General features: G+C 66.2%; 55 protein-coding genes and 1 pseudogene (1 of these 56 only partly in view). 31 read left to right on the top strand and 25 right to left on the bottom strand.

Annotation, left to right across the window (positions count from 1 at the left end):
• Positions 1-2037, top strand: partial view of a PepSY domain-containing protein gene (locus AC3WQM_RS17610; RefSeq protein ID WP_492680479.1) — the 3' portion only. Its footprint begins 354 nt before the window's first position; the window shows 2037 of its 2391 coding nt (coding positions 355-2391); the start codon falls outside the window, past its left edge; it ends in the stop codon at positions 2035-2037.
• Here the strand turns inward: AC3WQM_RS17610 and AC3WQM_RS17605 are convergent, their stop codons facing one another.
• Positions 2038-2697: a glutathione S-transferase gene (locus tag AC3WQM_RS17605; protein ID WP_492680477.1), complete on the bottom strand. Its 660-nt coding sequence runs from the start codon at positions 2695-2697 to the stop codon at positions 2038-2040.
• A gap of 91 nt (positions 2698-2788) precedes the next feature.
• Between AC3WQM_RS17605 and AC3WQM_RS17600 the strand changes: the two genes are divergently transcribed.
• Complete coding sequence (locus AC3WQM_RS17600; protein ID WP_492680475.1) at positions 2789-3661, top strand: helix-turn-helix transcriptional regulator; 873 nt, start codon at positions 2789-2791, stop codon at positions 3659-3661.
• A gap of 64 nt (positions 3662-3725) precedes the next feature.
• Complete coding sequence (locus AC3WQM_RS17595) at positions 3726-4637, top strand: SDR family NAD(P)-dependent oxidoreductase (protein ID WP_492680473.1); 912 nt, start codon at positions 3726-3728, stop codon at positions 4635-4637.
• A 2-nt stretch (positions 4638-4639) separates the two neighbouring features.
• Here the strand turns inward: AC3WQM_RS17595 and AC3WQM_RS17590 are convergent, their stop codons facing one another.
• Together AC3WQM_RS17590 and AC3WQM_RS17585 are read right to left on the bottom strand one after the other, a co-directional pair.
• Entirely contained in the window at positions 4640-5218 is a 579-nt protein-coding gene (locus tag AC3WQM_RS17590; protein WP_492680471.1) for a GNAT family N-acetyltransferase, read from the bottom strand.
• Positions 5219-5241: 23 nt separating this feature from the next.
• Positions 5242-5658: a hypothetical protein gene (locus tag AC3WQM_RS17585; protein WP_492680469.1), complete on the bottom strand. Its 417-nt coding sequence runs from the start codon at positions 5656-5658 to the stop codon at positions 5242-5244.
• Positions 5659-5768: 110 nt separating this feature from the next.
• Here AC3WQM_RS17585 and zigA point away from each other — a divergent pair, with 110 nt between their 5' ends.
• Positions 5769-6962, top strand: coding sequence for a zinc metallochaperone GTPase ZigA (gene zigA / locus AC3WQM_RS17580; protein WP_492680467.1), 1194 nt, complete (start codon positions 5769-5771; stop codon positions 6960-6962).
• 13 nt (positions 6963-6975) lie between these two features.
• Here zigA and AC3WQM_RS17575 read toward each other — a convergent pair whose 3' ends face one another.
• Together AC3WQM_RS17575 and AC3WQM_RS17570 are read right to left on the bottom strand one after the other, a co-directional pair.
• On the bottom strand, positions 6976-7629 hold the full coding sequence (locus AC3WQM_RS17575; protein ID WP_492680937.1) for an FMN-binding negative transcriptional regulator: 654 nt from the start codon (positions 7627-7629) through the stop codon (positions 6976-6978).
• Positions 7630-7645: 16 nt separating this feature from the next.
• Entirely contained in the window at positions 7646-8122 is a 477-nt protein-coding gene (locus tag AC3WQM_RS17570; protein ID WP_492680465.1) for a Fur family transcriptional regulator, read from the bottom strand.
• A 167-nt stretch (positions 8123-8289) separates the two neighbouring features.
• Between AC3WQM_RS17570 and AC3WQM_RS17565 the strand changes: the two genes are divergently transcribed.
• From AC3WQM_RS17565 to AC3WQM_RS17535, 7 genes are all read left to right on the top strand, one after another.
• Positions 8290-8952 carry an alpha/beta hydrolase gene (locus AC3WQM_RS17565; protein WP_492680463.1) on the top strand — a complete coding sequence of 221 codons (663 nt, stop codon included), beginning with the start codon at positions 8290-8292 and terminating at the stop codon, positions 8950-8952.
• Between the two features lie 51 nt (positions 8953-9003).
• Positions 9004-9321 (top strand): putative quinol monooxygenase, encoded by a 318-nt coding sequence (locus AC3WQM_RS17560; RefSeq protein WP_159270917.1) that lies wholly within the window; start codon positions 9004-9006, stop codon positions 9319-9321.
• A 165-nt stretch (positions 9322-9486) separates the two neighbouring features.
• A complete protein-coding gene (gshA, locus tag AC3WQM_RS17555; protein ID WP_062477001.1) occupies positions 9487-11043 on the top strand; it encodes a glutamate--cysteine ligase in 1557 nt (518 codons plus the stop codon).
• A 146-nt stretch (positions 11044-11189) separates the two neighbouring features.
• On the top strand, positions 11190-11570 hold the full coding sequence (locus tag AC3WQM_RS17550) for a response regulator (RefSeq protein ID WP_492680461.1): 381 nt from the start codon (positions 11190-11192) through the stop codon (positions 11568-11570).
• A gap of 113 nt (positions 11571-11683) precedes the next feature.
• Positions 11684-12610, top strand: a complete 927-nt coding sequence (locus AC3WQM_RS17545; protein ID WP_492680459.1) for an SDR family NAD(P)-dependent oxidoreductase — start codon at positions 11684-11686, stop codon at positions 12608-12610.
• 104 nt (positions 12611-12714) lie between these two features.
• A complete protein-coding gene (locus AC3WQM_RS17540; RefSeq protein ID WP_095948937.1) occupies positions 12715-13131 on the top strand; it encodes a nuclear transport factor 2 family protein in 417 nt (138 codons plus the stop codon).
• On the top strand, positions 13121-13582 hold the full coding sequence (locus AC3WQM_RS17535; RefSeq protein ID WP_369646327.1) for a MerR family transcriptional regulator: 462 nt from the start codon (positions 13121-13123) through the stop codon (positions 13580-13582). The genes AC3WQM_RS17540 and AC3WQM_RS17535 overlap by 11 nt, the downstream gene beginning before the upstream one ends.
• Positions 13583-13594: 12 nt before the next feature.
• On the opposite strand, the gene AC3WQM_RS17530 is transcribed toward AC3WQM_RS17535, so the two are convergent.
• The 3 genes from AC3WQM_RS17530 to AC3WQM_RS17520 form a co-directional block, all read right to left on the bottom strand.
• On the bottom strand, positions 13595-13957 hold the full coding sequence (locus AC3WQM_RS17530; RefSeq protein ID WP_062476985.1) for an HPF/RaiA family ribosome-associated protein: 363 nt from the start codon (positions 13955-13957) through the stop codon (positions 13595-13597).
• 106 nt (positions 13958-14063) lie between these two features.
• Positions 14064-14492, bottom strand: a complete 429-nt coding sequence (locus AC3WQM_RS17525; RefSeq protein WP_099791301.1) for a CBS domain-containing protein — start codon at positions 14490-14492, stop codon at positions 14064-14066.
• A 161-nt stretch (positions 14493-14653) separates the two neighbouring features.
• Complete coding sequence (locus AC3WQM_RS17520; protein ID WP_492680457.1) at positions 14654-15256, bottom strand: cell envelope protein SmpA; 603 nt, start codon at positions 15254-15256, stop codon at positions 14654-14656.
• Positions 15257-15472: 216 nt separating this feature from the next.
• Here AC3WQM_RS17520 and ylqF point away from each other — a divergent pair, with 216 nt between their 5' ends.
• The 7 genes from ylqF to AC3WQM_RS17485 all read left to right on the top strand — a co-directional run bounded on the left by ylqF (position 15473) and on the right by AC3WQM_RS17485 (position 23169).
• A complete protein-coding gene (gene ylqF, locus AC3WQM_RS17515; RefSeq protein ID WP_492680455.1) occupies positions 15473-16450 on the top strand; it encodes a ribosome biogenesis GTPase YlqF in 978 nt (325 codons plus the stop codon).
• A 54-nt stretch (positions 16451-16504) separates the two neighbouring features.
• Positions 16505-16972, top strand: coding sequence for a Fur family transcriptional regulator (locus AC3WQM_RS17510; RefSeq protein WP_492680453.1), 468 nt, complete (start codon positions 16505-16507; stop codon positions 16970-16972).
• A 104-nt stretch (positions 16973-17076) separates the two neighbouring features.
• Positions 17077-17226 (top strand): type B 50S ribosomal protein L36, encoded by a 150-nt coding sequence (gene ykgO, locus AC3WQM_RS17505; RefSeq protein WP_013542562.1) that lies wholly within the window; start codon positions 17077-17079, stop codon positions 17224-17226.
• A 120-nt stretch (positions 17227-17346) separates the two neighbouring features.
• Positions 17347-18051, top strand: coding sequence for an ABC transporter ATP-binding protein (locus AC3WQM_RS17500; protein WP_062476970.1), 705 nt, complete (start codon positions 17347-17349; stop codon positions 18049-18051).
• A 4-nt stretch (positions 18052-18055) separates the two neighbouring features.
• Entirely contained in the window at positions 18056-19456 is a 1401-nt protein-coding gene (locus AC3WQM_RS17495) for an ABC transporter permease subunit (RefSeq protein ID WP_492680451.1), read from the top strand.
• Positions 19457-19471: 15 nt separating this feature from the next.
• Positions 19472-20950 carry an ABC transporter permease subunit gene (locus AC3WQM_RS17490; RefSeq protein ID WP_492680449.1) on the top strand — a complete coding sequence of 493 codons (1479 nt, stop codon included), beginning with the start codon at positions 19472-19474 and terminating at the stop codon, positions 20948-20950.
• A gap of 26 nt (positions 20951-20976) precedes the next feature.
• Entirely contained in the window at positions 20977-23169 is a 2193-nt protein-coding gene (locus AC3WQM_RS17485) for a TonB-dependent receptor (RefSeq protein ID WP_492680447.1), read from the top strand.
• A gap of 18 nt (positions 23170-23187) precedes the next feature.
• Here AC3WQM_RS17485 and AC3WQM_RS17480 read toward each other — a convergent pair whose 3' ends face one another.
• Positions 23188-24816, bottom strand: a complete 1629-nt coding sequence (locus AC3WQM_RS17480; RefSeq protein WP_492680445.1) for a DUF4139 domain-containing protein — start codon at positions 24814-24816, stop codon at positions 23188-23190.
• A 232-nt stretch (positions 24817-25048) separates the two neighbouring features.
• Here AC3WQM_RS17480 and AC3WQM_RS17475 point away from each other — a divergent pair, with 232 nt between their 5' ends.
• Positions 25049-25489 carry a PaaI family thioesterase gene (locus AC3WQM_RS17475; RefSeq protein ID WP_492680443.1) on the top strand — a complete coding sequence of 147 codons (441 nt, stop codon included), beginning with the start codon at positions 25049-25051 and terminating at the stop codon, positions 25487-25489.
• Here the strand turns inward: AC3WQM_RS17475 and AC3WQM_RS17470 are convergent.
• Positions 25413-26672: an acyltransferase family protein gene (locus AC3WQM_RS17470; protein WP_492680441.1), complete on the bottom strand. Its 1260-nt coding sequence runs from the start codon at positions 26670-26672 to the stop codon at positions 25413-25415. The two genes, AC3WQM_RS17475 and AC3WQM_RS17470, sit on opposite strands and share 77 nt — an antisense overlap.
• Before the next feature lie 156 nt (positions 26673-26828).
• Here AC3WQM_RS17470 and AC3WQM_RS17465 point away from each other — a divergent pair, with 156 nt between their 5' ends.
• From AC3WQM_RS17465 to AC3WQM_RS17455, 3 genes are all read left to right on the top strand, one after another.
• Positions 26829-27791, top strand: coding sequence for a LytTR family DNA-binding domain-containing protein (locus AC3WQM_RS17465; protein WP_492680439.1), 963 nt, complete (start codon positions 26829-26831; stop codon positions 27789-27791).
• Between the two features lie 170 nt (positions 27792-27961).
• Positions 27962-29164, top strand: coding sequence for an ammonium transporter (locus AC3WQM_RS17460; protein WP_062476947.1), 1203 nt, complete (start codon positions 27962-27964; stop codon positions 29162-29164).
• Positions 29165-29277: 113 nt separating this feature from the next.
• Complete coding sequence (locus tag AC3WQM_RS17455) at positions 29278-30213, top strand: M14 family metallopeptidase (RefSeq protein ID WP_095948925.1); 936 nt, start codon at positions 29278-29280, stop codon at positions 30211-30213.
• Between the two features lie 15 nt (positions 30214-30228).
• Here AC3WQM_RS17455 and AC3WQM_RS17450 read toward each other — a convergent pair whose 3' ends face one another.
• The 4 genes from AC3WQM_RS17450 to AC3WQM_RS17435 all read right to left on the bottom strand — a co-directional run bounded on the left by AC3WQM_RS17450 (position 30229) and on the right by AC3WQM_RS17435 (position 33998).
• Complete coding sequence (locus AC3WQM_RS17450; RefSeq protein ID WP_492680437.1) at positions 30229-30558, bottom strand: hypothetical protein; 330 nt, start codon at positions 30556-30558, stop codon at positions 30229-30231.
• Between the two features lie 22 nt (positions 30559-30580).
• A complete protein-coding gene (locus AC3WQM_RS17445; RefSeq protein ID WP_492680935.1) occupies positions 30581-31477 on the bottom strand; it encodes a peptidoglycan DD-metalloendopeptidase family protein in 897 nt (298 codons plus the stop codon).
• A 46-nt stretch (positions 31478-31523) separates the two neighbouring features.
• Entirely contained in the window at positions 31524-32087 is a 564-nt protein-coding gene (locus tag AC3WQM_RS17440) for a pseudouridine synthase (RefSeq protein ID WP_447746048.1), read from the bottom strand.
• 96 nt (positions 32088-32183) lie between these two features.
• Positions 32184-33998: a glutamine--tRNA ligase/YqeY domain fusion protein gene (locus tag AC3WQM_RS17435; RefSeq protein ID WP_492680435.1), complete on the bottom strand. Its 1815-nt coding sequence runs from the start codon at positions 33996-33998 to the stop codon at positions 32184-32186.
• Positions 33999-34135: 137 nt separating this feature from the next.
• Between AC3WQM_RS17435 and AC3WQM_RS17430 the strand changes: the two genes are divergently transcribed.
• The 5 genes and pseudogenes from AC3WQM_RS17430 (at position 34136) to AC3WQM_RS17410 (ending at position 39212) form a co-directional block, all read left to right on the top strand.
• On the top strand, positions 34136-34498 hold the full coding sequence (locus AC3WQM_RS17430) for a hypothetical protein (protein WP_492680433.1): 363 nt from the start codon (positions 34136-34138) through the stop codon (positions 34496-34498).
• Positions 34499-35679: 1181 nt separating this feature from the next.
• On the top strand, positions 35680-36390 hold the full coding sequence (locus AC3WQM_RS17425) for an FRG domain-containing protein (RefSeq protein ID WP_492680431.1): 711 nt from the start codon (positions 35680-35682) through the stop codon (positions 36388-36390).
• A gap of 8 nt (positions 36391-36398) precedes the next feature.
• Positions 36399-36914: a YfbU family protein gene (locus tag AC3WQM_RS17420; RefSeq protein ID WP_492680429.1), complete on the top strand. Its 516-nt coding sequence runs from the start codon at positions 36399-36401 to the stop codon at positions 36912-36914.
• Between the two features lie 122 nt (positions 36915-37036).
• Positions 37037-37876: pseudogene (locus AC3WQM_RS17415) on the top strand (IS3 family transposase); the annotation flags it as partial.
• 208 nt (positions 37877-38084) lie between these two features.
• Entirely contained in the window at positions 38085-39212 is a 1128-nt protein-coding gene (locus AC3WQM_RS17410; RefSeq protein ID WP_492680427.1) for a DNA cytosine methyltransferase, read from the top strand.
• An 8-nt stretch (positions 39213-39220) separates the two neighbouring features.
• Here AC3WQM_RS17410 and AC3WQM_RS17405 read toward each other — a convergent pair whose 3' ends face one another.
• From AC3WQM_RS17405 to AC3WQM_RS17385, 5 genes are all read right to left on the bottom strand, one after another.
• Complete coding sequence (locus AC3WQM_RS17405) at positions 39221-40186, bottom strand: O-methyltransferase (RefSeq protein ID WP_492680425.1); 966 nt, start codon at positions 40184-40186, stop codon at positions 39221-39223.
• On the bottom strand, positions 40186-41541 hold the full coding sequence (locus AC3WQM_RS17400) for an ATP-binding protein (RefSeq protein ID WP_492680423.1): 1356 nt from the start codon (positions 41539-41541) through the stop codon (positions 40186-40188). Before AC3WQM_RS17400 ends, AC3WQM_RS17405 begins: the two co-directional genes overlap by 1 nt.
• A 92-nt stretch (positions 41542-41633) precedes the next feature.
• A complete protein-coding gene (locus tag AC3WQM_RS17395; protein ID WP_492680421.1) occupies positions 41634-42107 on the bottom strand; it encodes a very short patch repair endonuclease in 474 nt (157 codons plus the stop codon).
• Between the two features lie 187 nt (positions 42108-42294).
• Positions 42295-42483, bottom strand: a complete 189-nt coding sequence (locus AC3WQM_RS17390; RefSeq protein WP_492680419.1) for a hypothetical protein — start codon at positions 42481-42483, stop codon at positions 42295-42297.
• Between the two features lie 99 nt (positions 42484-42582).
• Positions 42583-43326: a hypothetical protein gene (locus AC3WQM_RS17385; RefSeq protein WP_492680417.1), complete on the bottom strand. Its 744-nt coding sequence runs from the start codon at positions 43324-43326 to the stop codon at positions 42583-42585.
• A gap of 155 nt (positions 43327-43481) precedes the next feature.
• Between AC3WQM_RS17385 and AC3WQM_RS17380 the strand changes: the two genes are divergently transcribed.
• Positions 43482-43676, top strand: coding sequence for a hypothetical protein (locus AC3WQM_RS17380; RefSeq protein ID WP_492680415.1), 195 nt, complete (start codon positions 43482-43484; stop codon positions 43674-43676).
• Positions 43677-44144: 468 nt separating this feature from the next.
• A complete protein-coding gene (locus AC3WQM_RS17375) occupies positions 44145-45227 on the top strand; it encodes an IS1595 family transposase (RefSeq protein WP_492680413.1) in 1083 nt (360 codons plus the stop codon).
• On the opposite strand, the gene AC3WQM_RS17370 is transcribed toward AC3WQM_RS17375, so the two are convergent.
• The 6 genes from AC3WQM_RS17370 to AC3WQM_RS17345 form a co-directional block, all read right to left on the bottom strand.
• A complete protein-coding gene (locus AC3WQM_RS17370; RefSeq protein WP_492680411.1) occupies positions 45208-45711 on the bottom strand; it encodes a hypothetical protein in 504 nt (167 codons plus the stop codon). The genes AC3WQM_RS17375 and AC3WQM_RS17370 overlap by 20 nt on opposite strands.
• Before the next feature lie 121 nt (positions 45712-45832).
• A complete protein-coding gene (locus AC3WQM_RS17365) occupies positions 45833-46672 on the bottom strand; it encodes a LytR/AlgR family response regulator transcription factor (RefSeq protein ID WP_492680409.1) in 840 nt (279 codons plus the stop codon).
• A 30-nt stretch (positions 46673-46702) separates the two neighbouring features.
• Positions 46703-47722 (bottom strand): sensor histidine kinase, encoded by a 1020-nt coding sequence (locus tag AC3WQM_RS17360; protein WP_492680933.1) that lies wholly within the window; start codon positions 47720-47722, stop codon positions 46703-46705.
• Between the two features lie 71 nt (positions 47723-47793).
• The gene (locus AC3WQM_RS17355; protein WP_492680407.1) at positions 47794-48099 is read right to left on the bottom strand and encodes a 2TM domain-containing protein; all 306 of its coding nucleotides are present in this window, start codon (positions 48097-48099) and stop codon (positions 47794-47796) included.
• The gene (locus AC3WQM_RS17350; RefSeq protein ID WP_492680405.1) at positions 48096-49061 is read right to left on the bottom strand and encodes a sterol desaturase family protein; all 966 of its coding nucleotides are present in this window, start codon (positions 49059-49061) and stop codon (positions 48096-48098) included. The genes AC3WQM_RS17355 and AC3WQM_RS17350 overlap by 4 nt, the downstream gene beginning before the upstream one ends.
• Before the next feature lie 42 nt (positions 49062-49103).
• Positions 49104-49625, bottom strand: a complete 522-nt coding sequence (locus AC3WQM_RS17345; protein WP_492680403.1) for a DUF6622 family protein — start codon at positions 49623-49625, stop codon at positions 49104-49106.
• 378 nt (positions 49626-50003) lie between these two features.
• On the opposite strand from AC3WQM_RS17345, the gene AC3WQM_RS17340 reads away from it, so the two are divergent.
• Both AC3WQM_RS17340 and AC3WQM_RS17335 read left to right on the top strand, forming a co-directional pair.
• On the top strand, positions 50004-51584 hold the full coding sequence (locus AC3WQM_RS17340; protein ID WP_492680401.1) for an efflux RND transporter periplasmic adaptor subunit: 1581 nt from the start codon (positions 50004-50006) through the stop codon (positions 51582-51584).
• Positions 51581-54706 (top strand): efflux RND transporter permease subunit, encoded by a 3126-nt coding sequence (locus tag AC3WQM_RS17335; RefSeq protein ID WP_492680399.1) that lies wholly within the window; start codon positions 51581-51583, stop codon positions 54704-54706. Before AC3WQM_RS17340 ends, AC3WQM_RS17335 begins: the two co-directional genes overlap by 4 nt.
• The last annotated feature ends 110 nt before the right edge of the window (positions 54707-54816 follow it).

Raw genomic sequence — 54816 nt, 5'->3', positions numbered from 1 at the left:
TTCTTCGAGTTCGTCGAGGAGCTGCACCGCTGGCTGCTGCTGCCGCGCGACGACGGCAAGCCCATCACCGGCTCGCTGGCCGGTCTGTTGCTGCTGCTCGCGCTCTCGGGCCTGTACCTGCGCTGGCCGCGCCGGCCCTTTGCGTGGCGCCAGTGGCTGCGCATCGACTTCGCGCTGCGCGGTCGCGCCTTCCTGTGGAACCTGCACGCGGTGGTCGGCACCGTCGCGCTGCTGGCCTACGTGGTGTCGACCACCACCGGCATGTACTGGGCCTTCGACGGCTTGCGCAAGGCGGTCGACGGCGCGGTCGGCGAAGGCCGCGTGGTGCGCACCGAACGCGCGCCGGCCGATGCCCCAGTGACGCTCGACCTGGCGCGCGTCTGGCAGGCCTTCGTCGACACCACGGGGGGCGACTGGGCCCTGGTCACGCTGCGGCTGCCCGCGCGCAACGGGGCGCAGGTCGAGGCCAACTACCTGCGCACGCACCCCGAGCACGAGCGCGCGCGCAACCGCCTGTACCTGCACGCCGCGACCGGCGAGACGCTGCGCCACGAACGCTATGCCGACAAGCCGCTCGCGGGCCGCCTCGTGAACAGCATCTACCCGCTGCACATGGGCACCTACTGGGGCCTGCCGGGGCGCATCGTGATGATGCTCACGAGCCTGGGGCTCGCGCTGTTCGCGATCAGCGGCTGGATGATGTACCTCGGCCGCCGCCGCACCGCGAAGGCCGTGCGCGCCGAGCGTGCGCGGCTCGATGCGGCCGCCGTGCCCACCACAGCGGGCGACGCGGGCCAGGTGTTGGTCGCCTTCGCGAGCCAGACCGGCCATGCCGAGCGCCTCGCGCTGCAGACGGCCAGCGCATTGCAGGCGGCCGGTGTCGCGGCGGTGGTGCGGCCTGTGTCGGCACTGAGCGCCGATGCGCTGCTGCATTTCCGCCAGGTGCTGTGGGTCGCGAGCAGCTTCGGCGAGGGCGAGCCACCCGACAGCGCGCGCGCCTTTGCCCGTGCGTTCGCGCGGCAGGGCGGCCCGGGTTTGCGCCATCTGCGCTACGGACTGCTCGCGCTCGGCGACCGCCACTACGCGACCTTCTGCGGCTACGGCCGCAAGCTCGACCACGACCTGCACAACCAGGGCGCGCAGCCGCTGTTCCCCATGATCGAGGTGGACGGCGAAGACCCGGCAGCGCTCGCGCGTTGGCACGATGCGCTGCGCGAGACCTTCGGGGTGCGCGATGCCGCGTGGCCTGTGTCGACCGCGCCGGCTTTCGAAGCCTGGCGGCTCGACGGCCGGCGCCTGCTCAATGCGGGCAGCCAGGGCGATCCGTTGTTCGAGATCGAGCTGCGGCGCGTCAGTGGCGGCGCGATGGACTGGACGCCCGGCGCACTGGTCGAGATCGTGCCGCGCCAGATGCACGACGACGGCGCCCCGGCGCCCGCGCCGCGCAGCTACTCGGTCGCGTCGATTCCTTCTGATGGCGCCGTCCAGCTGCTGGTGCGGCAGGCACGGCACGACAACGGCCTGGGCGTGGCCTCGGGCTGGCTCACGGTCGGCGCGCCGATGGGCACGGAACTCGCGCTGCGCCTTGTCGCCAACCCGGGCTTCGCACTGCCCGACGACGCACGGCCCTGCATCTTCATCGGCAACGGCTCGGGCTTTGCGGGCCTGCGCGCGCTGCTGCGCGAGCGTGCGCGCCGCGGGCATGGCCGCAACTGGCTGGTGTTCGGCGAGCGGCAGGCGGCGCACGACGGCTTCGGCGCGAACGAGGTCGCGGCATGGCAGGCCGGTGGTCTGGTCGCGCGCGCCGACTTCGTCTACTCGCGCGACCAGGCGCAGCGCGTGTACGTGCAGGACCGCCTGCGCGAGGCTGGCGAGGTGCTGAAGCAGTGGGTGGACGAAGAGGGCGCGATCGTCTTCGTCTGCGGCAGCCTCGAAGGCATGGCGCCGGGCGTGGATGCGGCGCTCACCGAGGTGCTGGGCGAGAGCGGCATGGACGCGCTCATCGCCGAAGGGCGCTACCGCCGCGACGTGTACTGATCAGCCGGGCGGAAAGTCCACGCCCGGTTCGCCCGCCTGCCAGGGCGCGTGCTTGGCCATGACGCGCGCGAACATCTCCGACGCGGTCCAGCCCGCGAGCCAGGCCTGCAGGCGCGGCCAGGGCTGCGCGTCGAACCAGGCCATATCGACCATAGCGAACTGCCGAACGAAGGGCATCAGTGCCGCATCGGCCAGCGTGGCGTGCGCGCCGGCCAGTTGCGCCGACATCGTGAGCCGGTCTTCGAGCCCTTGCAGGAAGCGCGCGCCCTCGTCGCGCGCCGAGCCTTCCGATGCGGGGTAGCGCGCCGGGTACTTGTAGCGGTCGAGCAGCGGTTTGAAGCCGTTGTCGCAGTCCGCCACCAGCGCGAGCAGGTCGTCGAGCGTGCCGCGCTCCGGCGTCAGCCAGCGCAGCGGATCGTGGCGGCGCAGCGCCCACAGCATCACGTCCAGGCTTTGCTCCAGCACCGCCGCGCCGCCGTCGAGCACCAGCACGGGGACAGTGCCCTTGGGCGAGGCCGCGAGCATCTCGGCGGGCTTGCGCTTCAGCTCGACCTCGCGCAGTTCGCAGCGCTGCCCGCTCGCCACCAGCGCGAGCCGGGCCCGCATCGCATAGGGGCAGCGGCGGAACGAATAGAGCACGGGGAGGGCGGAATCGGGCATGCGAACAAGAGATGAACAGCGGGAGCCGGCCGATTGTCGAGCCATCGGGCCGGGTCGCGCGGCGGCGGGTTTTTCCTCACAATCGACCGCCATGGGCGAACGTCTTTTCCTCCGGCTCCACGACGACCCGCTGCACGGGCCGGAGTCGGGCGTGCCCGACGGCACGTTGCAGGTGCTGCCGATCGCGCCGGCCCTGCGGTCGCATGTGTCGCACCAGCTGATGTACCGAGAGACCTTCGCGCCCGGCCACGAGGTGCGCGAGCGCGTGCTGCCCGACGGCGCGATCCGGCTGGTCTTCAACTTCGGCGACGCGCCCTCGGCCGACGACGCGCCGGGGCAGGCGGTCGAAGCCATCGGCGCCTTCGCCGCGCCGGCCGTGGTGCGGATGCGCGACACGGTGGAAGGCCTGTCGGTGGCGCTGCGCCCCGGCGCGGCGGCGGCGCTGCTGGGCGTGCCCGCCGGCGAGATCGCGGGCCGCGCGGTGCACCTCGACGAACTCTGGGGCGGCGAGGGCACCACGTTGCTCGCGCGCATGGCCGAAGCGCGCGGCGATGTCGCACGCGCGCAGCTGCTGCAGCAGGCCCTGATGAAGCGCCTGCAGAAAGCCGGCGACGGCACGCCGCCGGCCGCCGCGATGCATGCCGCACGGCTCATCGCCGCCGCCGACGGGCGTCAGGCGCTGCGCGAGGTGGCGCAGGCCGTCGGCGTGGGCGAGCGCCGGCTGCAACAGCTCTTTCATGCGCACGTCGGGCTGTCGCCGCGCGCCTGGGGCCGGCTCGCGCGGCTGCATGCCTGCCTGCGCGCGCTGCGCCTGCACAGCGCGCCGGCCTGGGCCGACATGGCGCTGGACCACGGGTTCTACGACCAGTCGCACCTCGTCAACGAGTTCCGCGCCCTGTGCGGCGTGACGCCCACCGAGTTCCTCGGGCGCCGGGTTTCGGTTTCTTCCAAGACGGCGCGCTGAGGCCGGCCTATCGTGGCCGCTTGTCCTGCCCAAGGACCCTCACCGAACGAAGGAGCAACGACACATGACAGCAGCCCCCTCCACCCCTGACGCCGCGCACCGCCCGCTGGCGGGCCGCGTGGCTGTGGTCACCGGCGCCAGCCGCGGCGCGGGCCGCGGCATCGCGCAGGAACTGGGCGCGGCCGGCGCCACCGTGTACGTGACCGGGCGCAGCACCCGCGCGCGGCCGGCCGACAGCTACGGCCAGCTGCTCGCCCTGTCCGAGCTGGCGGCCTTGCCCGGCACCATCGACGACACCGCCGACGAGGTCACGCAACTGGGCGGGCGCGGCATTGCCGTGGCCTGCGACCACACGAAGGAAGACGAGGTGGCGGCGCTGTTTGCGCGCGTCGAGCGCGAGCAGGGCCGGCTCGACCTGCTCGTGAACAACGCCTGGGGCGGCCACGAAACCTTCACGGGGGTGTTCGAAGCGCCGTTCTGGGAGCACCCGCTGGCCAACTGGGATTCGATGTTCGATCGCGGCGTGCGCAACCACCTCGTGGCCAGCCGCTGCGCCGCGCCGGGCATGGTGCGCCGCAAGCAGGGCCTGATCGTCACCACCACCTTCTGGGACCGCGGCCACTACCTGCGCGGCAACCTGTTCTACGACCTCGCCAAGGCCTCGATGACGCGGCTGGCCTTCGGCATCGCGCAGGAACTGCAGCCGCACGGCGTGGCCTCGGTGGCGGTGTCGCCGGGCTGGATGCGCACCGAGTTCGTGCTCGCGGGCCACAAGACCGACGAGGCGCACTGGCAGGAGCGACCCGCGCTGGCGCGCACCGAATCGCCGCGCTACCTGGGCCGCGCCGTGGCCGCGCTGGCGGCGGATGCGCAGGTGCTCGACAAGACCGGCCAGGTGCTGCGCGTGGCCGACCTGGCGCGCGCCTACGGCTTCACCGACATCGACGGGCGGCAGGTCGAGGCGTTCGAGATGTAGTGTCAGCCGAGTGCGCGCACGTCGATGCGAAAGCGCAGCTCGGGCGCACCGCCGAGCCCGGGCTCGGTGATGAACTCCTCGACCAGCACGCCGCCGTTGGCGCGGATCACGCGCTGCGAGGCGAGGTTGTCGGGGCTGGTCGTGATCTCGACGTGGTCCAGGCCGATGGCGCGCGCATCGGGCAGCAGCGCGCGCAGCGCGGCGGTGGCATAGCCCCGGCCGCTTTTCCACGGCACCACGCCGTAGCCGATGTGGCCCAGGCAGTAAGACGGCAGGGCGTTGGTGCCCGGCTGCCAGCGCAGCTGGATGCTGCCGCAGAACTCGCCGTCCCACAGCCAGCGCCGGTAGCCCGGCAGCCGTGGCACGGTGCCGCCGGTGGGCAGCGCGACGGGCGGGCCCTTGGCCTCGCGGTCGACGAGGCCGGCGAGAAAGCCTTCGGGGTCGCTGCGGATCAGCGCCAGCTCTTCGCGACCGGCTTCGGCCCGCAGGTTGTTGGGCGACCAGCCGCGCTCCAGTGCGGCGATGTAGCCGGGCAGGTGCTCGGGCGAGGGCCAGACGAGCTGCAGTGCGGAAAGGGACATGGGAGACGGTCCTTGTTTTTTGATCAGTACGAGCGCAGGGCGATGCCCCAGCGTCCCTCGGCCTGCACGACGATCCAGAGGTTGGTGTGCGTGCTGAGCACCGCGCCGGCCGCATCGCGCCGCGTGTAGTGCACGACGAAGTGCACCTTGTCCTGGCTCACGAGCACGGGTTCCTTTTTCTCGTACTGCGTGGAGGCCCAGCCGCCGGCCTTGAGCGTGTCGAAGAAATCGGCGGGGTGCCGGCCGGGCGCGGGCCAGTCGAGCCGCTGCGCACCGGAGAGCATCGTGTGCGGAAAGTGCAGCTCGGCGTCCATGCCGCGCGTGTCCGAGGCGTTGAACGCGGCCGTGAAGCGGTCGAGGCAGGCCGACGCGGCGGCGACGGCGGCCGCGTGCGGCGCGTCGGAGGGCGGCGGGGCGACGAAGGCGGAGAAGTCGGTCATGCGCTGGATGGTAGGCGAGTGCGCGCCTGTCGGCTGCGCTCGCATGAAATGCAACTGAGTTGCGTCAATCCATATAATGCAATTCTGTTGCAACTATGGAGCCTGCCCTCATGGCCGATCGCCTTCCCGTCACCGTGCTGTCCGGCTTCCTGGGCGCCGGCAAGACCACGCTGCTCAACCACATCCTGCACAACCGCGAGGGCCGCCGCGTGGCGGTGATCGTCAACGACATGAGCGAGGTCAACATCGACGCCGCGCTGGTGCGCGAAGGCGGCGCCGCGCTGTCGCGCACCGACGAGAAGCTGGTCGAGATGAGCAACGGCTGCATCTGCTGCACGCTGCGCGAAGACCTGCTGATCGAGGTGAAGCGGCTCGCCAAGGAAGGGCGCTTCGACCAGCTCGTGATCGAGTCGACCGGCATCTCCGAGCCGCTGCCCGTGGCCGAGACCTTCACCTTCGCGGGCGAGGACGGCCAGAGCCTGGCCGACGTGGCGCGGCTGGACACCATGGTCACGGTGGTCGATGCCTTCAACTTCCTGCGCGACTACGGCTCGCCCGACAGCCTGGGCCAGCGCGGCCAGTCGCTGGGCGACGAAGACACGCGCACCGTGGTCGACCTGCTGATCGAGCAGATCGAGTTCTGCGACGTGCTCGTGGTCAACAAGACCGACCTCGTGACGGCCGAAGAACGCGAGCGGCTGATGGCCATCTTGCGCAGCCTCAACCCGCGTGCGCGCATCGAAGAATCGGAGTTCGGCCGCGTCGCGCTCGACCGCGTGCTCGACACGGGCCTGTTCGATTTCGAGCAGGCCGAGCAGGCGCCCGGCTGGCTGGCCGAGCTGCGCGGCGAGCACGTGCCCGAGAGCGAGGCTTACGGCATCCGCAGCTTCGTCTACCGCTCGCGCCTGCCGTTCCATCCGCAGCGCTTCTGGGACCTGGTGCAGGGCGAGTGGGAGGGGGTGGTGCGCTCCAAGGGCTTCTTCTGGCTCGCGAGCCGCCCGACCCGCGCGGGTGCGTGGTCTCAGGCCGGCGGCGCCTGCCGCTACGGCGTGGCGGGCCTGTGGTGGGCGGCCGTGCCGCGCGAACACTGGCCGACCGACCCCGACGGGCTCGAACTCATCCGCAAGAACTGGGACGACGCCACCGGCGATGCGCGCCAGGAGCTGGTGCTGATCGGCATCGGCATGGACGAAGCCGCGCTGCGCGCACGGCTCGATGCCTGCCTGCTCACGCCCAACGAGATGCGCTTCGGCCCGTCGTGGTGGCAGAACCTGCCCGATCCGTTTCCGTCGTGGAACGTGTGAGCGCGCGGGCGGTTCAGTCGCTGGCGCTGCCGGGCTGCATCGCCTGTTGCACCAGCCGGGCCATGGCCGACGCGTTCTCGCTGCCGATGGCGGCCAGCCCCTGCACCGTGCCTTGACGGTCCTGCAGGGCTTCGTCCTGGCTGGCCTTGAGCTTGCCTTCGAGGCGGTCGATGGGGATCTCGATGCCCACCACGGCGCGCGCCAGCTTGCGGATGAAGGTCTCGGGCGCGTCCGTGGTCTGCCAGGGCACGGGCTGGCCGGCCTCGTTCGCCGCGGTCAGCCGCGCGAGCAGGTCGAGCAACCAGGCTTCGTCGTCGATGGCGCGCGCGATGCCGTGCGCATGAGCGACGGCGTAGTTCCAGGTCGGCACCACCTGGCCGTGCTCGGCCTTGCCGGGGTACCAGCCGGGCGTGATGTAGGCCTGCGGCCCCTGGAACATCACGACCGAAGGGGCCGGGGCATCGAGCTGGCGCCACACGGGATTGGCACGCGACACGTGGCCGAGCAGCGTGCCGAACGGGCCGCGCGAGCGGTCGAGCAGAAAGGGCAGGTGGTTGGCGACCAGCCCGTCGGCGCCCGGCACGACCCAGGCGCCCAGCGGATGCGCGTCGATCAGCGCGTGGCTCGCGCCGAGGTCGGGCTGGCGGTGGTGCCGGGAGACGTACACGTGCAGCGCGATGAAACTATCGGGCACAGTCGCCGCACATGCCGTGCAGCGTGAGCGCCGTGTGCCGCGTGTCGATGCCCTGCTTGCGCAGCGCCTTGCCGAGCCGGCCCATCACCTTGGGCAGTTCGGGGTCGGAGGGCAGGGCCAGCACCTTGTGGCACTGGTCGCATTCGAAGGTGTTGCCCGAGGCGGTGTCGACGTGCCGCGCGAAGCGGTTGACCCGGTCGGCGCCCACGCGGCGGTCGCACAGGCCGGCCTCGACCAGCCGGTCGAGCACGCGGTAGAGCGTGACCCGGTCGGGCGGCTCGCCCGTGGCGGCGGTGTAGGCGGCGGCCACTTCCTCGTGGGTCAGCGGCTGCGAGCCGTGTTCGAGCAGCTCGAGCACGGTCTGGGCGGCGCGCGTCACGCGCAGCCCGCTGCCGCGCAGCAGCGCCTCGCTGTCGAAGGTGGGGCGGGACGACGAGCTTTTCAGGGGCGGGGTGGGGGTCTTCATGCGAAACGCCATTGTGTTGCATCCGGCGCCCCCTTGCGACGGCAAGGACAGCCGGGGGCCCGGATGTTGCGAGGTGCAAGTCAGCCAACCGGCCGTTTCGCCGCGGCCCGGCTCGCCCGAATGCGCTAAGGTCTGGGCATTCGCACTCCTGAATACCTTTGTCGACCATGTCCCGTCCTCCCATCGAAATCGAAACCGCCCCGAACCCCACCGCCACGGTGATCCTGATGCACGGCCTGGGTGCCGACGGCAACGACTTCGTGCCGATTGCCGGCGAACTCGACCTGTCGGCCGTGGGCCCGGTGCGCTTCGTGTTCCCCAACGCGCCGGTGATTCCGGTCACGCTGAACAGCGGCTACCAGATGCCGGCGTGGTTCGACATTGCCGGGCCCGATTTCAATGTGCAGGAAGACGCCGCGGGCCTGCGCCGCTCGCAGGCCACCATCGAGGCCGTGATCGCGAATGAAAAGGCCCGCGGCATTGCCGCCAGCCGCATCGTGGTGGCCGGTTTTTCGCAGGGCTGCGCCATGGCGCTGCTGACCGGCCTGCGCCACACCGAGCGCCTGGCCGGCATCGTCGGCCTGTCGGGCTGGCTGCCGCTGGCGGCCAGCACCGCGGCCGAGCGCCATGCCGCCAACCACGACACGCCGGTGTTCCTCGGCCACGGCCGGCAAGACCCGATGGTGCCCCTGGCACGCGCCACGCAATCGCGCGACGCGCTCGCCGCCCTGGGCTACACCGTCGAATGGCACGAGTACGCGATGGCGCATTCGGTCTGCATGGAAGAAGTGGCCGACCTGAACGATTTCCTGCTGCGCGTGCTGCGCTGAAGCACAGGCCGCTGCGGCAACCCACGAGACATACACAGAAGGAGACAGCCCATGATCCTGGTCATCGGACACGCGCTGGCAAAGGCCGACACCCTGCAGGCGATGCTGGCCATCAGCGTGGAACACGTGCTGCGCTCGCGCGCCGAGCCCGGCTGCATCTCGCACGACGTCACGACCGACGTGCAAGACCCGCTGCAGCTCACCTTCGTGGAGCGCTGGAGCGACATGGCGGCGCTGCAGGCGCACTTTCGCGTCGATGCGTCGCGCGCTTTCGGCAAGGCGCTCGCGGCCATGGCCGACGGCGTGCCGTCGATCCATGTCTACCAGTCGGAAGAGATCGACCTGTCGGCGGGCCGCGCCAAGGCCTGAATTCCAAGGGCACTTCGGTGCCAGAACGCGCGTGGTGCGTGCGAGGGAAGCTATGAAAATGGTAGCAAAAAACAGCATAGCCGGATGCGGGATTCCCTGCTTCAGCAGTGCCTGTCCGCCCGTGCTACCTTCCAGCCCCACAGAAGATTGATGGGTCATAAGAACATGAGCAACAGATTGCAGGAGAGGCTGGGTGCACTCCCGGCCGCGCGATTGAAGGGAATGCGTCGCGGCATCGAGAAGGAAAGCCTGCGCGCGCTGCCCGACGGCAAGCTGGCCCTCACGCCGCATCCGCTGGCGCTGGGCTCGGCGCTCACGCATCCGCACATCACGACCGACTTCAGCGAGTCGCAGCTCGAACTCATCACGGGCGTGCACGCGGGCGTGGAGTCGGCGCTCGAAGAGCTCACGCGGGTGCACCAGTTCACCTACCGCGTGCTCGACCAGCTCGGCGACGAGCGCCTGTGGGTGTCGAGCATGCCCTGCGGCCTGCCGACCGACGAGACCATTCCGATCGGCCGCTACGGCTCGTCGAACGTGGGCCGCGCCAAGAGCGTGTACCGCATGGGCCTGAGCCACCGCTATGGCCGCCGCATGCAGACCATCTCGGGCATCCACTACAACTGGTCGTTGCCGGAGGTGTCGAGCGAAGAGTATTTCGCGCTCATCCGCAACTTCCGCCGCCAGGCCTTCCTGCTGCTGTACCTGTTCGGCGCCTCGCCGGCCCTGTGTTCGAGCTTTGTCGCGGGCCGCCCGCACGAGCTGCAGCCGCTGGGCGACGGCAGCATGTACATGCCGCACGGCACCTCGCTGCGCATGGGCCGCCTGGGCTACCAGAGCGAGGCGCAGGCCTCGCTGGCCGTGAGCTACAACAGCCTGGAGGGCTACGGCGCCTCGCTGCAGGACGCGCTCACGCGCCCGTGGCCGGCCTACGAGGCCATCGGCATCCGCAACCTGGGCGGCGACTACAACCAGCTGGGCACCAGCCTGCTGCAGATCGAGAACGAGTTCTACGGCACCATCCGCCCCAAGCGCGTCATCCACTCCGGCGAGCGCCCGCTGCATGCGCTGCGCGAGCGCGGCGTGGAGTACGTCGAGGTGCGCCTGATGGACCTCGACCCCTTCGAGACCGTCGGCATCAATGCGCAGACCATGCGCTTCATCGACGTGTTCCTGCTGCACTGCCTGCTGAACGACAGCCCCGACGACACGCCGCAGGAAATCGCCGACCTGGCGCAGAACCAGCACCTCACGGCCGCGCGCGGTCGCGAGCCGGGCCTGAAGCTGCGCCGCGACGGGCGCGAGGTCGGGCTCACCGACTGGGGCCTGGAGCTGGTCGAGCAGTGCCTGCCGATTGCCGCCGCGCTCGACGCGGCGCAGGGCGGCACGCAGCACGTCGACGCGGTGCGCGCCGCCAAGGCCGGCCTCGAGAACCCCGACAGCCTGCCGTCGGCCCGCGTGCTCGCGGCCATCGAGCAGCAGCACGGCAACTCCTTCGTCGGCTTCGTGCGCGCCCAGTCGGAGCAGACCCGCGCCGCGCTGCTCGCGCTGCCGTTCTCGGCCGCGCAGCAGGCCGGGTTCGAGCAGATGACGGCCGAGTCGATCCAGGCGCAAAAGCGCATCGAGGCGGCCGACACCATGCCCTTCGAGATCTACCGCGAGCAGTACGTCTCGCCGGCGCGCCTGGGCATGGCCCCCGGCCGTCTGCCGGTCGCAGCCTGAAGCGCCGCCAGGGGCGGGCGGCGCACACCGACAGCGCCGCTGGCCGATGGCCTACAGCCATTGGCCTGTCCGGCTCACCGTGGCCCTGCGGCCAGCCCGGAAGATGGCGCCATGCGCTGCCAAGTTCCGGACCCGAGACTCCCACCATGACGCTCCACGCCTACCTGGTCGAGGACAGTCCGGTGATCCGCGAGAACCTGGTCGACTTTCTCGAGGACGTGGCCGATGCGCACGTGATCGCCTCGGCCAGCACCGCCGACGAAGCGCTCGACTGGCTGCGCGATCACAAGAGCGATTGGGACCTGGCCATCGTCGACCTGTTCCTGCAGCGCGGCAACGGCCTGGCCGTGCTGAACGCCTGCCGCCAGCGCTCGCCGCACCAGAAGGTGGTGGTGCTCAGCAACTACGCCACCGCCGCCATGCGCCTGCGCTCGCAGCAACTGGGGGCTGACGCCTTCTTCGACAAATCGGCCGAGCTCGACCAGCTGGTCGCGTACTGCGCGACCGTCCAGCCGTCGCATGGGTGACTCCCGCGAGGGGCGCCCGAGGGCAAACGGGGCGGGGAACTGAGGTAAAACGCCGGGTTGCCGCCCGTCGGCACCCCCTTTCCCAACCCCCTACAGACAGCGAGCAGAGACCCATGAGCAACAGCACCTCCATCGACTTCAAGGGCCGCGTGGCCATCGTGACCGGCGCGGGCGGCGGCCTGGGCCGCCAGCATGCGCTGGCACTGGCGGCGCGCGGCGCCAAGGTGGTGGTCAACGACCTGGGCGGCGCGCGCGACGGCTCCGGCGGCTCGGTCAGCGCCGCGCAGGCGGTGGTCGACGAGATCAAGGCGGCCGGCGGCGAAGCCATTGCCAACGGCGCCTCGGTGACCGACTTCGAGGCCGTGCAGGCCATGGTCAAGCAGGCGGTCGACGCCTGGGGCCGCGTCGACATCCTGGTGAACAACGCCGGCATCCTGCGCGACAAGAGCTTCGCCAAGATGGAGCTGGACGATTTCAAGCTCGTGGTCGACGTGCACCTGATGGGCGCCGTGAACTGCACCAAGGCCGTCTGGGCGCTCATGAACGAGCAGAAGTACGGCCGCATCGTGATGACCACCTCGTCGTCGGGCCTGTACGGCAACTTCGGCCAGAGCAACTACGGCGCCGCCAAGCTGGCGCTGGTGGGCCTGATGCAGACGCTGAGCATCGAAGGTGCCAAGAACGACATCCGCGTGAACTGCCTGGCGCCCACCGCCGCCACGCGCATGACGGAAGACCTGTTCCCCAAGGACATGCTCGAGGCCTTCCGCCCCGAGGCCGTGGTGCCCGCGATGCTGGTGCTGGCCGCGCAGGACGCGCCCAACCGCACCATCCTCTGTGCCGGCGCCGGCACCTTCGAGGCCGCCCACATCACGCTGACGCTGGGCGCCTGGCTGGGCATTGCCGCCGACACGCCCGAGCAGTTGGCCGCGCGCCTGTCGGAAGTGACCGCGCGCGAAGGCGAGGCCGTGCCGCAAAGCGGCGCTGCCCAGGGCGCGAACGAAGTCGCCAAGGGCCAGGCGAACGCCGGCCGGGGCTGAACTTTCGTCACTCGGTGCATGGCGCTTGACTTCGAGCGCACTCGAGCATTTCCAATGAATTCACCGGATGTCCGGTGTCTTCATTCATCCAAGGAAATCACGCCATGCACACGATCGACAACAAGGCCCTGGTCCAGCGCATCCACGCGGAGCTGGACAAGGGCAACGGCCAGGCCTTCATCGACAGCCTGGCCGACGACGCCAGCTGGACGCTGGAAGGCAGCACGCCCTGGTCGCGCACCTACCAGGGCAAGCAGGCGATCCGCGAAGAGCTGATCAAGCCGCTGTTCGGGCAATTCGCCGGGCCCTATGTGAGCAAGACCGAATGCATCATTGCGGAAGGCGACCGCGTGGTGGTGCTGTTCAGCGGCGACGTGCCCACCAAGGCCGGCAAGCGCTACAACAACCGCTATTGCTACGTCTACCGACTCGAAGGAGGCCAGGTGAAAACATTGACCGAGTACTTCGACACCGCGCTGGTCGAGCGGGCGCTCGACGCGCCGACCGCCCATGCCGGCTGACGCCAGCACTGCCACGCCGTCGTTCCACATCGGCGAGCTGGCCGCGCGCACCGGTCGCACGGTGCACGCCATCCGCTGGTACGAATCGCAGGGCCTCGTGCCCGGCGTGGCGCGCGATGCGGGCGGGCGGCGCGTGTACGGCGAGCTGCATGTGGGCTGGCTCGACCTGATGGACCGGCTGCGCCGCACCGGCATGTCGATTGCCGAGATGCGCGACTACACGGCGCTCGCATTGCAGGGCAAGGCCACGCTGCGCCAGCGGCGCGACCTGCTCGAGGCGCACCGCGCGCGCGTGCACCAGACCATTGCCGACTGGCAGCAGGCGCTGTCGCTGGTCGATCGCAAGATCGATTTCTACGACGCCTGGATGGCCGACGGGCGGCGCCCGCCGCTCATTCCGGTGGAAACGCCGCAGCGCCTGCCCGCGCCGAAGCGCAAGCCGGCGCGCTGAGCTTCGACTCGACTACTCGGCGACGAAGCCCTCGCCGTCGCGGCGGATCGAATCGCGGGCGCGGTGGTTGTTCAGGCGGCCCAGCGTGTTGTCGAGCAGGCGCTTGAGCTTGTCGGCCGCGCCGCGGAAGGCCTCGTCGAGACTGGTGGCATGCTGTGTCACCGCGAGCGGCTGGTGGTGCGCCAGGCGTGCTTCCATCACGCAGCACTTGTCGCCGCCGCCGGCCTTGTCGTGGTTCTCGTCGCTCAGGTGCACCTCGACGCGCGTCACATCTTCGACGAAACGGCTCAGGTGCTGCTTGATCTCGGTGTCTGCCCAGCGCTCCAGCGTGTCCTTGTTGGTGATGCCATTGCTCGTGTTGACCTGGATCTGCATTGCGTATGTCCCTGCTGGATGGTGAACGAGCCTTCACTGTGCACCCGAAAGAGTGCCCCTGCGCGTAGGTGTGTTGCCCCTCTTTTCCGGGGGCATGGCAGCGCGCTCAGCTCTGGATGTAACTGGTCAGCTGCGTGATGGTCTGCTCGTGCTCGGAAATGATGTCGTCCATCAGGTCTTGAATCGAGATCATGCCGACCACCTTGTCGCCGTCGACCACGGGCAGGTGGCGGAACTTGCGCTGGCTCATGAGCGCCATGCAGGCGTGGGTCTGGGTCTGCGGGGTGACGGTCATCACGTCGGGCGTCATGATCTCGGAGACCTTCACCTCCTTGGAGTTCTTGCCCTGCAGCGCCACCTTGCGGGTGTAGTCGCGCTCGGACAGAAAGCCCACGAGCTTTTCGCCGTCCATCACCATGAGCGCGCCCACCTCGAAATGCGCCAGCGTGGCCAGCGCGTCGAACACGCTGGTGTCGGGCGAGGTGCGCCAGGCGGCGGAATCGTGGCGCTTGAGCAGTTCGGAGACGGGTTTCATCGCAGGCACTCCATTCAGGGGTTTCGATCCGGCCGACGCACGTGGCGGCGCCGTGCTTCGGACAAATCATAGGGGCGGAATCGCCCCGTGCGATGCAAAACCCTCCGGGGTGTTGCGCGTGTCATGCCGCGCACACGAACCCCGGTGTCCTCAGAGGGTGTTCAGGGGGCCGTGGCGAGCACGCGGCTCAGCGCCACGGCGTTGCCCGCGACGTCCTTCACGAGGCCTTGCGCGTCGAAGTTCACCTGGAACTCCGACCAGCTGTCGCGCCAGTAGCGCCACACCGATGCGTCCAGGCTCGGGTTCTCGCTGGCCACCGGGTAGCCGATCGCCATGAGCACCTGTTCGCGCGTCATGCCGGGCATCACCTTGCCCGCGACGATGGCCGCGCCCACCGCGGGCGGGAAGCTCGCGATCTTGCGCTTCGGGTCTTCGGTGACCACGTAGCGCTTGGCGAAGTCGATCAGCGTGATGTTGCGGCTGTAGTCGTTCTTGATGCGCTGGGGCTTGCCCGCGAGATCGACGTTGAAGAAGCGGAAGTCGTAGGCCGTGATGCGCGCAGGCGTGCCCACGGCGACGATGCTCGTGCCCTGCTCGTCGTAGTTGATGTCGCTGATCGAGTCGCCGTACGTGCGCATGTTGCAGCACAGGAAGCCGTCGGTCAGCGGGCCGGGCGGCGGCGACGGGCGCTGGGCATGCACCGCGGTGGCGGACAGGATGGTGGTGGCCGCGAGCAGGGCGGCGGCGGCAAGGCGCTGGACCATGAAAAGGATCTCCCTCGGTGTGACTTTTTGAAACGGCTGCAGGCGCAGCGCGCGGATTCTAGGGGTGATCTGGCGGCCAACAAGCCAGTGAATACGCCAGTTGGTGCTATCAAAAGCGCAGCATCGAGGAATCGGTCCGTTTCCCGGTTCACAATGCGCACCCGGCCTGCGAGGCCGGTCCCCTTCCAGACAGCGCGAAAGAAAGAGCATCCATCGATGGCGATCCAGTGGTTCCCCGGTCACATGTATTCGACCCAGAAGGCCATCACCGAACGGGTGAAGGACATCGACGTGGTGATCGAGCTGCTCGACGCGCGCCTGCCCGGCTCCAGCGCCAACCCGATGCTGGCCGAGCTCACGGCCGGGCGGCCCACGCTGAAGGTGCTCAACAAGCAGGACCTGGCCGACCCCGCGCGCACCGAGGCCTGGCTGGCACATTACAACGCGCTGCCCGACACCCGCGCCATCGCGCTCGATGCCAGCCTGACCATGCCCGCGCAGCGCATCGTGCGCGCCTGCCACGAGCTGTCGCCCAACCGCGGCGGCATGGCCAAGCCGATGCGCGTGCTGATCTGCGGCATTCCCAACGTGGGCAAGTCGACCCTCATCAACACGCTCACCGGCGGGCGCAAGGCCAAGACCGGCGACGAGGCCGGCATCACCAAGCTCGAGCAGCGCATCACGCTGGCCGACGACTTCTACCTGTGGGACACGCCCGGCATGCTGTGGCCGCGCATCATCGTGCCCAAGAGCGGCTACAACCTCGCGGCCAGCGGCGCGGTGGGGCGCAATGCGTTCGATGAAGAAGAAGTGGCGCTGGAGCTGCTCGACTACCTCAAGGCGAACTACGCCGACGGTCTTGTCGCGCGCTTCAAGCTCACGGAACTCGACACCGCCACCCTGGCCGGCATGAAGGACGAGGACGTGCTCGACACCATCGGCCGCAAGCGCGGCGCGCTGCTGGGCAAGGGCAAGGTCAACCTGCAGAAGGCCGCCGAGATCGTGATGCACGAGTTCCGCGCCGGCAACCTGGGGCGCATCACGCTCGAGACGCCCGAAGAGTTCGCGCAGTGGCTGGCCGCCGGCCAGCGCGCCGATGCCGAACGGGCCGCGAAGAAGGCGGCGCGTGGCAAGAAGGGCAAGCAGAAGCCTGAAGCCGCGCCCGCGGACGGCAGTCGCACGGCGGACGAGTGAAGGTCTTGCGCGCGGCACGCTGAACGCCGCGCGGGCCGCCCCTATCATCGAGACATGCAACGTCTCACGCGCCAGCGCAACGCCGTTTTCTCTGCCTTCAGCGACGCCGGTCGCGTGCTGACCGCCCCCCAAATCCTCGAACACGCACGGGCCATCGTGCCCGAGATCAGCCTGTCGACGGTATACCGCCAGGTCTCGCTGCTGCTGGCCGATGGTGAGATCGCCAAGGTCGAACTGCCGGGCGAGCCCGCGCGCTATGAAGTGGCCTGCAAGGCTGATCCGCACGACCACCATTCGCACGGCGCCGGTGGCGACGCGGGGCATCACCACCATCACTACTTTCATTGCTCGCACTGCGGGCAGGTGTTCCTGCTGCACGCCTGCCCGGGGCCGATGCACGACCTGGCGCCCAAGGGCTTCCAGGTGACGCACCACGAGGTCACGCTGCATGGCCTGTGCGCGGCCTGCGTCGACGCCGACGCGAAGGCGCCGAAGGCGCCGAAGGCGCACCCGCCGCACTGACGACGGCAGAGCCCCGGAGTGCGGGGAATGGTTAACAAAGTTATTGAGAATGAATTCGCAATAACGTATATTCGCGTGTCCGAACGAACTCCCCGGCCACGCACATGCAAGTCCTGTCCTCGCTCAAGGAAGCCAAGAAGCGTCACCGCGATTGCCAGGTGGTGACGCGGCGCGGCCGCACCTACGTCATCTGCAAGTCCAACCCGCGCTTCAAGGCGCGGCAAGGCGGCGCGAAAAACAAGAACAAGCGCTGAGCATTCGGCGGCTCTGCCGCCGTCGCCTTCATTCCCACTCGACGACCGCATCGGCGTGCCTACGCCGGGGCGTGCCTGCGCGCGTCTTTCCTTTCTTCCTTCCATCGGAACCCCTCCGCCATGCTCCGAGCCTCCGGCCTCACCAAACGCTACGGCGCGCACACCGCGCTCGATCGCCTCGACCTCGACATCCGCGGCGGCGACATCTACTGCCTGTTGGGTGCCAACGGCGCGGGCAAGACGACGACCATCAACCTGTTCCTGAACTTCATCGCGCCGACCGACGGCACGGTGCAGATCAACGGCACCGACGTCACGCGCCACCCGGTCGCGACCAAGCAGGACGTGGCGTACATCCCTGAGCAGGTCACGCTCTACGGCACGCTCTCGGGCCTGGAAAACCTGCGCTTCTTCGCCGGCCTGGCGCTGGGCCACGAGCTGCCACGCGAACGCCTGCTCGCGCTGATGACCGAGGTGGGGCTCGACCACGCCGCCGCCGACAAGCGCGTCAGCATGTATTCGAAGGGCATGCGCCAGAAGGTGTGGATCGCGGTGGCGCTGGCCAAAGAGGCCAAGGCGCTGCTGCTCGACGAGCCCACCTCGGGGCTCGACCCGCATGCCGCGGCCGAGTTCTCCGACCTGCTGCGCCGCGCGGCCGACCGCGGCGTGGCCGTGCTCACCACCACGCACGACCTGTTCCACGCGCAGCAGACCGCCACGCGCGTCGGGATCATGAAGCGCGGTCGGCTGGTCGAAAGCCTCGACGGCGCGCAGATCGGGCAGACCGACCTGCAGTCCCTCTACCTGCAACACATGAGGGCCTGACCCGATGACGATGCGCTGGATCGCCCGACGCGAATTCACCGAACGCCTGCGCGATGGCCGCCTGTACTGGGCCGGCGGGCTCGTGGCCGTGCTGCTCTTCACCGCGCTGGCCGTCGGCTGGGCGCACCAGCGCGGCGCGCATGCCGAGCAGGTGGCCGCGCAGGCCATGGACTACCGCGACTGGCTGCACCAGGACAAGCGCCATCCGCACGACGCCGCGCACCAGGGCATGCATGCCTTCAAGCCCGAGCCGCCGCTGTCGATGGTCGATGCGGGCATCAACCCCTACATCGGCAGCACCGTGTGGCTGCAGGCGCACCGCCAGAGCGAGGTCAAGTTCAATGCCGCGCAGGACGCGACCGGCCTGCAGCGCTTCGGCAACCTGTCGGTGGGCTGGATCCTGCAGGTGCTCGGCCCGCTGCTGGTGATCGTGCTGGGCTTCAACGCCTTCGCGGGCGAGCGCGAGCAGGGCATCCTGCGCCAGACGCTGAGCCTGGGCGTGGCGCCGCTGCGGCTGCTGGCCGGCAAGGCGCTCGCGCTGTCGGCGCTGCTCGCGGTGCTGCTGGTGCCGGCGGCCCTCGTGGCGGCCGTGGCCGTGGCGGTGGGCGCGGAGCCGGGCGGGCGCGTCGATGCGCTGCTGCGGCTGGGCGCGTGGTCGCTGGGCTACGCGGTCTACCTCGGCATCTTCGTGTGCCTGGTGCTGGGCGTGTCGGCGCTGTCGTCCACCTCGCGCATGGCGATCACCGTGCTGCTCGCGCTGTGGATCGGGCAGGCCGTGATGGCGCCGCGCGTGCTCTCCGAACTCTCGCGCACGTGGTTCCCGAGCCCGACGCGGCTCGAGTTCAACAAAGCGCTGGGCGCGGAACTCAAGGCCGTGTCGAACCAGGTCTGGCAGCAGAACTTCGGCACCACCGAGCGCTGGGGGCGTGATGTGCCGCTGAGCAAGTGGGGCATTGCGCTGCGCCTGGACGACCAGGCCTCGTACCCCGTGTACGACCGCCATTACGGCCGCCTGTGGGACACCTGGGAACAGCAGCAGAAAGTGCAGGAGTGGAGCGGCCTGCTGCTGCCGCTGCTTGCGGTGCGCAGCTTCTCGATGGGCATGGCGGGCACCGACTTCTCGCACCACCGCCGCTTCACCACGGCCGCCGAGCTGCACCGCCGCAATATCCAGGACCTGATGAGCAAGGACCTCGTGGCGCATGCCGATCCGCTCGGCGACCGCCACTTCTCCTACCAGGCCACGCCCGAGCTCTGGGCCACCGTGCCGCCCTTCGACTACCACCCGCCGGGGGCCGGGTGGGCGCTGCGGCACCAGGCGCGCAGCTTCCTCGTGCTGTGCGCCGGCCTGCTGCTCGCGGCGGCGTTCGCGGCCTTCGCCACCTTGCGCCAGCGCGCGCTCTGAGAGGGGATGCCACCCATGTCCTCCCTCCATCCTCCCCAAGGCCGCCGCCTGCTGGCCGTGATGCGCCAGGAAGTGCGCCTGATGCTTGCCGAGCGCGGCCTCTGGGTCGTCGGCGCGTTGTTCCTTTTGCTCGTGGCCTATGCGCTGGGCAACGGCCTGCTGCAGACCGCCCAGCGCGACCGCGCGCAGGCGGCCGTGGCGCAGGCCGATCGCGACACCCGCACCGCGCAGCGCACGCTGCTCGAAGCCATCCTGGCCGGCACCGCGCAGCCCACGCCCTTCGAGAACCCGGCCGACCCTTCGCGCATGGCGAGCGGCTACGGCGGCCAGCACGTGCTGCTGCCGACCGCGCCGCTGGGCCCGGTGGCGCTGGGGCAAAGCGACCTGTTCCCGAGCCAGTACCAGGTCACGAACCAGAGCCGCGTCGTGTTCATGAACCCGAGCGACATCGAGAACCCGTGGCACCTGCTGAGCGGGCATTTCGACCTGGCCTTTGTCATCGTCTACCTGCTGCCGCTGCTCATCTTCGCGCTCAGCTACAACCTGCTGTCGGCCGAGCGCGAGAACGGCACTTTGCGCCTGCTGTTGTCGCAACCGCTGCGCTTGCGCACGCTGCTCGCGGGCAAGCTCACGGTGCGCGCCGCCGTGCTGCTGGGGCCGGCGGTGCTGCTGCCGGTGGCGGTGCTGTGGATTGCGCGCCATGCGGGGCTCACCGCCGGCGGCGCGGGCAGCGCCACGCTGTGGTGGGCGCTGCTCGTGGGCGCCTACGCGCTGTTCTGGTTCGCGCTGGTGGTGGCGGTGAACGCCTTCGGTGCTTCGTCGGCGACGAACGCGATGGTGCTCGTCATCGCCTGGGTGCTGCTGGTGCTCGTGGCGCCGGTGCTGCTGAACCTGGCCGTCACGCAGGCCGCGCCCGCGCCGTCGCGCACCGAGCTGGCCACGCGCCAGCGCGTGGTCACGGCCGAGGCGATGAAGCGCTACCAGGACCTGCTGGGCACCGAGTACCAGCACGTGGGGCAGGGCGCCATCCTCGTGCCGCGCGACGGCAAGATCGAGATCGCCGGCCGCTCGCTGGCCAACTACCGCATCCAGCGCGAGGTCGACGAAGCGATCCGCCCCGCGCTCGCTCGCTTCGATGCGCAGCAGGCGCAACAGCAGGCGCTGGTGGGCCGCTTCGGCGCCGTGTCGCCGGCGGCCGTGGCCTACGAAGGCATGACCGCGCTGGCCGGCAACGGCGCACGCCGCCATGCGCGCTTCGACGCCCAGACCGTGGCGCACCACGAAGCCTGGAAGGCCTTCTTCTTCCCGCGCATCGATGCGCGCGATGCGCTCGCCCCGGCCGACTTCGACCACATGCCCACCTTCGCCTGGCGCGAGGAGCCCGCCGACCTCGTGCGCGGGCAGGCCGCGCTCGCCGTGCTGCAACTGCTGGTGCCGAGCCTGCTGCTGTTCGGCCTCGCGGCCTGGCGGCTTCGGCGCTTCTCGGTGGCTTGACGCTTTCTTCATTTCTTCTACGCACCATGACCCCGTTCACCCGCACCACCGTCGCGCTGGCCGCCTTCACCGCCTTGCAGGTCGCCTCTGCACAAGACAGCAGCAACAACAACGCCGAACTCGGCACCGTCACCATCGAAGGCAGCCGTGATGCGAACAGCCTGCACCTCGATGATTCGAGCGGCACGGCTTCGCGCCTGGGCCTGTCGGTGCGCGAGACGCCGGCCTCGGTCGAGATCCTGTCGCAGGACGCGATCCAGCAGCGCGGCGCGCGCACCTTCAGCGAGGCGTTGCGCGGCATGGCGGGCCTGTCGGGCGGCGGCCCGCCCTCGTCGCCGACCACGCTGTCGCTGCGCGGCTTCACCAGCCTCATGTACCTGTACGACGGCGTGCGCAGCTCGGGCGCGGGCGTCACCAACCGCGTGCAGGACACCTGGAACTACGAACGCATCGAAGTGCTCAAGGGCCCGGCCTCTGTGCTCGACGGCGAGGGCGCCATCGGCGGCATCGTCAACTTCGTGACCAAGCGGCCCGACCGCAGCAACCCGCACAAGGAAGCGCTGCTTTCGTATGGCAGTTATGGCTCCACGCGCGCGGCCTTCGGCTTCGGCGGCGCACTCGGCGAGGCCAGCGCCTACCGGCTCGACTACAGCCGCAACGACACGAAGGTGGGCACCATCGACCGCAACGGCGAGCGCATCGACCACTTCACGAGCGGCCTGCTGGTGGACCTGGGCGGCTCGGTGAAGCTCGACCTGTCGTTCGATTACCTGCGCGACGACAACGACGCCTACTGGGGCACGCCGCTCGTGCCGCGCAGCTTCGCCACGCAGCCGACGAACGTGGTCAGCACGCCCGACGGCCGCGTGATCGACCGGCGCATGGCGCGCACCAACTACAACGTGCGCGACGACGAGAATTCGTCGGAGACCTACTGGCTGCGCGCGCGCCTCACGGGGCAACTGGACGGCGGTTGGTCGTGGCGCAACGAGTTCTCGGCCAACCAGTCCAAGCGCATGTTCCGCAACTCCGAGAGTGCCACCTTCGTTCCGCAGGCCAGCATCGCGCGCGACCAGACGCTCATCACGCACGACCAGGACTTCTGGCTCGACCGCTTCGACGCCACACACAAGGGAAAGATCGCCGGCCTGGACAACCGCTTCGTCGTCGGCGGCGAGTACGGCGAAACCCGCTTCGGCAGCCAGCGCCGTTTCTCGAACAGCAGCCCCGCCACCGCCGCGCAACTGCGTGTGCCCGTGTTCGACCCGTACACCGGTTACTTCGACGACAACCCCGCGCTGACCACCGGCGCGGGCAACCGCGCCGACACCTTCTCGCGCGTGAAGGTTGCCTCGGTCTTCGTGGAAGACGCGCTCAAGCCGATGCGCGACCTCACGCTGGTCGGCGGCCTGCGCCACGACCGCACCGAGGTCGACCGCCGCATCTGGGACCTGAACGCGGGCAGCGTCGCGCGCTTCGGCGCGAGCTACCGCGCCACCTCGGGGCGCCTCGGCGCGGTGTACGACCTGTCGCCGCAGTCGAGCCTGTATGCGCAGTACACCAACGCCACGCTGCCGGTCGGGTCGCTGTTCTTGCTGTCGGCCTCGAACGCCGCGTTCCCTATGTCGCGCGGCAAGCAAGCCGAGGTGGGCTTCAAGCAGAGCCTGCCCGCGGCCAACCTGGAGTGGACCGCGGCGCTGTACAAGATCGAACTCGACAACGTGCTCTCGCGCGACCCGAACAACGCGGCCACCACCGTGAACAACGGCCGCCAGTCGTCACGCGGCCTCGAGCTGTCGGCCGTGTGGAAGCCCACGCGCGAATGGACGCTGGCGGGCAACCTCGCGGCGCTCGATGCGCGCTTCGACACGCTGGTGGAAGCGGGCAACGTCTCGCGCGTGGGCAAGACCCCGCCGAACGTGCCCGAGCGCATGGCCAACGTCTTCGCCACCTACCGGCCCGACGGCTCGAAGTTCGAGTACTTCGCGTCGCTGAACCACACGGGGCCGATGTACACCGACAACGCCAACCAGATCCGCATCAACGGCTTCACCACGGTCGATGCGGCCGTGAGCTACCGCCTGAAGAATGCGCTGCTGAGTTTTCGCGTGCGCAACCTGACGGACCGGCTCTACGCGACCTGGACCGGCCGCGCCGCGAGCCAGGTGCTGCTGGCGCCGCGGCGGACCTTCGAGGTGTCGGCGAAGTTCGACTTCTGACGCCGCCGCGGTGCGTGCTCAGCGCATCTGCAACCGCGCATCCTTCGGATATCCGATCGTGTAGTCCGCTGACACGCGCGCCGTCTGCCCCGCGTCCAGGTCGAAGCGCCACATCGCCAGCCCCGGCTGCTTGTTCCAGGCCTGATCGGCCGGTTGCGGCGCAAAGCGCGTGGTCACGCGCACCTGCTCGTCGACCGACACCGGCGCGGCCTCCAGCACCTGCACCGCGATCGGCGTGCGATGGCGGTTCTCCACCACATAGGCACGCTGCACCTGGCGCTCGGCGCGCGAGCCGACGAAGCCGCCCGAGCCCTGGTTGTCGCGCTCGGGCTCGACCTGCACGCGCACCAGCTCGTCGCGGCCGAACGAGAGCGTGAGCTTCGCGTCGCTCGGCGCGTTCCAGCGGCCCTGGCCGACGAAGTTGCCGTCGCGGTACAGCTGCATCGGGCCGGCCGGCCACACGCCCGCGGGCTGTGCCATCTCGGCGACCAGGAAGGCGCTCGGGTCCACGCGCGGGCTGGTGCGCGCGGCAAGTTGCGCCGTGTCCTCGTGCTGGCCCAGCGCCAGGGTCACGCGCTGGCCGTTGGAAGGCACGTCGATGCTTTGCGGGACGGCAAATTCGGTGGCGAAGCTGTTGTCGAACACGCTCACGTCGAACAGCGGCTCGCGCACGCGCTCCATGGCCATCTTGCGGTCGGCGGCAATGGGCGAGGGGGCGGCGGCCATCGGCGCGGCCATATACGCCAAGTCGGCGTTCGCACGCGGCGGTGGCTCGATGCCGATGCGCCATGCGCTCGGCGTGCGCCCCGTGGTCTCGCGGCGTGGCTGGCCGGTGGACAGCACCAGCTTCACCCCGCGCCAGTCCTCGCCCGTGGCCTGCGCTACCAGCGCCTGGCGCTCGATGCGCACCTTGCGCGTCGTGGTGTCGAGCAGCGCGCGGTAGCTGGGTGTCCAGCCCGGGCCGTTGACCTGGTAGCTGAGCTTCACGTCGGCGTCGGCACTGGCGGCCAGCGTGACGGTCACGGCCGTCACCTGCGCACCCTGGCCCTGCGTGCGACCGCGCTCGGCCAGCAGCGGTTGGAGCTGGCGGTCGAGGTCGGTCTGGCGGCGCTGGATCTGGTGCTGCTTGAGCAGCGCGTCCTGGCCCGAGCGGCGCATCGCGTCGGTCACGGCTGTGAGGTTGCGCGCGTCGATCGGCGCACGCGCGCCGGGGCCCGACTCGCCGCCCGACAGCCCCTTGAGATACCCCGTGACCATGCCCAGCGCATCGGTCTCGGCTTGCAGCGCGGCCTTCTGGTCTTCGAGCTCGCGAATGCGACCGTCGAGCGCGCTGGTGGCGCAGTTCGCCGAAAGCTCACGCGCCTCGCTGAGCACCGAAGTCTCGCCCACGCGCACCGCTGCGCCGGCCGACACCTGCAGGCTCTGCACGTCGAGCCCGGCCGGCAGGCAGGCGAAGGTGACCGAGCGGCTGCCCGCCGCGACGCGCGCCACGCGCTCCACCGTGGCGCTGCCGGGGTAGACCTTGACCTGGGTGATGCGCGAGGCATCGGCCTGCAGCTGCGCATGGGCGCCGGCACCCGCGGCCAGCCAGAGGGCAGCGACGGCGGTGGCACGCAGGAGGGGACGGGCGGAGAACGGTGTGTGCATGGAAAGCCTTCCGGAAGAAAGTCGGTGACGAATCTCCGCTTCTACGGACGGGGCGGGCGAACGGGGTTAAGGCGTTGCGAAGTTTTTTTCATGACGCCGGTGTGACGCGGGCACGCTGCTGTCGCGCAGGCATCTGTCGGCGGCAAACCGGTCACCCAAGAGACGGTGCGCGGCGGTCCAGCTTTCTAGAGTGGGCCTCACTTTCCACATTCATCTTGAGAGGACACCCGCCATGCTCGACACGATCCAGGCCATCAACCGTTCGGCCGCCTTCAACCGCTGGGCCGGCTTCGACGTCACACAGGCCGCCGACGGGCAGGCCGAACTGCGCATGAAGTGGCGCGAGGAAGACATGGGCCAGTACGCCGGCTTCCTGCACGCGGGGATGATCGCCGCGCTGCTCGACACCGTGAGCGGCTTCGCGGCGGCCACCGTGGCGGGCCGCGTGCTGGCCTCGCATTTCTCCATCAACTGCATCTCGCCCGCCATCGGCGAGGCCTTCGTGGCGCGCGGGCGCGTGGTGAAGGCGGGGCGCAAGCAGGTGTTCGTCGGGGCCGAGCTGTTCGCGCAGCCTGCAGGTCAGGGCGACGACGCGCTCAAGCTCGTGGCGACGGCGAACGCCATCCTGGTGCCGGTGGACGAGGCGTCGACGACGCCGAAGCCGGCGGCGTAAGCACCACCGCAAGCTCGGCCTCGGGCTTGCGCTTCAGCCCGAACAGCGGGCGCAGCCAGCCGATGCGGCGGATCAGCCCGTCGGTCAGCAGCCAGCAGCCGGCAATGGTCACGGCGACCAGCGCCATCGGTTCCCACACCGGGCCCAGCGCGAGCGGTGCCAGTAGCGCCACCCCCGCGACGATCAGCGTCTGGTGCAGCATGTACCAGGGGTAGACCGACTCGTTGGCCCAGCGCAGCCAGGGCCAGGGGCGGTTCAGGTGGCGGTGGCCATGGCCGAGGATGGTGGCGACCGCGAGCCACAGGTAGGCGGTGCGCAGCACGTCCATCAGCAGGCCCTGGGGCGCAACAAGGGCCCCGACGCGCAGCGCGATGAGCGCGCCGATCGCCGCCACCGCCAGCAGCAGCGACACGCGGCGCAGCCGCTCGAGCTCGTGCCAGATGCCCGTGTCCACGCCCATCCAGTAGCCGTAGAGGAAGACGGTGAAGTAGATGCCGTGCAGGTGGAAGTCCCACACCAGGTTGTGCGTGGCCGGAAAGTGCCGCGCCAGCAGCACCGTCCACACCAGCAGCGGCAGTGCCGGCAGCACCAGCAGCTGCCAGCCGCGCAGCCCGTTGAAGCGCCGCCGCACCCACTGGCCGGCGGCCGAGCGCCACAGCGGCAACGTCAGCGCGACCAGCGCCGTGTAGAGAAACAGGTAGGGCAGGTACCAGAGGTGGTTCCAGGTGATGCCGAACTCCGCCCCCGCGAACGCGCCCTTGGGCCACGGCGCGCCCATCGACAGGTAGCGCAGCAGGAAGGTGCCGAAGCCCGGCGCCACCAGCCCGCGCGCCACGCCCTCGGCGTAGGCCTGGTAGGGCACGACCACCGCCATGCCGAAGGCCAGCGGCAGCATCAGCCGCAGCCCCCGGCTGCGCAACAGGCCCCAGGTGCCCTGGCCCCGGCTCAGGAAACCGAGCGACACGCCCGAGATCAGGAAGACCAGGTCCATGCGCCACAGGTTCAGCACCCGCATCGGCCACGGCAGCCACTCGGCCGCGTGCGGGCTCTTCAGGTGCCAGGGCCAGTCGGCCACGTAGTACATGCCCACGTGGTAAAGGATGACGAGCAGGAAGGCGAGGGCGCGCAGGGCGTCGATGTCGTGGCGGCGTGGGTCGGCCGGGTGGGTGGTTGCGGTGGTCATTGCAGGCGCCTCGAAGCGAAGAAGCCGCGATGCTCGGGCCCACGGCCTCGGCGGGGGTCGGCGAGGGGACGGATCGCTCCCGCTTTGTGACGAGCGGTGCCCCGCAGGGACGAAATGGGCCGACCCCAGGGGCCTGTTTTCGCGAGAATTCCCCGCATGCGAGACCCGCGCAAGAACCTGTACGAACGCTACGAGCCGATCCGGCGGTACGTGGAGGTGGGTTTCTGGATCGTGGTCATGGCGGTGCAGGCCGTGTTCAACACCTCGGTGGCGCTGGTCGATGCAGGGCGGCGCGCCGTGCCGCACGCCACCTGGGAGATTCTGGTGTGGGAGGGTTCCAGCCACCTCGTGCTGCTGGCGCTGGTGCCGGGCATCGTGGCGGTCGAGCGCTGGCTGTCGCCGCTGCCGCGCAGGCACCTGCTGCGCTACCTGGCGGGGCATGCGGTGGCCAGCGTGGTGTTCAGCGTGGTGCACGTGGTGGCCATGTTCGCGCTGCGCGCGCTGGCCTACGCGGCGGTCGGCGAGCGCTACGACTTCGCGGACTGGCGCGGCCAGTGGGGCTACGAATACCTGAAGGACGTGCGCGCGTACGCGTCGATGGTCTTCGGCATCTGGGCCTACCGGCTGTTCATGCTGCGGCTGCAGGGGGAGGCGCGGGTGCTCGACGCGCCGGAGGACGCAGGGGCGGCCGAGGCTGCGATGCCGCTGGTGGCCGCCGAGGCACCCACCGACGCTGCCGTGCTTCCCGCGCCCGCTGTCGAAGCGCCGCCGGCGCCATCGCCCGTGGTGGCCCGCCCCGAACGTTTTCTCGTGCGCAAGCTGCGCCGCGAATTCCTCATCGCCGCCACCGACATCGACTGGCTGCAGGCCGAGGGCAACTACGTCGGGCTGCACGTCAACGGCCACGACTACCTGCTGCGCGCCACGCTCACCGACTTCCTGACCCAGCTCGACCCCGCCACCTTCGTGCGCGTGCACCGCAGCCACGCGGTGAACCTGGGCCGCATCAAGGAGATCGAGCCGCTGGACGGTGGTGACGCCCGGCTGCACATGCACGACGGCACGAGCGTGCCCTGCAGCCGGCGGTATCGCGACGCGCTGCGCGGCGGCGCGGGCTGAGGGTTTCGGCGCGTTCCGATCCGGTGCGTGTCCCGCGAAATCGGCTCATTCCTGGGTCGTTTCGCACCATTCAAGAGCCTCCAGGCACCATTTTTGCTTTCTTGCGCCGGCGCCCCGAGCCGTTCGGGTGCGACGCACCAAATCAAACCAAAAACCTGCAAGAAGCTCTCATGGACGCACTCAAACAGGGCGCTGACGCGCTGTTCATCCTTCTCGGCGCCATCATGGTCCTGGCCATGCATGCCGGCTTTGCCTTCCTGGAACTGGGCACCGTGCGCAAGAAGAACCAGGTCAATGCGCTGGTCAAGATCCTGGTCGACTTCTCGGTGTCGACCATCGTGTATTTCCTGGTGGGCTATGGTGTGGCCTACGGCACGCATTTCTTCGTCAGCGCCACCGAACTGTCGGCAAGAAGCGGCTACGAGCTGGTGAAGTTCTTCTTCCTGCTGACCTTCGCGGCGGCCATTCCGGCCATCATCTCGGGCGGCATCGCCGAGCGGGCCAAGTTCTGGCCGCAACTGATCGCCACCGCGGTGATCGTCGGTTTCGTCTACCCGCTGTACGAGGGCATCGCCTGGAACAAGGCCTTCGGCATCCAGGGCTGGATCGCCTCGGTCACCGGCCATGAGTTCCATGACTTCGCCGGCTCGGTCGTCGTGCACGCCGTGGGCGGCTGGCTCGCGCTGCCGGCCGTGCTGCTGCTGGGCGCGCGCCGCAACCGCTACCGCGGCGACGGCTCGCTGAGCGCACACCCGCCGTCGAACATCCCGTTCCTGGCGCTGGGCGCGTGGGTGCTGTGCGTGGGCTGGTTCGGCTTCAACGTGATGAGCGCACAGAGCATCGACAAGATCTCGGGCCTCGTCGCCGTCAACTCGCTGATGGCCATGGTCGGCGGCACGCTGGTGGCGCTGGCCATGGGCAAGAACGACCCCGGCTTCGTCTACAACGGCCCGCTCGCCGGCCTCGTGGCCGTGTGCGCCGGCTCCGACCTCATGCACCCGCTGGGCGCGCTCGTGGCGGGCGGCGTGGCCGGCGCCATCTTCGTCTTCATGTTCACGCGCACACAGAACAAATGGAAGATCGACGACGTGCTCGGCGTGTGGCCGCTGCACGGCCTGTGCGGCACCTGGGGCGGCATCGCGGCCGGTATCTTCGGCACCCAGGCGCTGGGCGGCATCGGCGGCGTGAACCTGTGGGCGCAACTCATCGGCACCTTGCTTGGGGTGGTCTGGGCGCTGATCGGCGGCGCCGTGGTGTACGGCGTGCTCAAGGCGACGATGGGGCTGCGGCTCTCGCAGGAAGAGGAATACGACGGGGCGGATCTGTCGATCCACCACATTTCGGCGACGCCGGAGCGGGAAGTGAATTGGTGAGGGCGTTGCGGCTCAGGACATGAGCCGCAACGGGGGATTTGCGGCGCACGGCACGAATTTGCCAGCTGTAGCAAACTTGCCGGCGGCCTCCGATCCCACCTGTTCACCACCCCATGACCCAATCTCCCCCTGCCCTCGAAGTCCTCCCCCGCGACCTGTCCGCCTACCGCGAGGGCAACGTCGGCATCGACTACGTGCACCGCTTCGAGTCCGGAAAGCCCGGCCCGCACGTGCTGATCAATGCGCTGACGCACGGCAACGAGATCTGCGGCATGACTGCCGCCACGCACCTGCTCGACACCGGCGTGCGCCCAAAGATCGGCACGCTCACCGTCAGCTTTGCCAACGTGGCGGCGTATGAGTCCTTCAACGAGGCGCTGCCTTTCGACAGCCGCCAGCTGGTGCACAACCTCAACCGCGTGTGGTCGCCCGAATGGCTCGACGGCAGCGAGGACAGCCCCGAGCTGCGCCGTGCCCGCGAGCTGCGCCCGGTGGTGAGCGCGGCCGACCACATCCTTGACATCCATTCCACGAGCCAGCCCGTGATTCCGTTCTGGGTGTACCCGGCCTTCGACCGCAACGCCGAGGCCGCCATGGCCATCGGCCGCCCGTCGGTGCACCTGGTGATGCCCGACGGCCTGGGCTCGGGCACGCCGCTGATCCAGCACGGCCAGCATGGCCGGGCCGACGGCAAGGGCGTGGCGCTGGTGGCCGAGTGCGGCCAGCATTTCCTGCGCTCGGCCTCCGAGCTGGCCACCGCCATCTCGCTCGACTTTCTTGCGCACTTCGGCCTCATCGACAAGGACCCGGCCGTGCCCGCGCCCGGCGAGCAGCGTCGCTTCGAGCTGCTCCAGACGCATGTCATCAAGTCAGAAGACTTCGCCTTCGTGCGCCCGCTGATCGGCTTCGAGACCTTTGCCAAGGGCGAACTGATCGCCACCAACGGCCCGGACGAGATCCGCGCGCCGTGCGACGACTGCACGATCTTCATGCCCGCGCAGCGAACGATCGTGGGGCGCGAGGCGGTGTACCTGACCAGGCCGCTCTGAGGCCGGAGTTTTTCTTCAGCAGATCAGCAGGTGCCGCGGTTTGTCCGCGGTGCTGTAGTCGGCATGCCAGTAGTGCGGGTCGTCGCAGAGGCTGAACGCGGCCTGCTTGCCGGCGTGCCGGGCCGTGAAATGCCTTTGGAGCGTGACGTGCACCGAGCCCTCGTCGGGCCAGTCGATGCCGACATCGACGACGCGGTTGCCCGCGGCGACTTCGGCGGCGACGATCCGCTGCAGGGCGGGGTGCAAGAGGGTGTTGAGGCGGGTGAGGGCTTCGCGGCGTTCGGTGGGTGCGAACGAGGAGGCGAGGCAGGCTTCGGTGAAGAGGGTCGGCGCTTTGTCACGCATGACGGCGTTCCGGCTGGGTGCCTCAACCCGCAACGAACAACGCCGGGTCCACCATCGTCCGGTTCAGCATCACCCCCCAATGCAGGTGCGGCCCGGTCACCCGCCCCGTCGCTCCCACCGCGGCCAGCGGGTCACCGACCTTGAGCACGTCGCCCACTTTCACGTCCCAGCGGCTCAGGTGGCAGTACATCGTCAGCAGGCCGCCGCCGTGGTCGACCCAGACGGTGCCGCCGTTGAAGAAGTAATCGCCGGTGTCGATCACCTTGCCGGCCAGCGGCGCGCGCACGGGCGTGCCGGTGCCGGCTGCGATGTCCATGCCGCTGTGCGGATTGCGCGACTGGCCGTTGAACACGCGGCGCAGGCCGAACGAGCTGGAACGGCGGCCCGGCACGGGCACGCGCATCTGCAGCGCGGTGTCGGGGCGCAGGTCGGTGAGGGTGGCCATCACGCTGGTCAGGTGATCGCGTTCCTTGACGTAGCGGGCCTCGTCCTCGGGCGACAGGTCGACCGTGCGCGGCGCCACCGTCAGGCGCTGTTCGCGGTACTGCTTCGGAGCCACGGTGTAGGCGATCTGGCGTTCGGGCTTGCCCTCGGCGCGCACGCTGATGCTGGCTTCGCCGGGTGCGGTGGCGAGCGGAATGCCGACCAGCGCGGTCCATTCGATCGGATCGCCGAGCACCAGCACTGGCACATCACCAGCGAAGGCCTTGGGGCGCGTGGCCGCGGGGCCGAGCGACAGGCGGGCGACGCCGCCGGGCACCAGCGACGCATGCGGCCAGACATCGGGCGCCTGCGGCTTGTTGGTTTTCTTGGCCGGGGCCGCGGCACCGGCGGGCAGCGCCAGCAAGCCGAGGGCGCCGAGCACGGCGCTGCGGCGGTTCAATGCGGCAGAGGGGAGGTCGGAGAAAGGAAGGTTCATGTGCATGGACAGGATTCGAATGAAGAGGTGGTGGTTGTGCGACGGCTCAGCCGCCGTTCTGTTCCAGCCAGGTCCCGGGCGCCAGTCCGTCGAGCGTGTAAGGCCCGATGGCGGCGCGGATGAGGCGCAGCGTCGGCAGCCCGACGGCCGCCGTCATGCGCCGCACCTGGCGGTTGCGGCCTTCGCTGATCGCCAGCTCCAGCCACGCGGTGGGAATGAGCTTGCGCTCGCGGATCGGGGGCTCGCGGTGCCACACGTCGGGCGGCGGATCGAGCCGGCGCGCCCGTGCGGGGCGCGTGGGGCCGTCGTTGAGTTGCACGCCGTTGCGCAGAGCAGCGAGTGCCTCGTCGGTTGGCACGCCCTCGACCTGCACCCAGTAGGTCTTCTCCATCTTGAAGCGCGGATCGGCGATGCGCGCTTGCAGCTTGCCGTCGTCGGTGAGCAGCAGCAGGCCCTCGCTGTCGGCATCGAGGCGGCCGGCGACGTAGACACCGGGCAGGTCGATGAAGTCCTTCAGCCCGCGCCAGCGGCCCTCGGGCGTGAACTGGCTGAGGACGCCGTAGGGTTTGTTGAAACGGATGAGGCGAGAAGAAGGGCTCGTAGCGTTCATGAACCGACAGGATAGCCGGGGTCTGTCGACGCTCGGCGCAAGAAAAAAGCCGGAGCCCTGACGGCCCCGGCTTCTCGGGCGAGCGCTGCAGTGGGCCTACTTGCCCCAGCTGTCCCGCATCCCCGCCGCGCGGTTGAACACCACCTGTCCGCCGGCGGCGCCCTTCGTGTCGCGCACGAAGTAGCCATGCCGTTCGAACTGGATGCCCACGCCGGGCTCGGCCTTCGCCAGCGACGGCTCGACGAAGGCCGTGCACACCTCCAGGCTGTGCTTGTTCAGCTCGTCCAGCAGCTCGCCGCTGCCGGGGTTGGCTTCGGCGAACAGGCGCTCGTACAGCCGCACCTCGGCCTGCACGGCATCGGCTGCGGCCACCCAGGTGATGTTGCCCTTGACCTTGATCGCGTCCGCGCCGGGCGTGCCGCTCTTGGTGTCGGGCACCAGCGTGGCCTGCACTTCGAGGAGCTTGCCGTCGGCGTCGCGCGTGGCGCCGGTGCATTCGATGACGTGGCCGTACTTCAGGCGCACCTTGTTGCCGGGGAACAGGCGGAAGAAGCCCTTGGGCTGCACGTCTTCGTAGTCGGTGCGCTCGATCCAGACGTCGCGGCCGAGCTTGAATTCGCGCTTGCCCATCTCGGGGTGGTGCGGGTGCACGGGGGCGGAGCAGTCGTCGAGCACGTCGTCGCTGCCCATCAGCTCACCCCAGTTGCTGATGACGAGCTTCACCGGGTCGAGCACGGCCATGGCGCGCGGCGCGATGGGGTCGAGGGTGTCGCGCAGCGCGGCCTCCAGGCTGGCGTACTCGATCCAGCCGCCCGACTTGGTGGTGCCGCTGCGTTCGCAGAACAGCTGCAGCGCGGCGGGCGTGTAGCCGCGGCGGCGCAGGCCGGCGATGGTGGGCATGCGCGGGTCGTCCCAGCCGTCGACGTGCTTTTCTTCAACCAGCTGGCGCAGCTTGCGCTTGCTGGTCATCACGTGGGTCACGTTCAGGCGCGCGAACTCGTACTGGCGCGGGTGCGGGCTGGCGACGAGGCCGCCTTCGGCCAGGCGATCGAGCAGCCAGTCATAGAAGGGGCGCTGGTCTTCGAATTCGAGCGTGCAGATGGAGTGGGTGATCTGCTCCAGCGCGTCTTCGATCGGGTGCGCGTAGGTGTACATCGGGTAGATGCACCACTTGTCGCCCGTGTTGTGGTGGGTGGCCCGGCGGATGCGGTACAGCGCGGGGTCGCGCATGTTGATGTTGGGGCTCGCCATGTCGATCTTGGCGCGCAGGATGGCGGCGCCGTCGGCGAGCTTGCCGTCGCGCATCTCGCGAAAGCGCGCCAGGTTCTCGTCGGGCGTGCGGCTGCGAAAGCGGCTGTCGGTGCCGGGCGTGTTGAAGTCGCCGCGGTTGGCGCGCATTTCTTCGGGCGTCTGCTCGTCGACATAGGCCAGGCCGGCGCCGATCAGGTACTCGGCGGCTTCGTACATGAAGTCGAAGTAGTTGCTGGCGAAGTACTCGTGTTCCTGCAGCGTGCCGGGCGCGCTGGGGCGGTCGGCCAGGTAGGTTTCGTAGCCGAGCCACTTCACGGCGTCGCGGATGGAATCGACGTACTCCTGCTCTTCCTTCTCGGGGTTGGTGTCGTCGAAGCGCAGGTGGCACACGCCGCCGTATTCCTTGGCCAGCTGGAAATTCAGCCAGATGCTCTTGGCGTGGCCGATGTGCAGGTAGCCATTGGGCTCGGGCGGAAAGCGCATGCGCACCTTGGCGGGGTCGGGCATGCCCTGGGCGTGGTGGGCGGCGTCGCCCGGGGAACCGCCCCAGGTGCGGCCTGCGTAGGCACCCTGTGCGAGGTCGTTCTCGATCACATGGCGCAGGAAATTGCTCGGTGCAGCGGTCGTTTTGGTGCCGCTTTTGTCGGTCGGGGAGGTCATCGCGTCATTCTAGAGGGGGGCCTGCAGGGGTTACTTTTGGCAACGCTCTTCACAATGCAGCGTCCACGCGGTTTGCATTTGGGGCGTTCAATACACACATGGGCCCACAACGCCCCCTCAACAAGGAGTTCCACATCATGAGCGTCACACGTTCTACCTTCTTCAAATGGGCCGCCGCCGGTGCGGTGGCCTTCGGTGCGCTGTTTGCCGCCACCTCGGCCAGCGCGCGCAGCGACGTGAGCTGGTCGATCGGCGTCGGCGTGCCCGGCGTGGCCGTCGGCGTGGGCGCACCCGCCTACTACCCGGCCCCGGTCTATGCACCGCCGGCCCCGGTGTATTACGCGCCGCCGCCCCCGGTCTACTACCGTCCGCCGCCGCCGGTGTACTACCGCCCGGCCCCGGTGTACTACGCACCGCCGCCGCCGGTCTATTACGGCCCGCGCTATTACGGTCGTGGTTACTACCGCGGTCACGGCCATGGGCACGGCCACTGGCGCTGATTTACAACGCCATTCGTGACTGAATCGGCCTTATCTAGCTGATGCAAAAATCCAATTAAATCAACAACTTAAGGGATCTGGCAATGTTGATTCGACGCAACGTGGAGAGGCTCAAGCCATCCGCGTTGGTCTGCTGCTGCTTGCTCGAAGCGCCCTCGTAGGGCCGCTAATTCAAGCCTGACGCTTGGCATAAGGTTCGATCCCCGATCCCGACTAAATTAGCTGAACATTGATCCACGTTTTTCATTTCAATTGATCCATCTATTGCCTTCATTCGTAGGGCGGAAAGCTCGAAAGCAGGGTCAAGCGATCATGAAAAATTGGACTTTTTTTTTGGCTCAAATTTGGATGAAAAACACGCGAAGCTGGCCGCCGCTGTAGTGGCTGCTGTCTGACCGACCTCGCACATCAGCTGGTCCTAACGGCAAGGACGCGCCCAAGTGCTCGGCCGATCCGCGACTACGCGATGCACCGCTTGGGCTTTCCCATCGACCGGTATCCGATACAGATTAGGGAGAAAATACTGGGATGGCTACAGAAACGCGCCCCACCACCACAGTTCGACGCTGGGCCGCGGATTCCCGTGCCCGCCGCAAGTTCATCGCCAGGTCGTTCGACCGTGCTGTTCAGTCGGACGTAGAGGCTCTTGAAAGCGCACGCGCTATGGCCACAAATATGCGCAGCGGCAAGCCTCTACAACATGCGCCGGCTAGGTGAGCAAGCTACACCTAGCAGTCCACTTCGCTCCCTATCGCGACTAGGCTCGGTCCGGGCCTGATGGTGTGGGCGCGGAGGCAGCAGGGCAATCTGCGGCAGATCCATGCACGCAAAGTCACGCGGGTTCACGATCGGAGAAATCGCGAGACGCATCACAACCGCGTGATTCCTTGCTTTCGAACGGAGGCCGCTCGCGCTTAACTGCGGGCGCCGGAGCAGCGGCTGCCCGTTTGCGGCCCTGTCGATCACTAGCCAAACTTACGCTGTCGGACCGCTTCCAGTCGTCCAGATGCCGAGCAGTTGGAGGTATCGACGGCCGGAGTAAAGGGCTACATGTCAAGCTGTTGGAGCCATTGAACTGCCGAGGCGCAAGGAAGTGGGCGAAGGGTTGGTTCAAATGAAATATGCTAGTGAAGCCACGCCAACCGGCGCCGGTAGCCTACTAAACCTATCTCCTGCTCCTGATGTCTCCCTGGAACGAGTTCTTAAACTCTGTGCGCGAAGCCGAGGCTGATCTTGGTAATCCTCCGGCAGTCTGGTATCGGGGCCAGTCGAACGCAGCATGGGGCCTAACTCCAAGCTTACACAGAACTTCCGACTGGGGAAAAAAAGAGCGAATTCTTTTTGAAGAATTTAGCAATACTGCTGCGAGGCTTTTCGAAAAGCGCGCCAGCGACTGGGAAACGCTGTTCGATATGCAGCACTATTGGATTCCCACTCGTCTTTTGGATTGGACCACGGTTTTGGGCGTCGCAATTGCATTCATATTGCACAGCGATTACACCAATGATAATGACAGCTCTCTTTTCTTGCTGGATCCTTCAAGCCTAAATCGAAGCAGCGGCAGAAACGAGATTCTACAACTGCCAGAGGATAAAGCCTTCGATTACAAGACAATCTACTGGGAGAATAGGCCGGTAGCCATTGAAAAACCACTTGCTGTTCGCCCAGCTCACATAAGTGACCGATTAAGAGCGCAGCAGGGAACCTTTACAATCCACGGAAACGACCCCCTGGGTTTTGAAAAGGTTGATCAGAGTTTTCGAAAAATTGTGCTGACAAAAGATGCTAAAGCCGATGCGAGAGAGTTCTTACGGTGGGCCAACCTGAATGAGTACACCATATATCCTGATATCGTCGGAATGGCAGAACATATCAAGCGAAAAATTCTTTGAAGGTTCATATGCAGCTAACTAAGAAGGAGCGAGTTCTTCTCGCGAATCAATATAAAATACTTGCCGCACTTGACTCGGATTCGTCTAGTCATTACAAGGAGTTAATAGAGATTGTAGAAAATGGTTACGAAATTTTCTACTCTGTGATTGACGAATGGTTCAGCGAAGAAATGCCGGAGATTGCAGGGAAATTTGTCCTTGACATCCTTGATCTATATAGAGCGATTGAAGATGTGAAGCGGCGGACAAAGGACGGTGAATTGCTTGCTCATAATTTTGCAATTTTTCCTGGCTTTGATGGAAATAATGAAACCAGCGAAATGGCGTTTTGCCGCTTCTTAATTGGGCGGCAAGGGAAATTTGAAGAGCAAAAACAATATCTTTCCCGAAATGACAACCTGAACAGCCATATGCCGATGAAGGAGAAATATAGCGCTATGCTGGATGCCGCAAAGCCCATCGACATTTGGCAAATGGATGCAAAAGATGCACTTCACATCCTTAATGCCAAGCGGGTGGATTAGTTTGGATCAAGCCCCACGGAAGCCCGGGTCGATACCGAACTCAACGACGAACTCTTGAAATTGGGCTGCTGCCGGCTTCAAAGACACCTTGTTAAGGTGGAAGATGAAACCGGAGGTGGTTCATGGAGAGAAGAAGGACATTCAGCCGCGAGTTCAAGCTCGAGGCGGTCAAGCTGGTCACCGAGCGTGGGGGGGCCGTGGCCCAGGCGGCCAAGGGACCTGGGCGTGCACGAGAACGTGTTGCGCAAATGGGTTCGCGAGTTGCGTGAGGCGCAGCAGGAGGCCTTCCCGGGCAATGGCAAGCAGACGGCCCAGGACACCGAGATAGCCAGGCTGCGCGAGGAAGTGGCCAAGCTCAAGATGGAGCGCGACATCTTGAAAAAAGCCGCGGCCTACTTCGCGAAGGAGTCGATGTGAAGTTCGGCTTCGTGGCGAAGCACCGAGGGGCCTGGCCGGTCAATCTGATGTGCGAGGCGCTCGGTGTCTCGCGGGGCGGCTTTTATGCCTGGCTGGCGCGTCCCAGGAGCCAGCGCAGCCTTGAAGATGAGAAGCTGGGCGCTCAGGTGCGCCAGAGCTTCATGCGCAGCGACCACACCTACGGCGCCAGGCGTGTGTGGCGCGATGTGCTGGAGCAGGGCCAGCCTTGTGGATTGCACCGCATCGAGCGGCTCATGCGCGAACAGGCGCTTCGTGCACGTCCCAGGCGCCGGGGCTTGCCCAAGGGCCGCGGCGGGCGCTGCGCGGTGGCTGACAACATGCTGGACCGCCAGTTGCAGGCCGATGCCCCGAACCGGAAGTGGGTGGCCGACTTCACCTACATCTGGACGGCCGAAGGCTGGCTGTACGTGGCGGCGGTGCTGGACCTGTACTCGCGTCGCATCGTGGGCTGGTCGATGCAAGAGAGCATGACCTCGCAGCTCGTGGTGGACGCACTGATGATGGCCGTGTGGCGCCGGGGCAAGACGGCCTTGCGTTCTTGCGCCCTGGCTCAATCAACGACATCTGCGTGCAAGACCCCGCTTCTTGGTTTCATCTTCGCCTCGTGTCCCATCGCCGCAGCAGATTGACGTTGATGCCGCGGACCATCGCCGCCGCGGCCATCGACACCCACGATCGACAAAATCGTGCGGCACTGCTAAGCTCTCGCACTTTGCAACAAGAAAGCTAGTAGTGCCCGATCTCTGCAAAGTTTTGGATCTCTATGCGGGGGCCGGTGGATTCTCATTGGGTGCGACCCGCGCAGGGTTTGACTTGGTCGCGTCCGTCGAGATCGATCCGTTTGCGAACGAAACTCATCAGAAAAACTTCCCCGAGGCTCGCCATCTCGGGATAGATGTGGCCACGCTCTCGGGCAGAGATTTGATCGCGCATTCAGGCATGCGATCAGGAGAGCTGACAGGGCTTATCGGCGGCCCTCCATGTCAAGGATTCAGCGACATGGGGCGGCGAAATCCTGAAGACTCTCGGAACTCGCTTTTCGGGCACTTTATGCGTCTCGTTGACGAAACGAGACCTGCTTTCTTCGTGGCTGAAAACGTACCTGGAATTCTCGACATGCGTAACGCCGAGACCGTCAAGGCCGCGTATGGGCTGTTACCCAAAGACTATGTCTTGCTAGAACCTCAGCGAGTATGTGCTGCAGACTTTGGTGCCCCGACCACTCGCACACGCGTTTTCTTTGTTGGGTTTGACCCCAAGCGCTGCAATGAGCTTTCGCCGGAGATTTTCGTCCCCTCGATTAAGCAAGAGATCGTTACCGTTGGCACTGCCTTGTCCGGATTGCCTGAAGAAATCGATTCAGCATGGCAGACCGAATCAGACGGATGGCGCGAGGTTCAACGGATGCCAACCAAAAATTCAACCTTTTTTTCGCGCGCACAGGGGCACCAGCCAAAGAATGTTGGGTTTAATTTCGCGGTCGATGCATTCTTTGAATTTGGAGTGACATCGGGGTGTATGGGTACGCTACATACTCCGGCGGTAGTCAGTCGATTTTCAAAACTAAAAGCCAAGGAAATCGACAAGGTCTCGAAGGCAATGCGACTCGACGTTAAGGGACTTTGTCCCACGCTACGTGCGGGCACGGGCAGTGATAAAGGAAGCTACCAAGCGGTCCGACCGATTCATCCAACGCAGCCTAGGGTAATTACGCCTCGAGAGGCAGCTCGCCTACAAGGCTTTCCGGACTGGTTCGCCCTTCACGGAACGAAGTGGCACAGTTTCCGGCAGTTGGGTAATAGCGTATCTCCCATCGTCGCAGAGGGCGTACTCTCTTCAATTAAGGCACGCCTCAAATAAATTTCCCCCTAGGCAGCATCCGCCTCAATGAAATTGGGAAAGTAACGGTACACCTTAACGTACCGCTCAACGTCACCTGAAGGGATGGAAAATTTATCGAAATCTGCCGTAGAGACAGGCATCGAAGCATCAATATGCCTTACTTCTTTGAACGTCAGATGTGGTGGGTCGATCAGATACGCCTCTGTTCCCTGCGAGACGAACGGAAGCTTGTCAAACGCGCAGCGGTCGAATAGATTTGATTGGTCGGACTCGTACAAGACGCCTCCCACAGTCAGCATACGTGCTCCATCTTCGTAGTGAAAATTGACTAGCTGTTTGTAGACCATTCGTGCTCCTGCCGGCCGTACACCATTGAGCCTTCTCAGCGTGTCCTCAATCTTCGTGGTGATGATGTCCCGGTACAGTCGTGCAACCCCCCAGCCAGAGAGGTCGCTGGCTTTCGCTCCGATAGGTACGTGATCGTTGCCGACTCGTTTTTTTAAGGCATCCATAACGGGCAGAGGTTCGCCATCTTCATTATTCTCGACGGGCGCAGCAGCATTCACCGTCACAAAGATCGCGTTTCCTGATTTCGCACTACCGCAGGCTATTTCCAAATCTGCAAAGGTCGTTTTATCCAAATGCCCGTCATAGTCGAGCCAAACGACAGTGCGCTCGTGCCAGTCCAAGGCCGCAAGAATGTCGGTGGAAAGTCCATAGCGCATCTGTACATGGCGGTAGGGACAGTTGAAGTTAAATCGCTGCTGGACGACAGGGTTGTTCGTGTTCTCGATGCTGATCATCGTATCGAATCCGAGTACACGATGAAACAACTTGAAGTCGCTGAAGTAGAGCGATCCCAAACCTACATATCGGTAGCCTTCGAGTCGTCCGAACTCCGATAGCTTTCGCAGAATTTCGACGAACATCTTCCGTTCGACGGCCTTGGCGGGACGAACCCGGTAGTCGATCTTCCGGTAGCTGGCAACCATTACACCAACTCGCGTTCGATGAAATACTCGAAGGTCTTTTCGCCGACGGCTTTCAATGCCGTAACACCGAAATGCTTGCGTGCGAATTCCACATGCTCCACTGATCGAGAATATGCGATGCGTAGATCCTTAGGCGGAGGACGCGTGGTGTTGGTTTGTTGCGGGTACACGAACGTCGACGAGGGTGTAAGCGAAGAAAGCGCTTGCGCCGCCCCGGATTTGACTGCGTCAGTCAGGGGGGTCACTTCCGCGTCTGTTTCAGCATCCAGTCTGTTCAGAAAATCGATCACTTGGCGCATCGCTGTCCCCATCTGCATCTTTGCGGCTTGGTAAACAGATGACTCGGGATCGACAGCATTCTTCATGGTATTCCAAGGTAGAACAGCAGCTTTCTTGCATTCAAAAAACACAAAGCCGCGGAATCTGGAAAACTGATTGTGCGCCTTGGGGAGTTTTTCGTCATTGACAACATCATCCCATCCCGTCGTCTTCGATTTGTCTGCTCTGAGAATTTGACGTCCGTTGCAGATCACATACCAACCGGCCTGCTCTTGATTCGAGTCGCTGACGCCAGCATAGATCGTCACAGAAACGACAACTTCCTCCGCCTTGTCGTCTGGATCGGCTACTTTGTATTCGGCAGCAATTTTTAGTGGCCGTATAGCATCAGATGCTATTAATGTTGAAAGGCGATGCTTGATTTCATGATTGTTGATGGCAATATGCAAGCCCTTGTGAATGCTCTGCTCGTGAGCAGATTGGATAACATCCAGCAAATGACTTTCAAAGACTTTGCTTGAGAATTCTTCGGCAATCGAAGGACGGAGCACGGTCACTTCGATGATAGTGCTGCATTCATCCAATGGATGCGGAGAATAGACAAGTTCTTTGAATTGAAACTCCCAATCCTCACGACCATCAGGAAGCATGCTGGCCTTCCAATTTGGTACATCGACTTCGACGACAAATTTTGCTTTCGGATCAATGGATTCGACCGTGAAATGTTCGCCCATCTTAAAAAGCGAGCGCTTCATCCCAACCCCGAACTGACCGACCGAGCCGTCCGTCGCTGGATTTCCTTTTGCACGACCGAAGCGAAACGCGTAATTTTTTGCAGTATCGACCGAAATTCCACCACAGTTGTCGGCAATCGAGAAATGCGTGGAATCAAACTCGACGTCAATCGTCAGTCCTTGAAAATTCCCGTCAGGCCGAAGTCTTCGAGCACCGTCTACACAGTTGTCTACCAAATCAGCAATGGCGTCGGCCAATTTGATGTCTCTGACCAAGATATCGATGAAAAATTCTTTCGTCGGTGACGCGTTGATTTTCATGTCGGGCTGTTCGTCTGCCATTCGCACTCCTCCGCGTGTAGCGTTATTGCTGTCATGATAGTCCGTATCGGCGTGTAACACCTCGCGTGACGCTGTACAGGCTTTCCCTTGGCCTAGTTGGCCAAGAAGCGGAGCGCGCGGTTAAGCCACACGTCTTTCTTGATGTGGCACTCCCAGATCGTCATGACATGCCAGCCGCGTCGGCGAAGCTTGGCAGAGACGCGTGCATCTCTAGCCTTGTTCTTGCGGATCTTCTCCCCCCAGAATTCGACATTGCTCTTCGACACCGCCCGGCCTTGCTTGCATGCGTGCCCGTGCCAAAAGCACCCGTTGACGAAAATGATTTTGCTCAGCCCTGCGAAGACTAGGTCCGGAGATCCTGGCAATGCCTTGACATGCAGTCGGTATCTATACCCCAGTCGATGCAGGGTTCCCCGCACCAGCAATTCGGGCCGAGAGTCCTTGCCCTTGATGCGCGACATCAGCTGGCTGCGCTGCTCAGGGCTAAGGCGGTCCACCATAGATTCGCTCAAGTTTGGCGAGAACTTCTGTGCTGTTACAAGCGATGACTTGCCGTCGTCGATCATTCTTCGCACGAAGTACAACCAGATCACCAGGGAATCCGGTCCGAGGGCAGCAGCCTATGCTCGTCTTTCTGACCTTTTGGCGATGGCCGCGAGAAGGTTTTCCAGAAATTGGGCTGAGTTTTTCGAAACATCGAGCAGCTTCTAGACGAGCGCCCATGGCATTGAAATCGGTGCGCCCATTTTGCAATCAGGTGAGCAAGGGTTTGCTGACTCGCTCGCGCCGCCCGTCAGGATATTCCTTGAATACGGCCCCATCAACAACGACAGCCTTTGGCAGACCCAGCCGAGCCCTTGTCTCGGCGATCTTCCCGAAGCTCTTGCTCAACCGCTGCTTGAATACGGCGGAGGCAGTCAACTCAAGCAGCGATTTCGTCATGCGAACAAACCCTGGATGCCGACAACGTTCGGCATCAAAGTCTACACCCGTCGAGGAATTCAAAATCCACGATGTATGTCATGCAATCGCAGGCACTGCTCAGGCAGCCTGACTTTGTGCTTGTCGCTGCGCCACAAGCCATGAGGGCAGGATCGGCTTGGCAGATTCAACCTGCGCCTGGAGTAGTGACCCGGCATCCGAGCGATCAGCGACCGTCCCACTGTTCAAGCAGTGGTTCAGTAGGTCCAGATAAGTCTCCGTGGTTTGAGCCCATGGGAGACGCTGTGTCAACGCAAGGTTGATGGTGCTGTCGAGCATGCTGCTCACAGATTCGGTGACCCTGAAGTTAGTTGAGCCTTTGGCTTCCTTGTAGAGCGCAAACAGCAGGCTCAGGCCGTCATACCAGGCAAGACCAGTTAGCGCCGCTTCAAGACTTACGTTGAAAACGCTGTATTCATCAACCTGCTTACTTCCAAATAGGTACTCCCTCACTTCAAGCCAGTCGAGCCGAACCAGTCCATACAACTGGAGCAACTCTTCAACGTTCTGCGTGCATTTGGCCTGCGGCGTCTTGTCGTCTCTCACCAGCTTCCAAAAAGGCGCTTCATACAGGCTCCGAGTTCCGGGGATGTTCAACTCAACCCGATGAAGCACGTCGCTGCGCGGCGGCTTGGCGTTCCGTTCGATGAAGTCGAACTCTTTTCGACGATCCGCCGAGGAGGCTCCAGGTTCTGACGAGAACATTTGGTCCAGCTCGTAGTTACTCGCCCCTCCGGTTTCCCTTCGCACTTCGCCAAGCCAGAGCGTCACTTGCAAGTGGTCGAGCCAGTCCTTCTTTTTCATGGATCACCAAAAACGATTGCTTGTCTAGGTATCGATGATGCTCTCATCGGAACCTAGATTTTCAAAGTGAGCATGGAGAGGATCGAAGCTCCAGTCAATCCAGGCGAACTGAAATGAATGCTATAGGCACCTCGGCCGCGCAACGGCGCAGGGAAATGCTCGAGCTGTATGGCCCTATGGTTCGAGCTCGCGCCCTTGTTGCGGCGCTCGGCTTCAAGACGTACGCCGCCTTCTACAAAGCCAGGCGCGAAGAGAAGCTCCCGGTCAAGGTCTTCGACCTGGAAGGCCGCCGTGGGCCTTTCGCCCGCACCACCGACATTGCCGATTGGCTGGAATCGATAAGCGAGTAATTTTCACAAGCCAGCCGTCCGCATCAATAGCAGGAGGACCTCACCGCAGCATCAGTTCCTACGGGTGATCGAGAAACACAAAAGCCGCCAACTCCCTTCGGGAACTGGCGGCTTTGTGCGGGATTAAATGCTTGCCGGCGATTTATCTTGCGCAAATTGTGTGTCATGTCCTGGGCTCTGTCAACTCTTTGATGGCGCCCGACGGGCCTCGTTCGCCTGCGTCCCGCGCCTGCCCTGGCGTACCGACTTTCGCAACGACACACATGACCCAATATCTATACGGGTACGCGCCTACGACCGTCCGCCTTCAGTCGATCGACCAAGGTCCTGAGTCCACGTCAAACGCACGCCACAGGCTGGTCTCTGCAGCGGCGCCGACCGCCTGCCGGAATGATCGGCACTGCTTGTTAGTCCGGCGCCGGCACCGTTAGACGTTCAACGGATCGTCGCAACTTCCGCCTGTCACGGATGGCCGGGCACTTCCTGCTCTCCAAGGAAGCGAGGAATCTCAGCTTCGAGGAAGTTGCACGCCAGTCTGAAGATGACGTGCAGGCACTCTTTGCCGCGCAACGCTGGGGCAAGTACGGGGAGGGTATGCAGGTTTGCCCTGACTGCGGCAGCATTGACAAGCACTACGTCATCCGCGGCCGGCGTCAGTGGCGTTGTAAGGCGTTGGGATGCGGGCGTACGTTCTCGGTGACATCGGGAACCAAGTTTCAGGACCACAAGATACCGTTAAGAAAAATCCGTCAAGCGCATTGGCTCTATGTCACGAGTGTGAAGGGCGTGTCCGCCCTCGAGGTATCGCGCAAGCTGGGTATCGCCTATCAAACTGCATTCGTTCTTCTGCACAAGTTTCGAGAAGGGCTTTGCGATGCGCGAAATCTCAACCCGCTTGAGCGTCATGTCGAAATAGACGGAGGCCATTTTTCGGGCCGAATCCGTAAACCTAGAAAGAAGATCAAGGCCACAGCGATACCCGCCCGGGCCAAGCAAGGCAAGACATCGTATGCGACGCATCCCAACCGGCGGATCGTGATGGTTCTCCGGGAAATTTCACCGATCAAAGGACAGGGTGCTACTCGCACCATTGTCGAAGTGGTCCCCGCGGAGGCCGAAGTCCACGTTACGCCATTGGCACGGAAGTACATCAAGAAGGGCGCGATCGTGCACACAGATGAAAGCAATGCCTTCAGCAGGTTGGGAGACCACTACGAGCACTTCACCGTCAACCACAGCATTGAGTTTTCGACGGATGATGGCGTGAACGAAAATCAGGCGGAGAGTTTTTTCGCGCGCAGCAGGCGCTTGGTGTGGGGCGCCATTCATCGCATGACTCCAAAGTACATGCTGGACTACATGAACGAGATTGCATGGCGCGAAGATGTTCGAAGAAATGACACGCGCACGCAGATGGAATTACTTCTCGACGCAGGACTCAATACTGGCCGATCACGATGGTGGCGCGGCTACTGGCAAGGTCATCACCGATCAAGTGAATTGATATTTGATCAGCGCACGCGTCCAAATCCTAAGACTGATCGAGGATGAGAGACCAGCTGCCTGTAGCCCCCCCGGTGGCTCCGATGTGATGCCGCCGAACTCGCCCTTCGTTGCACAGCACCTTAAGACGAGTGCGAACCCGGATGTTCATCGCCGCCGTCCCATACTGCCCTAAATCAACTCCGATTTCGCCGGCCAGGAATTGCGCAATCTCTTCGGTGTGAACCGCTCTTCCTTTTGCTTCCTTTAGGCAGCGGATGATCACCTTGGTCATTTGTCCATGAGGTACAAGTCGCTTGCTCCTCGGCTGAACACCCACGATACCCGCCGCATCAACTTTCACTTCGTGAAAGGGGATCACAGCATCGATCGCTGCAAGCTCACTCTCGATCACCTTCACTTGCTGCGTGAGCTTGCTTTGATGCTTCAGGAGCTGGTCTAACCGTCCCTGATGAACTGCGCGCGTCCTGATCAACCACGCCATCGAGGAGGGAGTACGACGAAGGTTCGTATAGTCGCGATTTTTTGGCATCCCTCAAGGGTTTCATTTCCCTTGAGAGATGTCTTGTGCAACAGCTAGATCATTCCGGACTGAATGAAAAAAGCCGGCCCCGAAAAGGCCGGCTTTTTGCTGGGCGCTGGGCGCGCAGATTTCACATGGCGCGAAACAAGTGGGCGTAGAGCCGGCTGACCGGGATCTTCTCGGCCCGCCCGCGCAGCGCCAGGTGCAGCTTGCCGCCATCGAGGCGGTGCACCGCCTCGATGGCGGCGCTGCGCACCACCACCGCCCGGTGCACCTGCCAGAAGGTGTCGGCATCGAGCTGGGGCAGCAGCTGCTTCAGGGGCGTGCGGATCAGGTATTCCTGCGTGGCGGTGAGCACGCGCAGGTATTTGTCGGCGGCCTCGAAATACAGCACCTCGTCGATCGGCACCATGCGCACGGTCGCGCCGCCGGCATCGCTGGCGGCGATCATGCGCAGCGGCGCTGACGGCGGCGACGATGCCGACGGGGCCCCGCCGGCGGCGCCCAGCACCTGGCGCCACTGGGCGAGGGTGCGCTCCAGCGCCTCGTCAGGCGGGATGGGCGGCGTCATCGACGGCGCCGCCGCCGCCAATGCCTGCCGCAGCCGCGCCACGGTCTTGCGCAGGCGCTCGGGCTGCACGGGCTTGAGCACGTAGTCGATGGCCTCGGCCTCGAAGGCGCGCGCGGCGTACTCGTCGTAGGCGGTCACGAACACCAGCTGCGGCATCGGCGCTTCGTCGGTGGGCCAGCTGTCGGCCAGCTCGGCGGCGGCGCCCAGGCCGTCGAGGCCGGGCATGCGGATGTCGAAGAACAGCACCTGCGGCAGCAGCCGCAGCGCCTCGCGCACGGCGCTGCGGCCGTCGCGGGCGGTGGCGACCACGCGCAGCTCGGGCCAGGCGGCGGCCAGCTCGGCTTGCAGGGCCTGGGCCAGCAGGGGTTCGTCTTCGGCGATGAGGGCGGTGAGGGGCATCGTCTTCTTCTTGTTGTCGTGGAGGCCTGTTCAGGCGGGCAGGGGAAGGTTCAGGGTGACGCACGTCCCGCCGCCCGCGGGCGCGGGGCGCAGGCTCAGCCGGCCTTGCTCACCGTACACGGTGGCCAGCCGCTCGCGCACCTGTTCGAGCCCGAAGCCGCCGCCTTCCGAGGGCTGCCGCGTCGCATCGAGCCCGACGCCGGTGTCGCTCACCTCGATGACCAACTGGCCGGCCTCGCGGCGCGCGCGCACGGCGATCTCGCCGCCTTCGACCTGGGGCTCGAGGCCGTGGCGGATGCTGTTCTCGACCAGCGGCTGCAGCAGCAGCGGCGGTACGGGCGTGTCGCGCAGGTCGTCGGGCAGGTCGAGCGTGTAGCGCAGGCGCTCGCCCATGCGCACCGACATCAGTTCGAGGTAGTCGCCCAGCCGGTCGAACTCGGCCGACAGCGGATGCGACAGCGCGCGCGAGCCGCTGAGCGTCATGCGCAAATAACTGTTGAGCCGGTCGAGCATGGCCACGGCGCGCGGCGGATCGACGGTGATCAGCACGCGCAGGTTGGCCAGCGTGTTGAACAGCATGTGCGGTTCGAGCTGCGTTTCGAGCAGCTTGAGGCGGGCTTCGGTGGCATTGCGCTGGGCCAGTTCGATCTGGCTCTGCATGTACTTGCTCTTGCCGAGGCTGTAGAAGAGGAAGCAGATGCCGGCCCCCGCGATGATGGTGATGGTGACGCCCGTGGCCAGCTTGTGGCCCCGCAGGTCGAGAAAGTCGAAGGCGGGCGCGCCGCTCCAGGCGTCGCCGATGAGGTTGCCGGTGAGGAAGCCGAAGGTCACGCCCACCACGACCAGCAGCGGGCCCCACGGCCATTTCGGCCAGAGGGCGTCGCGGTGCCCGGTGATGAGGAGCCGGCCGCCATCGATGAACAGCCAGCTCGCGGTGCCGATCGCCAGCGAATAGACCATGTGGGCGGCCCAGCTGCCGCCGCCGGCGATGGTCAGCGCGCTGGCAATCATGCAGTTGAAGACGGCGGTGATCAGCCCATGCCGCAGCATGGACTGGAGGTTGGCGGCACTGAACCGGGCACTGAGCCCGGCGGCAAGGGGCGACAGCGACAGGCCCAGGCTCACCGGCGGTCCTCGCCGCCCAGTGCGCGGCGTTCACGTTCCAGCAGCCGGTCGTACAGGCCGCCGCCGGGCGCGATGAGCCAGACCACGGCGCCGTGGATCAGCAGGCCCAGGCCCCAGCCCATGAGCGGGTACACGGCCCAGTTGTGGCCGCGCGAGGCGGCAAGCCCCACCAGCCCGACGTTGACGACCACGTAGACGAAGGCATGGATGAACCAGCCCATCTTGGCGCCGGCGCGGCGGCGGGCGCGCCGTTCGATGTCGGCGGACGAAGACGAGGAGGAGGAAGAGGACATGGGGGTCATGACAGCTCCTTGAGAGAGACAGGTGAAATCGGAACGAAGTCGCTGGCAGCCGATGCCGGCATCGACGGTGAAGGTGGCAGTGCCGCGCGCTGGCGCAACTCCTCGGTGGTCTCGCCCGGCCCGTCCGCCCGCCAGCCCGGCGGCTTCACGAGGTAGCCGACGAAGGCGCGCAGCGAACGCGCCGAGCGCAGGTCGCGCCACAGGTCGCGCCATTGGCTGAACTCGATCTCGAGCAGGTTGTACGAGGTGATCGGCTTCACCAGCCCGTAGCGGCAGGGCAGGTCGGCGCGCTCGGGGATGTAGGTGCCGAACAGGCGGTCGAACACGATCAGCACGCCGCCGTAGTTGCCGTCCAGGTACTCCAGGTTCGAAGCGTGGTGCACGCGGTGGGCCGAGGGCGTGTTCAGCACCCATTCGAGCGGGCCGAGCTTCGGAATCCAGGTCGCGTGAATCCAGAACTGGTAGAGCAGGTTCAGCGTGAGCATCAGCAAGATGATCCGCGGCGGCATGCCCAGGAGCGGCGCCAGCAGGAAGAAGGCCAGCGTGCCGGTGAGCCGGCCGGTCCAGCCGAAGCGGTAGGCGGCCGACAGGTTCAGCTGGTTCGGCGAGTGGTGCACGGCGTGGGTGCACCAGAACCAGCGCACGCGGTGCGCGGCGCGGTGGTACCAGTAGTAGCAGAACTCCTGGCCGATGAAGCAGGCGAGCCAGCCGGTCCAGTGGTCCATCGGCAGCGTGAAGAGCCGGTGGGCGTAGAGCCAGTCCATGGCGCCGACCCAGAAGGCCAGCGGCAGCAGCCAGCGCAGCGGGTACTCGCGCACGAGGAAGTCGAACACCGAAATGCCGGCCGCCTTCCAGTCGTAGCTGCGCCAGCCGTTGCGCCATGAGAGCACCAGCGCTTCGGCCAGCGAGGCAAGCAGCACCACCGAGATGGAAATCTTGAGGATCAACACGAGCACGGTCATGGCGGTTCCTGGCGGCGAAGGGCGGGCGGGGGTGCCGGAATCTTAGGCCGCGCGGGCGCCGCTGACCATCGCGCCCGACGCGGCGGCCAGGCGCCACAGGCGCGCGGCACGGGCCGCGAAGACGCCGCTGAAGGCGCCGTACAGCGCCGGCACGCCCAGGGCGAAGGCCACGTGGTGGCGCAGTTCGGGGTGCATGGCCAGCGACACGCCCACCACGTACTTGGTGAGGAAGATGCCCATCATGAGCATCAGCGGCACGGCGGTGCCGGCCACCTCGAACTGGCGGGCCGCCGCGTCGTAGCGCGTGGTCGCCGGCAGCGGACGGCGCAGCACCAGCACCATGAGCAGCAGCGCGGCCACGGCCCAGCCGATCAGGGCGCCGGCCGACTCGCCGGACACCGACACCACGCCCCAGAACGACAGGCCGGCCATGGCGACCGGCATCACCAGCACGCGGTTCAGGCCGATGCGGTTGGCCACGAGCTGCCGGCCACCGAGCCAGGCCAGCAGGACGAACACGGCGAACACCCACTTCGGGGTGTGAAGAAGGATTTGCATCAGCATGAGAGGCTCCGTTGGGTTGGAAGAAGACAAAGGGGGCAGGGAATCGATGGAGCGGACTGTGCCGATGCCGCCCGGCCCCCGCCACGGCCATGCGACGAAATGCGGGTGGGCGGCGTGAAGTGCCGGTCGCCGGCGCGAACGGCGGGCGCGGGATGACGGGGTCGCCACGCAAACGGAAGCTTTACCGTCGCTTTACGGCACGGAAAACTGCGGGAGTGATATTTCGCGCTGTACTCTAGGCCGCCTCCCTTCAGGCCGCCTTTTCGCACCCCTTCGCACGCACCGCCCATGGATTCCCAAACGCCCCCCGAACCCCTGCCACCCGTCGTGTCGCCGACCCATCCGCCGGCGCGTCGACGCCGCTGGTTCGGGAGCCTGATGGCCCTGCTTCTGTTGGTGGCCCTCGGGGGCGGTGCCTGGTACCTGGTGCAGCGTTCCAAGTCGCCGGCGCCCGGCGCGGGCGGACCGGGTGCAGGCGCAGGCCGCCCCGGCGGCGGTGGCCCGGGCGGTCGGGCAGGCGGCGGGGGCCCGGCCTCCAGCACCGTCGGCACCGCCGTCGCGCGGCAGGCCGACATCCCGGTGCAGCTCGAAGCGCTGGGCACGGTCACGCCGCTGGCCAATGTGACGGTGCAGCCGCAGGTGTCGGGCGTGCTCACGGCCGTGCTGTTCAAGGAAGGCCAGATGGTCAAGAAGGGCGACGTGCTCGCCACCATCGACCCGCAGCCCTTCGAGAACGCGCTGGCGCAGGCCGCCGGTGCCCGCCAGCGCGACGAGGCGCAGCTGGCCGCGGCGCGCGTCACGCTGCAGCGCTACCAGACGCTGCTCGGCCAGGACTCCATCGCCCGCCAGGACGTCGACACCCAGGCCGCGCTGGTCAAGCAACTCGAAGGCACCGTGGCCATCGACCGCGCCAACGAGAACACCGCCAAGCTCAACCTGGCCTGGAGCCGCATCACGGCGCCGGTGAGCGGGCGCATCGGCCTGCGACCGGTGGACGCGGGCAACTACATCTCGACCGGCAGCACCGGCGGCGTGGCCACCATCACGCAGATCGCGCCCATCGACGTCGAGTTCGCCATTCCGCAGGACCGCGTGCCCGAGGTGCAGGAGCGGCTGGGCCAGGGCGCCACGCTCGCCACCACCGCCTTCGACCGCACGCGCACGCGCCGGCTGGCCGACGGCAGTTTCTCCACGCTCGACAACATGGTCGACACGCAGACCGGCACCGTGAAGGCCAAGGCGCGCTTCACCAACGCCGACGGCGCGCTGTTCCCGAACCAGTTCGTCAACCTGCGGCTGCTGCTGCGCACCGTGAGCAGCGCGGTGGTGGTGCCGGTCACGGCGCTGCGCCACGGCCCGAACGGCGACTATGTGTACGTGGTGACGGCCGAGAACACGGCCTCGCAGCGGCCGGTGACGCGCGGCGAATCGAGCGTCGATTTCGCCTCGATCACCAAGGGCCTGCAGCCCGGCGAAACCGTGGTCACCGAAGGCGGCGACCGCCTGAAGGACGGCGCGCGCGTGCAGACCACGGTCGACCGGCCGGCGGGTGCGGCCTCGGGTGCGGCCGCGCCGGGCGGACGGCGTGGAGGACGTCGGCAGGAAGGTGGCGGTGGTGCGCAGGGCGGCGGTGCTCGTCCCGCCGAAGCGGCGGCACCGGCTTCGCCATCGCAGGCACCGGCTGCACCAGCCGCCGGAACGGCTGCGCCGGCTGCAGCGCCAGCGGCAGCAACGCCTGCACCCGCAGCCACGCCCGCCAAGCTCCCCACCCCCGAGCAGCGCCAGCGCATGCTCGATGCGGCCAAGGACGATCCCGAACAGATCGAACGCCGCAAGCGTTTCCTCGAAGCCCTCGACCGCGGCGAGCCGGCCGCGCTAGAGCGCTGGCAGCGCATGGCCGAGCGCGGTGGCGCCGGTGGCGGTGGCGAACGCGGCGGTGAGGGACGGCGCAGCCCATGAGCCCCTCGCGCCCGTTCATCCTGCGGCCGGTCGCCACCTCGCTGCTGATGCTGGCCATCGTGCTGGCCGGCCTGGTGGCGTTCCGCTTCCTGCCGCTGGCGGCGCTGCCGCAGGTCGACTACCCGACCATCCAGGTCCAGACGCTCTACCCCGGGGCCAGCCCCGAGGTCATGAGCAACACCGTCACCGCGCCGCTGGAGCGCCAGTTCGGCCAGATGTCGGGCCTGGACCGCATGAGCTCGACCAGCGCGGCGGGCGTGTCGATCATCACGCTGCAGTTCTCGCTGGGCCAGACGCTCGACGTCGCCGAGCAGGAAGTGCAGGCCGCCATCAACGCCGGCGGCTCGCTGCTGCCGGCCGACCTGCCCGCGCCGCCGGTGTACGCCAAGGTCAATCCGGCCGACGCGCCGGTGCTCACGCTGGCCATCACCTCCGACACGCTGCCGCTCACCGAGGTGCAGAACCTCGTGAACACCCGGCTCGCGCAGAAGATCAGCCAGGTCTCCGGCGTGGGCCTCGTGTCGCTCAGCGGCGGGCAGCGCCCGGCCGTGCGCATCCAGGCCAACACGCAGGCGCTGGCGGCCAACGGCATCGGGCTGGATTCGCTGCGCACCGCGATCAGTGCGGCCAACTCCAACGGCGCCAAGGGCAGCTTCGACGGTCCCAAGCGCGCCTACACCATCAACTCGAACGACCAGCTGCTCACGGTCGACGACTACAAGAACCTCATCGTCAGCTACAAGAACGGCGCGCCGATCCGCATGGTCGACGTGGCGCGCGTGGTCAACAGCGCCGAGAACGCCCAGCTGGGCGCGTGGTCCGGGCGCAAGGTCGACGGGCAGGTGCAGCTCACGCCCGCCATCATCCTGAACGTGCAGCGCCAGCCCGGCGCCAACGTGATCGCCACCGTCAACGCCATCAAGAAGCAGCTGCCCGAGCTGCAGGCCGGCCTGCCCGCGGGCCTGCAGATCGAGGTGCTGAGCGACCGCACCGCCGGCATCCGCTCGTCGGTGCAGCACGTCGAGATGGAACTGGTGCTGGCCGTGGTGCTCGTGGTGCTGGTGATCTTTGCCTTCCTGGGCAGCCTGCGCGCCACCGTCATCGCCAGCATCGCCGTGCCGATCTCGCTGATCGGCAGCTTCGGCCTGATGTACCTGCTGGGCTACAGCCTGAACAACCTGAGCCTGATGGCGCTGACCATCGCCACCGGCTTCGTGGTGGACGACGCGATCGTCATGATCGAGAACATCGCGCGCTACATCGAGGAAGGCGAGAAGCCATTGCAGGCCGCGTTCAAGGGCGCCGCGCAGATCGGCTTCACGATCATCTCGCTGACCGTGTCGCTCATCGCCGTGCTGATCCCGCTGCTGTTCATGGGCGACGTGGTGGGCCGTCTGTTCCGCGAGTTCGCCGTGACGCTGGCCATCACCATCCTGATCTCGGGCGTGGTGTCGCTCACGCTGGTGCCGATGATGTCGGCGCGCTGGCTCAAGCACGAGCCGAAGAAAGACGCATCGGGCACCGGCTTCGGCGCGCGCGCCCAGCGTTTCTTCGACGGCGTGATGGTGCGCTACGACCGCTCGCTGCACTGGGTGATCGCGCACCAGCCGCTCACGCTGCTGGTGGCGTTGCTCACCATGGTGCTGACCGTGGTGCTGTACCTCACGATCCCCAAGGGTCTGTTCCCCACGCAGGACACCGGCCAGCTGCAGGCCCGCGTGCAGGCCGCGCAAGACGTGTCCTTCGACCGCATGGCGCAGCTGCAGCAGCAGGCCGCGCGCGCCATTCTTGAGGACCACGACGTCGAGAACCTCAGTTCCTTCGTCGGCGTGGACGCGGCCAACAACACGATGCTGCACACCGGCAGCATGCTCATCAACCTGACCAAGAGCCACGACAACCAGCAGGAGGTGATGGAGCGCCTGCGCGATCGTGTGCGGCAGGTGGCCGGCCTCACGCTGTACCTGCAGCCCACGCAGGACCTGACCATCGACGCCGAGACCGGACCGACCGAGTACCGCGTGTCGCTCGAAGGCGTGAACAGCGCGCTCGTCACCGAGTGGATGCAGAAGCTCGTGGCGAAGCTGCAGGAATCGGACAAGGTGCGCAACGTGAGCAGCGATGCCGGTGCGCAGGGGCTGGCGGCGTATGTGAACGTGAACCGCGACACGGCGTCGCGGCTGTCGATCACCGCGAGTTCGGTGGACGACGCGCTGTACAGCGCCTTCGGGCAGCGCATCGTGTCGACCATCTTCACAGAGACGAATCAGTACCGCGTGATTCTGGAAGCGCAGCCCGGCATGGTGAACACGCCGCAGACGCTGGGGCAGTTGAACCTCATTGCGGGGTCGGGCACGGCGACGCCGTTGTCGGCCTTTGCGGAGATCAGCGAGCGGCAGGCGCCGCTGCAGATCACGCACGTGGCGCAGTATCCGGCGAGTACGTTGAACTTCGATACGGCGCCGGGCGTGTCACTGGGTGGTTCGGTGGCTGCGATTCGCGCGGCGGCGAAAGAGATCGGATTGCCTAGCAGTGTGACGATGACTTTTCTGGGGGCTTCTGGGGCCTATGAGAAGTCTTTGTCGAATCAGCTGTGGTTGATTTTGGCGGCGGTGGTTTGTGTGTACATCGTGCTCGGGGTGCTGTACGAGAGCTATGTGCATCCGCTGACGATCTTGTCTACGTTGCCTTCTGCGGGGGTTGGGGCTTTGTTGGCCTTGATGCTGACTGGCAATGATTTGGGGGTGATCGGGATCATCGGGATCATTCTGCTGATCGGCATCGTGAAGAAGAACGCGATCATGATGATCGACTTTGCTATCGATGCGGAGCGGACGCAGGGGAAGTCGGCTCGTGAGGCGATTCATCAGGCTGCGTTGTTGCGGTTTCGGCCGATCTTGATGACTACGTTGGCGGCTTTGTTTGCTGCTGTTCCCTTGATGTTCAGTTTTGGGGATGGGGCTGAATTGCGACGTCCTCTGGGGCTTGCCATCTTTGGCGGGTTGATCGTTAGTCAGCTGCTGACTTTGTTCACTACGCCTGTTATCTATCTGGCGTTTGATCGGTTGGGTGGGGGGAGTGGTCGTCGGTCTTCTTCGGAGCTTGAGGAGGAGACGGCTTGATCTGGTTCATCTCCTGTTGTTCTTTTGTTTTCCGGGGCCGGGTCTCGCCCCGGCGGGCGACTCACTTTCTTTTGCTTCGCCAAAAGAAAGTAAGCAAAGAAAAGGCGACC

Source organism: Variovorax sp. FW301-JW7, assembly GCF_058788795.1.
The sequence above is the reverse complement of the archived record's forward strand: the minus strand, read 5'-3'. Positions and strand labels throughout refer to the sequence as shown.

Excerpts from the sequence above, each read along its gene's own strand:
- AC3WQM_RS17540 (WP_095948937.1), top strand. The coding sequence starts at position 12,715 with ATGCACACGATCGACAACAAGGCCCTGGTCCAGCGCATCCACGCGGAG.
- AC3WQM_RS17495 (WP_492680451.1), top strand. The coding sequence starts at position 18,056 with ATGACGATGCGCTGGATCGCCCGACGCGAATTCACCGAACGCCTGCGC.
- AC3WQM_RS17585 (WP_492680469.1), bottom strand. The coding sequence starts at position 5,658 with ATGACCGACTTCTCCGCCTTCGTCGCCCCGCCGCCCTCCGACGCGCCG.
- AC3WQM_RS17535 (WP_369646327.1), top strand. The coding sequence starts at position 13,121 with ATGCCGGCTGACGCCAGCACTGCCACGCCGTCGTTCCACATCGGCGAG.
- AC3WQM_RS17550 (WP_492680461.1), top strand. The coding sequence starts at position 11,190 with ATGACGCTCCACGCCTACCTGGTCGAGGACAGTCCGGTGATCCGCGAG.
- AC3WQM_RS17455 (WP_095948925.1), top strand. The coding sequence starts at position 29,278 with ATGACCCAATCTCCCCCTGCCCTCGAAGTCCTCCCCCGCGACCTGTCC.
- AC3WQM_RS17545 (WP_492680459.1), top strand. The coding sequence starts at position 11,684 with ATGAGCAACAGCACCTCCATCGACTTCAAGGGCCGCGTGGCCATCGTG.
- AC3WQM_RS17440 (WP_447746048.1), bottom strand. The coding sequence starts at position 32,087 with ATGAACGCTACGAGCCCTTCTTCTCGCCTCATCCGTTTCAACAAACCC.
- AC3WQM_RS17430 (WP_492680433.1), top strand. The coding sequence starts at position 34,136 with ATGAGCGTCACACGTTCTACCTTCTTCAAATGGGCCGCCGCCGGTGCG.
- AC3WQM_RS17595 (WP_492680473.1), top strand. The coding sequence starts at position 3,726 with ATGACAGCAGCCCCCTCCACCCCTGACGCCGCGCACCGCCCGCTGGCG.
- AC3WQM_RS17360 (WP_492680933.1), bottom strand. The coding sequence starts at position 47,722 with ATGCTGCGGCATGGGCTGATCACCGCCGTCTTCAACTGCATGATTGCC.
- AC3WQM_RS17425 (WP_492680431.1), top strand. The coding sequence starts at position 35,680 with ATGTCTCCCTGGAACGAGTTCTTAAACTCTGTGCGCGAAGCCGAGGCT.
- AC3WQM_RS17405 (WP_492680425.1), bottom strand. The coding sequence starts at position 40,186 with ATGGTTGCCAGCTACCGGAAGATCGACTACCGGGTTCGTCCCGCCAAG.
- AC3WQM_RS17600 (WP_492680475.1), top strand. The coding sequence starts at position 2,789 with ATGGGCGAACGTCTTTTCCTCCGGCTCCACGACGACCCGCTGCACGGG.
- AC3WQM_RS17335 (WP_492680399.1), top strand. The coding sequence starts at position 51,581 with ATGAGCCCCTCGCGCCCGTTCATCCTGCGGCCGGTCGCCACCTCGCTG.
- ylqF (WP_492680455.1), top strand. The coding sequence starts at position 15,473 with ATGGCGATCCAGTGGTTCCCCGGTCACATGTATTCGACCCAGAAGGCC.
- AC3WQM_RS17420 (WP_492680429.1), top strand. The coding sequence starts at position 36,399 with ATGCAGCTAACTAAGAAGGAGCGAGTTCTTCTCGCGAATCAATATAAA.
- AC3WQM_RS17355 (WP_492680407.1), bottom strand. The coding sequence starts at position 48,099 with ATGACCCCCATGTCCTCTTCCTCCTCCTCGTCTTCGTCCGCCGACATC.
- AC3WQM_RS17520 (WP_492680457.1), bottom strand. The coding sequence starts at position 15,256 with ATGGTCCAGCGCCTTGCCGCCGCCGCCCTGCTCGCGGCCACCACCATC.
- AC3WQM_RS17370 (WP_492680411.1), bottom strand. The coding sequence starts at position 45,711 with ATGCCAAAAAATCGCGACTATACGAACCTTCGTCGTACTCCCTCCTCG.
- AC3WQM_RS17400 (WP_492680423.1), bottom strand. The coding sequence starts at position 41,541 with ATGGCAGACGAACAGCCCGACATGAAAATCAACGCGTCACCGACGAAA.
- zigA (WP_492680467.1), top strand. The coding sequence starts at position 5,769 with ATGGCCGATCGCCTTCCCGTCACCGTGCTGTCCGGCTTCCTGGGCGCC.
- AC3WQM_RS17395 (WP_492680421.1), bottom strand. The coding sequence starts at position 42,107 with ATGATCGACGACGGCAAGTCATCGCTTGTAACAGCACAGAAGTTCTCG.
- AC3WQM_RS17565 (WP_492680463.1), top strand. The coding sequence starts at position 8,290 with ATGTCCCGTCCTCCCATCGAAATCGAAACCGCCCCGAACCCCACCGCC.
- ykgO (WP_013542562.1), top strand. The coding sequence starts at position 17,077 with ATGCAAGTCCTGTCCTCGCTCAAGGAAGCCAAGAAGCGTCACCGCGAT.
- AC3WQM_RS17365 (WP_492680409.1), bottom strand. The coding sequence starts at position 46,672 with ATGCCCCTCACCGCCCTCATCGCCGAAGACGAACCCCTGCTGGCCCAG.
- AC3WQM_RS17500 (WP_062476970.1), top strand. The coding sequence starts at position 17,347 with ATGCTCCGAGCCTCCGGCCTCACCAAACGCTACGGCGCGCACACCGCG.
- AC3WQM_RS17465 (WP_492680439.1), top strand. The coding sequence starts at position 26,829 with ATGCGAGACCCGCGCAAGAACCTGTACGAACGCTACGAGCCGATCCGG.
- AC3WQM_RS17570 (WP_492680465.1), bottom strand. The coding sequence starts at position 8,122 with ATGAAGACCCCCACCCCGCCCCTGAAAAGCTCGTCGTCCCGCCCCACC.
- AC3WQM_RS17605 (WP_492680477.1), bottom strand. The coding sequence starts at position 2,697 with ATGCCCGATTCCGCCCTCCCCGTGCTCTATTCGTTCCGCCGCTGCCCC.
- AC3WQM_RS17490 (WP_492680449.1), top strand. The coding sequence starts at position 19,472 with ATGTCCTCCCTCCATCCTCCCCAAGGCCGCCGCCTGCTGGCCGTGATG.
- gshA (WP_062477001.1), top strand. The coding sequence starts at position 9,487 with ATGAGCAACAGATTGCAGGAGAGGCTGGGTGCACTCCCGGCCGCGCGA.
- AC3WQM_RS17510 (WP_492680453.1), top strand. The coding sequence starts at position 16,505 with ATGCAACGTCTCACGCGCCAGCGCAACGCCGTTTTCTCTGCCTTCAGC.
- AC3WQM_RS17530 (WP_062476985.1), bottom strand. The coding sequence starts at position 13,957 with ATGCAGATCCAGGTCAACACGAGCAATGGCATCACCAACAAGGACACG.
- AC3WQM_RS17560 (WP_159270917.1), top strand. The coding sequence starts at position 9,004 with ATGATCCTGGTCATCGGACACGCGCTGGCAAAGGCCGACACCCTGCAG.
- AC3WQM_RS17390 (WP_492680419.1), bottom strand. The coding sequence starts at position 42,483 with ATGACGAAATCGCTGCTTGAGTTGACTGCCTCCGCCGTATTCAAGCAG.
- AC3WQM_RS17480 (WP_492680445.1), bottom strand. The coding sequence starts at position 24,816 with ATGCACACACCGTTCTCCGCCCGTCCCCTCCTGCGTGCCACCGCCGTC.
- AC3WQM_RS17470 (WP_492680441.1), bottom strand. The coding sequence starts at position 26,672 with ATGACCACCGCAACCACCCACCCGGCCGACCCACGCCGCCACGACATC.
- AC3WQM_RS17460 (WP_062476947.1), top strand. The coding sequence starts at position 27,962 with ATGGACGCACTCAAACAGGGCGCTGACGCGCTGTTCATCCTTCTCGGC.
- AC3WQM_RS17340 (WP_492680401.1), top strand. The coding sequence starts at position 50,004 with ATGGCCCTGCTTCTGTTGGTGGCCCTCGGGGGCGGTGCCTGGTACCTG.
- AC3WQM_RS17435 (WP_492680435.1), bottom strand. The coding sequence starts at position 33,998 with ATGACCTCCCCGACCGACAAAAGCGGCACCAAAACGACCGCTGCACCG.
- AC3WQM_RS17380 (WP_492680415.1), top strand. The coding sequence starts at position 43,482 with ATGCTCGAGCTGTATGGCCCTATGGTTCGAGCTCGCGCCCTTGTTGCG.
- AC3WQM_RS17590 (WP_492680471.1), bottom strand. The coding sequence starts at position 5,218 with ATGTCCCTTTCCGCACTGCAGCTCGTCTGGCCCTCGCCCGAGCACCTG.
- AC3WQM_RS17345 (WP_492680403.1), bottom strand. The coding sequence starts at position 49,625 with ATGCTGATGCAAATCCTTCTTCACACCCCGAAGTGGGTGTTCGCCGTG.
- AC3WQM_RS17450 (WP_492680437.1), bottom strand. The coding sequence starts at position 30,558 with ATGCGTGACAAAGCGCCGACCCTCTTCACCGAAGCCTGCCTCGCCTCC.
- AC3WQM_RS17385 (WP_492680417.1), bottom strand. The coding sequence starts at position 43,326 with ATGAAAAAGAAGGACTGGCTCGACCACTTGCAAGTGACGCTCTGGCTT.
- AC3WQM_RS17445 (WP_492680935.1), bottom strand. The coding sequence starts at position 31,477 with ATGAACCTTCCTTTCTCCGACCTCCCCTCTGCCGCATTGAACCGCCGC.
- AC3WQM_RS17475 (WP_492680443.1), top strand. The coding sequence starts at position 25,049 with ATGCTCGACACGATCCAGGCCATCAACCGTTCGGCCGCCTTCAACCGC.
- AC3WQM_RS17375 (WP_492680413.1), top strand. The coding sequence starts at position 44,145 with ATGGCCGGGCACTTCCTGCTCTCCAAGGAAGCGAGGAATCTCAGCTTC.
- AC3WQM_RS17485 (WP_492680447.1), top strand. The coding sequence starts at position 20,977 with ATGACCCCGTTCACCCGCACCACCGTCGCGCTGGCCGCCTTCACCGCC.
- AC3WQM_RS17350 (WP_492680405.1), bottom strand. The coding sequence starts at position 49,061 with ATGACCGTGCTCGTGTTGATCCTCAAGATTTCCATCTCGGTGGTGCTG.
- AC3WQM_RS17525 (WP_099791301.1), bottom strand. The coding sequence starts at position 14,492 with ATGAAACCCGTCTCCGAACTGCTCAAGCGCCACGATTCCGCCGCCTGG.